At 38.5% G+C, this 57671-nt stretch carries 56 protein-coding genes and 1 pseudogene (1 of these 57 running past the window's edge); 8 read left to right on the top strand and 49 right to left on the bottom strand.

The window, feature by feature from the left end:
- Positions 1-469 carry the beginning of a M14 family metallopeptidase gene (locus PY093_RS04660; protein WP_275644713.1) on the bottom strand. Its footprint begins 2768 nt before the window's first position, so 469 of the gene's 3237 nt are visible here — the first part of the coding sequence; the start codon lies at positions 467-469; the stop codon falls past the left edge of the window.
- A 292-nt stretch (positions 470-761) separates the two neighbouring features.
- Here PY093_RS04660 and PY093_RS04655 point away from each other — a divergent pair, with 292 nt between their 5' ends.
- On the top strand, positions 762-1049 hold the full coding sequence (locus PY093_RS04655; protein WP_275644712.1) for a hypothetical protein: 288 nt from the start codon (positions 762-764) through the stop codon (positions 1047-1049).
- A 315-nt stretch (positions 1050-1364) separates the two neighbouring features.
- Positions 1365-1577 carry a hypothetical protein gene (locus tag PY093_RS04650; protein ID WP_275644711.1) on the top strand — a complete coding sequence of 71 codons (213 nt, stop codon included), beginning with the start codon at positions 1365-1367 and terminating at the stop codon, positions 1575-1577.
- A gap of 278 nt (positions 1578-1855) precedes the next feature.
- Here PY093_RS04650 and mdh read toward each other — a convergent pair whose 3' ends face one another.
- The 26 genes from mdh to PY093_RS04520 form a co-directional block, all read right to left on the bottom strand.
- Entirely contained in the window at positions 1856-2791 is a 936-nt protein-coding gene (gene mdh / locus PY093_RS04645) for a malate dehydrogenase (RefSeq protein ID WP_275644710.1), read from the bottom strand.
- A gap of 21 nt (positions 2792-2812) precedes the next feature.
- Positions 2813-3199: a BMC domain-containing protein gene (locus PY093_RS04640; RefSeq protein ID WP_275644709.1), complete on the bottom strand. Its 387-nt coding sequence runs from the start codon at positions 3197-3199 to the stop codon at positions 2813-2815.
- 1 nt (position 3200) lies between these two features.
- The gene (locus PY093_RS04635) at positions 3201-3476 is read right to left on the bottom strand and encodes a EutN/CcmL family microcompartment protein (RefSeq protein ID WP_275644708.1); all 276 of its coding nucleotides are present in this window, start codon (positions 3474-3476) and stop codon (positions 3201-3203) included.
- Positions 3477-3491: 15 nt separating this feature from the next.
- Positions 3492-4115, bottom strand: coding sequence for a hypothetical protein (locus PY093_RS04630; protein ID WP_275644707.1), 624 nt, complete (start codon positions 4113-4115; stop codon positions 3492-3494).
- Positions 4112-4765 (bottom strand): phosphate propanoyltransferase, encoded by a 654-nt coding sequence (gene pduL, locus PY093_RS04625; protein WP_275644706.1) that lies wholly within the window; start codon positions 4763-4765, stop codon positions 4112-4114. Before pduL ends, PY093_RS04630 begins: the two co-directional genes overlap by 4 nt.
- 88 nt (positions 4766-4853) lie before the next feature.
- Positions 4854-5147, bottom strand: coding sequence for a BMC domain-containing protein (locus PY093_RS04620; protein ID WP_275644705.1), 294 nt, complete (start codon positions 5145-5147; stop codon positions 4854-4856).
- A 16-nt stretch (positions 5148-5163) separates the two neighbouring features.
- Positions 5164-6690, bottom strand: a complete 1527-nt coding sequence (locus PY093_RS04615; protein WP_275644810.1) for an aldehyde dehydrogenase family protein — start codon at positions 6688-6690, stop codon at positions 5164-5166.
- Positions 6691-6741: 51 nt separating this feature from the next.
- Positions 6742-7395, bottom strand: coding sequence for an ethanolamine utilization microcompartment protein EutL (eutL, locus tag PY093_RS04610; protein WP_275644704.1), 654 nt, complete (start codon positions 7393-7395; stop codon positions 6742-6744).
- A 12-nt stretch (positions 7396-7407) separates the two neighbouring features.
- Positions 7408-8400 (bottom strand): ethanolamine ammonia-lyase subunit EutC, encoded by a 993-nt coding sequence (eutC, locus tag PY093_RS04605; RefSeq protein WP_275644703.1) that lies wholly within the window; start codon positions 8398-8400, stop codon positions 7408-7410.
- A gap of 15 nt (positions 8401-8415) precedes the next feature.
- Positions 8416-9768, bottom strand: coding sequence for an ethanolamine ammonia-lyase subunit EutB (locus tag PY093_RS04600; RefSeq protein ID WP_481769275.1), 1353 nt, complete (start codon positions 9766-9768; stop codon positions 8416-8418).
- Between the two features lie 30 nt (positions 9769-9798).
- Positions 9799-11241, bottom strand: coding sequence for an ethanolamine ammonia-lyase reactivating factor EutA (locus PY093_RS04595; RefSeq protein ID WP_275644701.1), 1443 nt, complete (start codon positions 11239-11241; stop codon positions 9799-9801).
- A 540-nt stretch (positions 11242-11781) separates the two neighbouring features.
- Positions 11782-12288 (bottom strand): EutP/PduV family microcompartment system protein, encoded by a 507-nt coding sequence (locus tag PY093_RS04590; protein ID WP_275644700.1) that lies wholly within the window; start codon positions 12286-12288, stop codon positions 11782-11784.
- 35 nt (positions 12289-12323) lie between these two features.
- The gene (locus PY093_RS04585; RefSeq protein ID WP_275644699.1) at positions 12324-12665 is read right to left on the bottom strand and encodes a BMC domain-containing protein; all 342 of its coding nucleotides are present in this window, start codon (positions 12663-12665) and stop codon (positions 12324-12326) included.
- Positions 12666-12676: 11 nt separating this feature from the next.
- Positions 12677-13960 (bottom strand): ethanolamine utilization protein EutH, encoded by a 1284-nt coding sequence (gene eutH / locus PY093_RS04580; RefSeq protein ID WP_275644698.1) that lies wholly within the window; start codon positions 13958-13960, stop codon positions 12677-12679.
- A 473-nt stretch (positions 13961-14433) separates the two neighbouring features.
- Positions 14434-15006 carry an ANTAR domain-containing response regulator gene (locus tag PY093_RS04575; RefSeq protein ID WP_275644697.1) on the bottom strand — a complete coding sequence of 191 codons (573 nt, stop codon included), beginning with the start codon at positions 15004-15006 and terminating at the stop codon, positions 14434-14436.
- 1 nt (position 15007) lies between these two features.
- Positions 15008-16429, bottom strand: coding sequence for a sensor histidine kinase (locus PY093_RS04570; protein WP_275644696.1), 1422 nt, complete (start codon positions 16427-16429; stop codon positions 15008-15010).
- Positions 16430-16532: 103 nt separating this feature from the next.
- Positions 16533-17420: an ethanolamine ammonia-lyase subunit EutC gene (eutC, locus tag PY093_RS04565; RefSeq protein ID WP_275644695.1), complete on the bottom strand. Its 888-nt coding sequence runs from the start codon at positions 17418-17420 to the stop codon at positions 16533-16535.
- Positions 17421-17435: 15 nt separating this feature from the next.
- The gene (locus PY093_RS04560; protein WP_275644694.1) at positions 17436-18797 is read right to left on the bottom strand and encodes an ethanolamine ammonia-lyase subunit EutB; all 1362 of its coding nucleotides are present in this window, start codon (positions 18795-18797) and stop codon (positions 17436-17438) included.
- 298 nt (positions 18798-19095) lie between these two features.
- On the bottom strand, positions 19096-20085 hold the full coding sequence (locus tag PY093_RS04555; protein ID WP_275644693.1) for an ornithine cyclodeaminase family protein: 990 nt from the start codon (positions 20083-20085) through the stop codon (positions 19096-19098).
- Positions 20086-20265: 180 nt separating this feature from the next.
- Positions 20266-21576 (bottom strand): MFS transporter, encoded by a 1311-nt coding sequence (locus PY093_RS04550; RefSeq protein ID WP_275644692.1) that lies wholly within the window; start codon positions 21574-21576, stop codon positions 20266-20268.
- 55 nt (positions 21577-21631) lie between these two features.
- A complete protein-coding gene (locus PY093_RS04545; RefSeq protein WP_275644691.1) occupies positions 21632-22312 on the bottom strand; it encodes a FadR/GntR family transcriptional regulator in 681 nt (226 codons plus the stop codon).
- Between the two features lie 397 nt (positions 22313-22709).
- Positions 22710-22958: a hypothetical protein gene (locus PY093_RS04540; RefSeq protein ID WP_275644690.1), complete on the bottom strand. Its 249-nt coding sequence runs from the start codon at positions 22956-22958 to the stop codon at positions 22710-22712.
- A gap of 16 nt (positions 22959-22974) precedes the next feature.
- Complete coding sequence (locus tag PY093_RS04535) at positions 22975-23418, bottom strand: hypothetical protein (RefSeq protein WP_275644689.1); 444 nt, start codon at positions 23416-23418, stop codon at positions 22975-22977.
- A 223-nt stretch (positions 23419-23641) separates the two neighbouring features.
- Positions 23642-25180 (bottom strand): AbgT family transporter, encoded by a 1539-nt coding sequence (locus tag PY093_RS04530; protein WP_275644688.1) that lies wholly within the window; start codon positions 25178-25180, stop codon positions 23642-23644.
- 54 nt (positions 25181-25234) lie between these two features.
- On the bottom strand, positions 25235-26404 hold the full coding sequence (locus PY093_RS04525; RefSeq protein ID WP_275644687.1) for a M20 family metallopeptidase: 1170 nt from the start codon (positions 26402-26404) through the stop codon (positions 25235-25237).
- Between the two features lie 335 nt (positions 26405-26739).
- Positions 26740-27459 (bottom strand): alanyl-tRNA editing protein, encoded by a 720-nt coding sequence (locus PY093_RS04520; protein WP_275644686.1) that lies wholly within the window; start codon positions 27457-27459, stop codon positions 26740-26742.
- A 198-nt stretch (positions 27460-27657) separates the two neighbouring features.
- Here PY093_RS04520 and PY093_RS04515 point away from each other — a divergent pair, with 198 nt between their 5' ends.
- From PY093_RS04515 to PY093_RS04500, 4 genes are read left to right on the top strand one after another with little or no spacing between them, the layout of a single operon-like run.
- On the top strand, positions 27658-28134 hold the full coding sequence (locus tag PY093_RS04515) for a RidA family protein (protein WP_275644685.1): 477 nt from the start codon (positions 27658-27660) through the stop codon (positions 28132-28134).
- A complete protein-coding gene (gene ilvA / locus PY093_RS04510) occupies positions 28135-29124 on the top strand; it encodes a threonine ammonia-lyase (RefSeq protein WP_275644684.1) in 990 nt (329 codons plus the stop codon).
- A complete protein-coding gene (locus tag PY093_RS04505) occupies positions 29121-30335 on the top strand; it encodes a metal-dependent hydrolase family protein (RefSeq protein WP_275644683.1) in 1215 nt (404 codons plus the stop codon). The genes ilvA and PY093_RS04505 overlap by 4 nt, the downstream gene beginning before the upstream one ends.
- On the top strand, positions 30329-30964 hold the full coding sequence (locus PY093_RS04500) for a helix-turn-helix transcriptional regulator (protein ID WP_275644682.1): 636 nt from the start codon (positions 30329-30331) through the stop codon (positions 30962-30964). The genes PY093_RS04505 and PY093_RS04500 overlap by 7 nt, the downstream gene beginning before the upstream one ends.
- A 275-nt stretch (positions 30965-31239) precedes the next feature.
- Here the strand turns inward: PY093_RS04500 and PY093_RS04495 are convergent, their stop codons facing one another.
- The 22 genes and pseudogenes from PY093_RS04495 to PY093_RS04395 form a co-directional block, all read right to left on the bottom strand.
- On the bottom strand, positions 31240-32139 hold the full coding sequence (locus PY093_RS04495; RefSeq protein ID WP_275644681.1) for an acetamidase/formamidase family protein: 900 nt from the start codon (positions 32137-32139) through the stop codon (positions 31240-31242).
- Positions 32140-33535: 1396 nt separating this feature from the next.
- A complete protein-coding gene (locus tag PY093_RS04490) occupies positions 33536-35071 on the bottom strand; it encodes a YifB family Mg chelatase-like AAA ATPase (protein ID WP_275644680.1) in 1536 nt (511 codons plus the stop codon).
- Positions 35072-35656: 585 nt separating this feature from the next.
- The gene (locus PY093_RS04485; protein WP_275644679.1) at positions 35657-36766 is read right to left on the bottom strand and encodes a plasmid pRiA4b ORF-3 family protein; all 1110 of its coding nucleotides are present in this window, start codon (positions 36764-36766) and stop codon (positions 35657-35659) included.
- A gap of 1927 nt (positions 36767-38693) precedes the next feature.
- Positions 38694-39326, bottom strand: coding sequence for a transposase (locus PY093_RS04480; RefSeq protein WP_275644678.1), 633 nt, complete (start codon positions 39324-39326; stop codon positions 38694-38696).
- A 415-nt stretch (positions 39327-39741) separates the two neighbouring features.
- A complete protein-coding gene (locus PY093_RS04475) occupies positions 39742-40908 on the bottom strand; it encodes a mandelate racemase/muconate lactonizing enzyme family protein (protein ID WP_275644677.1) in 1167 nt (388 codons plus the stop codon).
- Between the two features lie 20 nt (positions 40909-40928).
- Entirely contained in the window at positions 40929-42386 is a 1458-nt protein-coding gene (gene gucD, locus PY093_RS04470; protein WP_275644676.1) for an alpha-ketoglutaric semialdehyde dehydrogenase GucD, read from the bottom strand.
- 20 nt (positions 42387-42406) lie between these two features.
- Positions 42407-43336, bottom strand: coding sequence for a dihydrodipicolinate synthase family protein (locus tag PY093_RS04465; protein ID WP_275644675.1), 930 nt, complete (start codon positions 43334-43336; stop codon positions 42407-42409).
- A 17-nt stretch (positions 43337-43353) separates the two neighbouring features.
- Positions 43354-43527: an alpha/beta hydrolase family protein gene (locus tag PY093_RS04460; RefSeq protein WP_275644809.1), complete on the bottom strand. Its 174-nt coding sequence runs from the start codon at positions 43525-43527 to the stop codon at positions 43354-43356.
- A 48-nt stretch (positions 43528-43575) separates the two neighbouring features.
- Positions 43576-43692, bottom strand: a complete 117-nt coding sequence (locus PY093_RS21360) for an alpha/beta hydrolase fold domain-containing protein (protein ID WP_481769274.1) — start codon at positions 43690-43692, stop codon at positions 43576-43578.
- A gap of 303 nt (positions 43693-43995) precedes the next feature.
- Positions 43996-44808: a hypothetical protein gene (locus PY093_RS04455; protein WP_275644674.1), complete on the bottom strand. Its 813-nt coding sequence runs from the start codon at positions 44806-44808 to the stop codon at positions 43996-43998.
- A gap of 18 nt (positions 44809-44826) precedes the next feature.
- The gene (locus tag PY093_RS04450; RefSeq protein ID WP_275644673.1) at positions 44827-45585 is read right to left on the bottom strand and encodes an SDR family NAD(P)-dependent oxidoreductase; all 759 of its coding nucleotides are present in this window, start codon (positions 45583-45585) and stop codon (positions 44827-44829) included.
- A gap of 20 nt (positions 45586-45605) precedes the next feature.
- Positions 45606-46565, bottom strand: a complete 960-nt coding sequence (locus tag PY093_RS04445; RefSeq protein ID WP_275644672.1) for an MBL fold metallo-hydrolase — start codon at positions 46563-46565, stop codon at positions 45606-45608.
- 5 nt (positions 46566-46570) lie between these two features.
- The gene (locus PY093_RS04440) at positions 46571-46993 is read right to left on the bottom strand and encodes a hypothetical protein (protein WP_275644671.1); all 423 of its coding nucleotides are present in this window, start codon (positions 46991-46993) and stop codon (positions 46571-46573) included.
- Between the two features lie 13 nt (positions 46994-47006).
- On the bottom strand, positions 47007-48302 hold the full coding sequence (locus PY093_RS04435) for a TRAP transporter large permease (protein ID WP_275644670.1): 1296 nt from the start codon (positions 48300-48302) through the stop codon (positions 47007-47009).
- On the bottom strand, positions 48299-48757 hold the full coding sequence (locus tag PY093_RS04430) for a TRAP transporter small permease (RefSeq protein ID WP_275644669.1): 459 nt from the start codon (positions 48755-48757) through the stop codon (positions 48299-48301). Before PY093_RS04430 ends, PY093_RS04435 begins: the two co-directional genes overlap by 4 nt.
- 97 nt (positions 48758-48854) lie before the next feature.
- Positions 48855-49934 (bottom strand): TRAP transporter substrate-binding protein, encoded by a 1080-nt coding sequence (locus tag PY093_RS04425; RefSeq protein ID WP_275644668.1) that lies wholly within the window; start codon positions 49932-49934, stop codon positions 48855-48857.
- Between the two features lie 98 nt (positions 49935-50032).
- The gene (locus tag PY093_RS04420; RefSeq protein ID WP_275644667.1) at positions 50033-50761 is read right to left on the bottom strand and encodes a helix-turn-helix transcriptional regulator; all 729 of its coding nucleotides are present in this window, start codon (positions 50759-50761) and stop codon (positions 50033-50035) included.
- A 26-nt stretch (positions 50762-50787) separates the two neighbouring features.
- Entirely contained in the window at positions 50788-51576 is a 789-nt protein-coding gene (locus tag PY093_RS04415) for a response regulator (RefSeq protein ID WP_275644666.1), read from the bottom strand.
- Positions 51573-53063, bottom strand: a complete 1491-nt coding sequence (locus PY093_RS04410; RefSeq protein WP_275644665.1) for a sensor histidine kinase — start codon at positions 53061-53063, stop codon at positions 51573-51575. The genes PY093_RS04415 and PY093_RS04410 overlap by 4 nt, the downstream gene beginning before the upstream one ends.
- Positions 53064-54089: 1026 nt before the next feature.
- Positions 54090-54281: a hypothetical protein gene (locus PY093_RS04405; RefSeq protein ID WP_275644664.1), complete on the bottom strand. Its 192-nt coding sequence runs from the start codon at positions 54279-54281 to the stop codon at positions 54090-54092.
- A gap of 507 nt (positions 54282-54788) precedes the next feature.
- Complete coding sequence (locus tag PY093_RS04400) at positions 54789-56468, bottom strand: glycerol-3-phosphate dehydrogenase/oxidase (RefSeq protein WP_275644663.1); 1680 nt, start codon at positions 56466-56468, stop codon at positions 54789-54791.
- Positions 56469-56772: 304 nt separating this feature from the next.
- Positions 56773-56973 (bottom strand): annotated as a pseudogene (locus tag PY093_RS04395) (glycerol kinase); the annotation flags it as partial.
- Positions 56974-57068: 95 nt separating this feature from the next.
- On the opposite strand from PY093_RS04395, the gene PY093_RS04390 reads away from it, so the two are divergent.
- Both PY093_RS04390 and PY093_RS04385 read left to right on the top strand, forming a co-directional pair.
- Positions 57069-57224 (top strand): helix-turn-helix domain-containing protein, encoded by a 156-nt coding sequence (locus PY093_RS04390; protein ID WP_275644662.1) that lies wholly within the window; start codon positions 57069-57071, stop codon positions 57222-57224.
- A 24-nt stretch (positions 57225-57248) separates the two neighbouring features.
- Positions 57249-57671, top strand: a 423-nt coding sequence (locus tag PY093_RS04385; protein WP_481769270.1) for a transposase family protein, incomplete at its 3' end; no start/stop codon positions are given.

Raw genomic sequence — 57671 nt, 5'->3', positions numbered from 1 at the left:
CTACCTCTTTATCTGTCGCTAGTAGTGATAATTCATAGTCTCCTATAAACTCAGGATAAAGAACTCGAATTGACCGAGGTGATAGATCGGTAGTATCAAAAAGTAGACCAAACTCCAAGGTTGCCTCAATTGTCGTTGAAGTGCCTACATAATGTGGTTCTTCTACTACCTTAATAAAGGATTCTCCACTATAGTCCTTCGTTTCATTGTTCCATTTTTTCCACTCATCGAAACTCTTTCCGCCAAACTCCCATTGCAAATCTTCTAGACTCACAACCTCGCCAAAATCAACACTAACATCCACAGTACGAATCTCCGTTAGTGACAGTAAAGATTTACTTACGTCAAGTTCAATAGCATTTTGAATCTGAACCGTACTTTGATTGCTAGATTCGGCTGCTAGCGTAGTAGGTGCTATTAAAGATAGTACCAATAATAGCGACAAAAATGATGCGTAAAACTTTCTCATAAATGATTTCCCTCCAATTCTTCTAGTAATCTATCTATGTATTTTTTTAATACACAGAAAATTATACCAAATCATTTCGGGAATGGAAATAAATAATATAAATATTTTTGAATAATAATACAAAATAACTACGTATATGAGAACATAGAAATGCAAAAAACGGAAGCATGTGGATCATAGCTGTAATCAAGAAAATACTATTGGTTACTGTTTCCCGAACTGAATGTAAGTTTTGGTACACAGTAGTCATTTAACATAAAACATAGTAAAATAAAAAATGGAGGTGATAATAATGAATGATAAAAAAATAGAAGAAATGCTCTCACAGTTAATCACAATGGTCGGTGGTATCAGAGAAGAACAAACTAGCATGAAAGAAGAACAAGCAAGCTTTAGACATGAATTGCAAGGCATGAAAGAAGAACTAAATTCATTGCGTGATGAAAGTGAAATACGACATCAGGAAATAATGGACCGATTAAGCTCATTAGAATTTGACCATGAATTAACGTGGGAAAAAACGGTAAGAAATGAAAGAGAAATAGGTAAAATGAAGAAACTATATGAACTTGAATTATAATCACACTGAGCTAATTTCCTCTCAAGTTTCTTCAACTGTGAATTCTACTTTAATTTTGCCTCAAGTTGTATAATCAAATTCGACACCTTCCATGAACGTGTCGAAACTATAAGCCGACCATCTCTAGCATGATCGTAAATGTGTTTATGAAGACATATGATGCCAGAGATACCCAGAAACTTAACGGAGTATACTAATGACACTACATTCTGCCCAGATTGCACAAATTTCCCTTCCACAAATAGGCAGTTTCCTTATACCCAATTGAATAGGGACACATACACTATTTTTACAACCGATTAGGGGGGATTTAAATTGAGAAGACAAAACTTCGCAAGGTATGGTGGCCATGGTTATTTTCCAGGGCATGGGGGATATTATCCTGGTAATGGCTATCATCATGGGCATGGCGGTTATTTTCCTGGACATGGCTATCATCATGGGCATGGTGGTTATTATCCTGGACATGGCTATCATCATGGACATAGTGGGTATTATCCTGGCTATGGTTACCACCACGGTCGTTAATAATCGATTAAAGAAATCGATCCAAAAAAAAGTCTTGCTTAGATTTATGCAAGACTTTTTGTATTAAGTAATTCATCTTTTGTCTGAAATTCTTCTTTTGTTATAAGCTCAGCATCTAGTATTCCTTGACAATCACCTTTAAAATATTTGTCGTTTATGGGTTGCTTGTTCCTTTCCCAATTCAATAATAATAACTACTAGACTCTCTTTATTTATTAAACAACTATTAAGGCTTTTGTTGTAAAACTAGAATATTCGGATAGGAAGGTTACCCAAATCTACAAAATCGACATTACATTCTGAACAGACTGCGCCGATTTTCTTAGTGCTTCTTTTTCCTCAACCGTTAAAGGTAGTTCAATGATGCTTTCAATTCCATCCCCACCAATGATGGTTGGTACGCCTAAGTAAATATTTTCGTAACCATACTCCCCTTCTAAATAGGCGACTGAAGGTAAAATCCGTTTGTGATCTTTTATGATAGCCTCTGCCATTTGGACCATTGAGGCAGCAGGAGCATAGTACGCACTTCCTTGTCCAAGGAGATTTACGATTTCTCCGCCACCTTTGCGTGTTCTTTCAACGATGGCCTCGATTCTTTCTGGAGACAAAATCTTTTCAAGTGGAATACCACCTGCTGAGGAGTAGCGGACTAACGGTACCATATCATCACCATGCCCACCTAGAACAAAGCCTGTTATATCTTCAACCGATACATTCAATTCTTGCGCAACAAATGTATTAAAACGTGCTGTATCTAATACACCGGATTGGCCGATGACACGGTTCTTTGGAAAGCCTGTTGTTTTAAAACAAACAAATGTCATCGCATCTACTGGATTGCTTAATACAATAATGTAGCTATCTGGAGCGTAACGCGCGATATTTTCGGAAACTTCCTTTATGATTTTTGCATTGGTCGATACCAAATCGTCCCGGCTCATCCCAGGTTTACGAGGGATACCAGCCGTAATTAACACTACATCTGCATCTTTAATATCTTCATAGTTGGATGTACCCGTTATTTTTGCATTGAAGCGCTGTACAGGACCTGCTTGCAGCATATCTAGTGCTTTTCCTTTTGTCGGGTTGCACATCGAAGGGATATCGACTAGTACAATGTCTCCTAATTCTTTTTGAGCTAGCATAAGAGCAGCTGTGGCTCCTGTAAAACCAGCTCCTATTACTGCAATCTTTTTTCGCTTAAAAGCCATTTTCTTACCTCCTACTACGCCTTATTGCTTTGAATCATAAGAGTCGTTCTCTGCTGCAGGCTTTGTTTCGTCTGTTGCTGATGCTTTCTTTGTATTTTTCCTAGGTCTACCCTTTGGTTTTGGTTTTTCCTTCTTCTCTTCCTTTTTTAAAATAACGCCGATCCCCTGATCAGGATTTGGTATGACATGTGCGGAAACTAATTCTCCTACTCTAGCCGCAGCGTACTTTCCCGCTTCGACGGCAGCTTGAACAGCACTTACATCTCCTTCAACAAGAACTGTCACAAGAGCTGCATCTACTTTTTCTTGCTTAATTAACCGAACATCAGCTGCTTTAAGCATGGCATCCGCTGCTTCTATTGAACCAATAAGTCCCCTCGTTTCGATCATCCCTAGCGCTTTAGACAAATTAATCACCACTTTCTGCATCGATTGAATCAATTATTCCAATAATGAGGGCATCAATTGGTAACCTTACTTCTGAGGTCATATTTACAGCTGCACTTCCTCTAGTGACCATGACTTTGTCCCCGAAGCCAGCTCCAATGCGGTCAACTGCAATATAGGCGTTTTCAACAGACTTTCCATTTGGCAGTTCTGGTTGAACGATTAAAAACTTTAAACCTCGTAAGTCATCTTCTTTTCTTGTTGCCCATACATTTCCTATCACTGTGCATATTTGCATAGACACCGCCCCTTTTTAGTCAGTCACATGGATGATCCTTTTTCCCAACTCTCGTGCTGAATCACGGGCTAAGGGAGTGACAATTGTTGTTTTTTCAATTACAATGTTTTCTTCCTTATAACTTTGTACATCTCTTTGAGTTAATAGCTTTCCTTGAAACGTAGGTGATTCAAGTTTAGTAGGTCCTTTATCCAATGATAAAGTGGGTTCTACCTTTAGATTCACACCAAAGCTTTCTATTTTCTCTTTATATTTTAAAATATGATTCACATATTCTATGTTCGCAGTCTCATTTCTTTCTTTTGTAAGTAGCCATTCTAATTGTTCAGAAAGGATGAACGTTACCTTACAGCCTCTTATCATGACATCAGAAAATAACTCACTTTCGGGAGTATCTGTTATTCCTAAGGCTGCTTTTACTAATAGATCTTGATTTACATTAAAAAATAAAACATCGACTGGTATTTCGGTAAGATTTGAAGACGGTTTGATAATTGTCCACTGTCTTTCTAATTTCTTCATGATCGGTCCCGCTTCGGGATTAATCACTAGAAGCTTGGGTTTTTCATTTAAAGGAGACGATTCTAATCTTTTTAATACCTCAAACACAATTTGCTCGACAATGTCTCGATTTATCATAGAGATTCCTCGTACTTGCTCAATTTCCCGAAATCACCTGTTGTGATCAGACCAGCGTTTGCTTCGTCTGTATCAATGTGCATTTCTAACTTATATCTTGAAGAAACACGAATAAGTACCTTTTCAATAGAAATAGGTCTATCATTTTCTGTTTTTACCGAAACATACTCACCATTTTCTACTCCAAAGCTTGTTGCATCGTTTGGGGATATATGAATGTGAGCTTGAGCGATGATTAATCCTTCTTTTTTATAAATACTTCCCTTTGGTCCAACAAGTGTGACAGGAGATGAGCCCACTATATCCCCCGATTGCCGTATTGGCGGCTTTAAACCTAGTTTAATAGAATCTGTTTTACTTACTTCCACTTGTGTCAAATCTCTTGCAGGACCAAGAATCCTTACTTTTTCAATACTTCCTCTAGGGCCTACAATGGTGATTGTTTCATTTGCTGCAAATTGCCCTGGTTGGGATAACTCTGCCTTTTTCGTCAGTTCAAAGCCTTTACCGAATAAAGCTTCCAAATCTGCTTCATTTAAGTGACAATGTCTCGCCGAAACAGCCATTGGGATATTCTTTTGAGAAGAGTTATTTTTCGTAATTAGATTGACAACCTCTTCAACAATCAATTGAATGGCCTGTTGATTCATGGTTACTACTCCTCACTTTTTAAAACTTTGAGATGTTAGTTTTGGTATTCGTTGGCCACATCACATGGCCAACGTTCAACAGGATGAATTAAGCGTCTAAATCCATTTTAGGTAAGATACTTTCTAATTCGTTATGTGGACGTGGGATAACATGTACAGAGATTAATTCTCCAACTCGTTGTGCTGCTGCTGCACCTGATTCTGTTGCTGCTTTCACTGCTCCAACATCACCACGAACTAAAACTGTAACAATTCCTCCACCAACATGTACTTTTCCTACCAATTGCACATTTGCAGCTTTTACCATTGCGTCTGCTGCCTCAACTGAAGCAACCAATCCTTTTGTTTCAATCATTCCTAATGCAGTAAGTTCTCTAGCCATTTTCTATTCCCCCTAATTAATTTGTTTGATATTTTTTTAAAACTTGATTTACCATTTCACTTATTAACTGTGGATCAAGTTCCCCTTGGGGCTTGATCTGCTTTAATACTTCTTCAACAATTTGGTCAACGTTTTCAGTTTCCTTTTGTTCTTCCTTTTTAACTAGCTGTGGATTTGGCTTTGGTATAGCCACATCCTTAATACCATAAGCCATCCGCTTAATATTGATCAGATGTTTTGCCGTGACATTATCGGAGGTAATATTTCCGCCGAATGATCCACAGCCCAATGTTAAGGAAGGCATCAGCCCTGTTGTTGCTCCTACTGCGCCAATTGATGAAGGCGTATTTACTAAGATCCGTGATACAGGCATTTCTAATGCAAACTCTTTGGCGACTTGTTCATCACTTGTATGCAAGGCCAAAGAGTGACCTCTTCCCCCTATGTTTAACAACCGAAGACAAAGGTCTTTTGCTTCCGTATGGTTGGTAACCGTATAGAGTGGAAAAATCGGTGATAACTTTTCAATCGAAAATGGAACGTTTTTGCCGACTCGTGTTTCTTCTGCTATTAACAATCTGGTATTCTCTGGAACAGTTATTCCTGCCATTTTTCCAATCACAACCGCACTTCTTCCGACAATCTTTGGATTCAATTTGCCAACAGTCGGGGAAATTAACTTTTCCATCTGTCGTTTTTCTTTGTCGTCTAAGAAATAGGCTCCGTTATTTTTCAGCTGCCTAATCACCATTTGCTGAATGTTTCGATCAACGATTAGGCCTTGTTCGGTTGCACATATCGTTCCATTATCAAAGGTTTTACTATCAACAATCATTTTTACAGCTTTATCTACATTCGCCGTTTTTTCGATATAGACGGGAACATTTCCAGGCCCAACACCATAAGCAGGTTTCCCTGAGCTATATGCGGCAAGGACCAATCCGCCACCACCTGTCGCAAGGATTAAATCGATATCATCATGCTTCATCAATTCCGTTGTAGCTGACATGGATGGTTTTGAGATCCACCTGATGATTCCTTCTGGAGCACCCGCTTCAACAGCAGCATCTAAGCAAATTTTTAGAGCCTCTGTCGTACATTTAACAGCGTGAGGATGTGGACTAATGACAATTGCATTTCTTGTTTTTAGTGAGATTAGCGCTTTAAAAATCGCAGTTGACGTCGGGTTGGTAGTCGGGATGATTCCTGCAATCACACCAAAGGGATAAGCGACTTCGACTATTTTCTTGACTTTATCCTCATTGATGATTCCAACCGTTTTTTCATTACAAATAGATTCGTAGACTGCCTTTGAACCAACTTCATTTTTCATTTTTTTATGCTCAGCAATGCCCATCCCTGTTTCTTCAACAGCCAGTAAACCTAATTCCGCTGACTTCGCAAATGCCGCATCTGCTGCGCTTTTGACAATTTTATCAACCTGTTCCTGAGAGTATGAAAGATATTGTAATTGAGCATGTTTTGCTTGTTTAACCGCATCTCTCATCTCTTGAAGTGACTGTAGGTCATAATCTAGTTCAATCAATAGGTTTCTCTCCTTTCTTGTAGGCTTCAAATCTTTAAATCTTCCTTTTTAAAAATGAGTTGGATTTCTCGCAATCTCTAAAATACTTTGGCGGAATGCATCTGCGGCAGCCTGGCAAGCTGATTGTGAACCTGTTAATAAGCCTCCACCAAAGTTTGTCTCAGATGGTGGACCAAAGAACTTCACAAGCTGAACATCCGCAGCTTTTAAGGCTGCATCAAGACCATACATCGCTTCAAGTGGTGGTGCAATTAAGTATGCCAATGGTTCACCTATGTTAATGCCCGCTTCTTTTGATAAATAACTTCCTGTTCTTGAGACTACATGGGCATAAAGAGCGTGGCTCCCGTCTTGATTTAAAGCCTCAAAGTACGCATCATTTTGTACTGTTATTTGCACAGCTTCAATTGCACTTTTCACTTCATCTGGACTAGGTCCAGCGAGGATCCCAATGAATTCTCCAGACAAAGGACCTGAAGCATGGGCGGAACCCGCATAAAAGGAGCGTGCATAGACTACTTCGACATCCGCTCTTTTCGTTGCTTCATCTAAAGCCGTGTAGGCGACGTCATCAATTGTTGAAGTAAAGATGGCTAGACTACGATGATGTGGCTCTAATTCAAATTGTTTCGCTAGCGCAGAATCTACATTCGGAATAACCCGAATGGCAAGTATATCGGCATATATTCGCTCAAATGTCACGTTGTATACCTCCTATTGCTCTTTTTGAACAAGTGAGACTCCGCTTGCTTCATATTTAAGAATTTTTTGAATGACCGTACCTAGGTATGCACCGGCTTCAACTGGTGGGATTCCACCTCTATGAATATTAGAAACGACCATTCTGTCGGCCTCTATCGTTCCTTTTTTCGGCTCGAAACAGAGGTAGGCACTCAAGGATTCGGCACTTACAAGCCCTGGTCGCTCGCCAATTAGTAAAACAACAACCTTCGGCTTTAACAGTTCTCCCACATCATCCATGGCGGCAACTCTTCCCTTTTCAATGTAAAAGGGTGTGCCAACATCGATTTGTAAGCTTTTTAAGGATTGCTGTAATGATAAGTAGACATCTTCCAGATTTTCTTCTATTGCTTTGGAACTTAGACCATCTGAAACAATAATTTGTACCGTAGGAGACTTTTTACATGTTTTAGTAATTATCTCTTTTGCCTCATTCGAAAGCTTTCTGCCATAATCAGGGCGGCGAATATACACTTCTTTGTCGGTAACCTGTGTATTCACTTTAAAAAGCTCCAATTGCTTTAGTAATTCATCATTCACACTGCCATACACAGCATCAACTGCAGCTGCATGATCAAAACGGAATTTCAACCAAGTGTTCGTTTTGGGGCGTAATCCCGCTCTACCAACCCCAATTCTCGCTGGAGTTTTACTGATTAGATCCAATAGGTCTTCTTCATTAACAGGGTTAACGATGCCTGTTTTTGTAGGTTCTGGCTTTATCTCTTTTATTGTTTCAGTGCTCTTTGATTTCGCTTCGCTTGGAGTAGAGTTGAAAAACTTTACACCCTGGTCATCTTCAGAACTTTTTTGTACTGAAGTAGGCGCTTCAACAACTCTAGCAGCTGCTGGGGTTCCATGACTCCAAAATTTCACTGCTTGATTATTTGGCTTTTCAGTTTGACTTTGCTCATTTAATTTACCTAAAACTAATTTTGTCACTTTTTCCACAAGCTCACGATCCACTTTACCCACCACCTCCTATCTTGTAAAAATCGTTGGATCCCCAGCTCTCTTGGTTAATCTGCCATTTTCAAGAATACCAAGATCCACCAACCACTCTTCAAAAAGTGGTGCCGGTCGCTTGTTTAAGGTTTGCCTTAGTGTGGCAACATCGTGGTAACTCATAGATTGGTAGTTCAGCATACAGTCATCACCCATTGGTGCAGCAATAATAAAGTTAACTCCTGCGGCAGTTAGTAAAACACCTAGATCTTCAATATCGTTTTGATCGGCTTTAATATGATTCGTATAACAAATATCGACTCCCATTGGAATGCAATGCATTTTTCCCATAAAGTGATCTTCTAGTCCTGCCCTGATTACTTGTTTACTGTTATACAAATACTCAGGTCCAATAAAACCGACAACCGTATTTACGATATAAGGATTGTAATATTTAGCAAAGCCATAGTTTCTTGACTCTAATGTCAATTGATCAACCCCAAGGTGGGCTTCTGCCGATAATTCTGAGCCTTGCCCTGTTTCAAAATATAATCGTTCAGGACCCGTACCCGTCCCTAGTGTCTTGGCCATATCATTTGCTTCCTCTAAAAGAGAAGCGGTAATACCAAAGGAACGATTCGCTGCTTCTGTACCTGCAATACTTTGGAAAATCATATCTGCTGGGGCTCCTTGCTCAATCGCCTTCATCTGTGCCGTTACATGTGCTAACACACAGTTTTGTGTTGGAACTCTCCATTCCTGGATAAAATCATGGGTTGCATGCAGGAGGCGTTTGACACTTTCAACCGAATCATCAACTGGATTGATACCAATAACAGCATCACCAACCCCGTAGGCAAGCCCCTCTTTTAACGAGGCGAGCATTCCTTCAACACTATCTGTTGGGTGATTTGGCTGAAGCCTTGATGCAAGTACACCCTTTTGTCCGATTGTTATATTACATTTCGATAGAACTTCAATTTTGTTTGCTGCATGAACGAGATCGAGGTTTGACATGATTTTCGTTACAGCTGCAATGATTTCGCTGTTTAACCCACGGCTCAAGCGCTTCAAATCTTCACCCGTTGTTTCATCGTCTAAGATGTACTCTCTAAGCTCAGCTACTGACCAATTTTTAATTGATTGATAGATACGGTCATTTACCTGCCCTTCAATGATTCGCGATACCTCATCTTCCTCTGGTGGTAGCAAAGGGTTGTTCCGTATATCAGCTAACGTTATGTTACTTATGATTTCTTTTGCAGCAATTCTTTCTTGTACCGTTTCAGCTGCAATTCCAGCTAGTCGATCCCCTGATTTTTCTTCATTTGCTTTTGCAAATAAATCCTTTAATGATGAAAACTGGTACACATTTCCCAATACATTCATGCTTAATTTCACCTGGAGAAGCCTCCTCTCTTATGTATGGAAGGTTAATGTTTTTACAATGACAGGGACAACTCCTGTTTGTAAAACTCGACCTATATCTAAATAGTCCCCTTGAACGACTTGAATTTGATCAATGCATATCACACTTTGGCTTTCTTTTTGAACCTTTATTGTTTGACCTAACACCTTTGCATGGTCACTTTCTAAAACAATGACTAAAGGTTGGTCTTGTTTTGGTTTTATCTTTAGCGCTTCTAAGATTGAAGCAGCCAACTTCTGAATGTGACGAAATCCAATGTAAGGGATTTCGGTTAAATGTAATGCAAAATTAATACCTTCTCTTGCGGGGTCATATATCTCAATAGCCTCTTCCATTCCTTGGGCGATCTTTTCAATCCCTTTTTCAAAGTCATGATCAAAGCATATTTGATAGACTGGTAGGTTTTTTAATGGTAAATGTTGCCCTTCAACTTGAATGGTTGCACCACTTATTTCGGTGGTTTGGGTACCTGCTCCAAGAACCGTTGCTCTTACTGTTTCTGTTGGAATGATCCACTCCCACTCCTTCAAAGCTAGGTTTTCCTTTAAAGACGCAGCAAGCAGCATGCCGATATCATCAAAATGATCTTCTTGGGCGGTATTAGCCTCTAATTTGTGTATACATTCTCCTATTCCTCCAGAGAACATAATCGCATCAATTTTTTGATCCCAGGTAGGTTCATGTCCTAAAAGTAGAATTTTATCTTCGTCCGTTAATTGATTCTTTAACATTCTGGCAATCACATCTGCCATAAAATGTGTGATTTCCTTTAGTTCGTTATCAAAATGCTGCCCTTTGGTGAGTGAAAGCCCTTTGTGTTCTGCTAATCTTTTAACTGGTTTGGATAGATTCATAATCATTCCATCTTTAAATTCTATTAATCTTCCGCCTATATGTAGGGTGCAGGTTCCGTATAACTTTTCTGCACGGTATACAGCTACATTGGCTGTTCCACCACCAATATCAATATTGGCAATTGTTTTTCCTGTCTTTTTTGCATATGTGTAGGCGCCTGATCCTTTTGCAGCAATGATTCCTTCAAGGTCAGGTCCTGCTGTTGCAACAAGAAACTCACCCTTATTGTTTGATAATTGGTGTATCATTTGTTCAGCATTATGTTTCGTTGCTGTTTCACCAGTGATGATGACAGCCCCTGTTTGAATATCGCTAATTTGAATTCCTGCCTTTTCATATTCTAAAGCAACAATCCTTTCTACCGCTTCAATATCAATAGTGGTAGAGGAGGTTAGCGGTGTTCGGTGAATTGGACTCCTATGGATAATTTCTTTATCAATAATCTCTATCCGAGGCATATGTGTGCCCCCAGCCATATTCATTAGCGAGAATTTACTTATTACGACCTTGGTTGTACTCGTACCAATATCAATACCAGCACTGATTATTTCCTCTTTTTGCGGTTCATAACGTTTCATTTTTGGTACTCCTTTTACAACAAGGCTTCCTTTCAGGCATAAGAAAAGCGCAGGGCGCCCGCCTTTCGGCGACAAGCATATGACGAACCCTGACTGAAGGCGTTTTTTGCCTTCGGGAAGGGCTTCGCTTATACCATAGAGCCGATGGCGCCCGGAGCTAGACACTAAAACTAGGTACAAACTTTTATACTTTCTTATCTTTTTAAAAAAGGCACCTCATACAGACTATCGTTGAAAGATAGTTGTACAAGGCGCCATTGCCTACGAGATTTTATTTTAAAAATAGGATGTTCAAAAAGTCCGGGAAAAATAGCTGTCGAATTTACTTTCACAGGAAGTGATGATCCGACGTTCGCCACAGGACGTGGCGGTATTTAGTCGGGCTTCGTCACTCTGACTCTCCGGTCCTCACGTATTAACACCATACGTTCCGGTCCTCGAGTCTTTCGTCCCTCGAACTTCTCGGCTCTTTTTGTCCTCCTTTTTGAACAAGCTTTAAAATTGACCATAGATTATAATCAAAATATAGTATACATTCTGTTAATTGTAAAGGGTTTCATAGTAAATAACATCTTCTGAACTTCGGCTAAGTGTGTATTCTTTCATTTCTTCAACACTGTTTAAGGTTACTAGCTTTCTTATCTCTTCTAAGCCTTTTCCTGTAAAAGCCGATGAAACAATGATTGGACCTTTTGAAATAACTTGCTTTAATTGTGCAATGGCCTGTAGGATATCGGCACCGTCCGCATCCGCTTTCGTAATAACCCCGATTGGATGCTTCGGTATTCCCAAACTAAATCCTGGAGGAAAGATTTTTTTCCTATTTGTCGCATCTTGTAAATAGATAATATGCGTCACTTCCAGGGAGGTAGCCATAATATTCTTATAAAATAACGGATTTTCCGTATATTCACCAGGAGTATCCACGATCCAATCATAGTAGGTTAATGTTTGTGTTTTTACTGCCTTTACACCCGATCCTAATAAAGCATGTGTTAAAGTCGATTTTCCTGCTCCAATGGAACCAACGAGCAGCGCTCGGTTCATAGCTTCACCCCCCCTCTCTTTACTAGATATCTATTCTAGGATTTAGTAATTGGAGCAGGGGTGTAGCCTAGCGTATCTGCTAGGAAACGATTAATTTCTTGCATCGCGATATCTACCTCTGAGACACTACCGACAATAACCAAACTCCCCGTAAACCGGTCGAGAAAGCCGATTGATACATTTGCCGCCTTTGTTGCTAAATCACCAGCTATTATAACTGTTTCACTTGGGGTTAAGGTTAAGATCCCAAGAGCCCCTGATTCTTGAATTCCTAGCTTTTGAAACATATCTGCATCAGGATTAGCGATTAAATGACTTAATGATACCTGTTTCCCAGGTACAAATTCTTGGATAAATCGCTTTTTTTCTTCACTCATTTGTGAACCTCCTAGTTGGCACTCATATTCACATCTTTATCTACATTAATGTCATCTGTAGGAATATCTAGATATTCATCTTTTCCAATGATACCAGCTTCACGATCCTTTTTCTCAAGCTCTAGTGCCTTTGGTACTGATAACCAATATGCAAAACCTATTGCGATCACACCTGCGGACAATTTACCTACTAAAACTGGCAATATGAGAGTCGGCTGAAAATTGGCAGTAAATGATAGATGGTCTCCTAATAGAAAAGCAGCACAAACTGCAAAAGAAATATTGATAACCTTATCTTTAGGTGGCATTGTACGCACTAATTTAAACATTGCTAAAATATTTGCAATGGTAGCAACTAAACCTGCACTTCCTACCTTACTTAAGCCCATTTTTCTACCCATCGCTTCAAGTGGTCTTGAAGCATATTTTTGAAGTAGATACACCATTGGGAATGCACCAGCTAACATGATACCAATATAACCCGCTGTTTCAAGCGCTCTAAACTGGTCGTCTGCATCTGCCATGATTGGGTGGAAGCCCCATCCTCCAAAAACAGTCGAAAATAATCCAGTAAAAATTTCAACGATGGAGAACACAAGGACAAGCTTTATCCCAGCATCAAGAATTCGACCAAACCACATAAATCCTTTGATCATTAGGTCTGGTAAGTAATATAAACCTAGTGCCAAAATAACAACAAAAATTAGTAGTGGAGATAAATTTAGAAAGATTTTTAAATAAGATAGAGAGAACTCATAAACGGAATCAGAAGTAGTTGATACCACTTCACGGACTTTCGCGTTTGTAATCGTGATAATCACAGTTGAAATAAATGCACCAATTGGAATCGTCAAGATCCCGGACATGACCCCTAAAGCCATGTATTTATGGTCTCTTTTGTCTAACATCGCTAATCCCATTGGAATAGAGAATACGATCGTTGCTCCTGCCATAAAACCTACAATAAGTGCCATAATCCATCCTTCATATGAGGTTTTTAGCACTTCAGCTAGCTGATAGCCCCCCATATCCGATGCAAGAATTGCCGTAGCAGCAATCGCTGGATCAGCTCCAATTTTGTCGAAAAGCGGTCCAAACACTTTATCAATTAACCATGATAAGTATGGGATGGATGCCATAATACCTGCAGCTGGGACAAAAATATGTCCAACTGTATGTAACCCTTCCATAAATTGCTTTCCTAAACCAGTTTCACTGTCTTTAATTGAAGCAATCGCTCCTGCGACAGCACATGCCATGATAATATAGATAACAATATTTCCTACCATTACCATACTATATTCCCCCCAAATCCTATATTTTTTTTGATAAAACTGACTCTATTTATATAAACGGAATACGAAATACCTACTGGTTAGTAAGAAAAGCGCAGGGCGCCCGCCTATCGGCGACAAGCATAAGACAAGCCGGCTGGAAGGTTGTTCTTTACCTTCCGGATGGATTGGCTTATACCATAGAGTCGATGGCGCCCGGAGCTAGACACTAAAACTTGGTACAAATTTTTATACTTTCTTATCTTTTAAGAAAAGCGCAGGGCGCCCGCCTATCGGCGACAAGCATAAGACAAGCCGGCTGGAAGGTTGTTCTTTACCTTCCGGACGGATTGGCTTATACCATAGAGTCGATGGCGCCTGGAGCTAGACACCAAAACTAGGTATACTTTCTTAACCCTTAAAAAGATAAAAAGGTGCCGCGTGATTTTTAAAACCACAAAGCACCTTTGCCCTTTTATTCACTTTTAGTTTTCCTATGAACCGTATTTTAGTATAATTTGCTTTGCTACTTTTTCAATAGTTACTTGTTTATTCATACTGATTTTTCTTAACCGATTATAAGCATCATCTTCACTAAGACTGAGCTTTTCCATTAGTATACCTTTTGCTTTTTCAATACTCTTCCGGTTTTTTAATTTGTCATTCATTTCATCAATTTTTGCCTTGTACAAAGCATTGTTCTCTGCCTGTTTAAAAGCTATTTCTACAGCAGGTATAAGGTTCTGCTCTGAAACTGGTTTAACTAAATATCCTAGAATATTTGACATTTTCGCCTTATCAATAAATTCCTGCTGGCTATAGGCGGTTAAAAGGAGAATGGGTATATTATATTTATTGGTTATAATTTCACTTGCTTTTAAGCCATTGAGCTTTGGCATTTTTATATCCATTATGATTAAATCAGGCGCAATAGTATGCAATAGTTCAATTGCTTTTTCCCCATCACCAGCTTCTCCGATTATTTCATATCCAGCATCCTTTAGCATCATCGCTATGTCTAAGCGGACAATGGATTCATCTTCAACAAGCATTATTCGCTTTTTCACTTTATCCCCCCTCTAGCGGAAAGCTTACAGTGACAGTGGTACCCCGATCTGTATTGCAAATATCAAATACACCTGATAAATCATGTTCAATCATCATTTTGACAATATCTAGTCCAAGCGAAGGTTTAGCAGATGGCAGTATTCCATTACCGTTATCTCTGACGTATAGTTTAGCGACTCCAGCTTCATGGTTAAATGATACTTCCACCTCACCATCCTTAAGTCCTACAAAAGCATGCTTAATACAATTTTGAATAAGCTCATTGACTACTAGTGCTACAGACACAGCCATCTTAGAAGGTAAAAACAATGGTGAGCCTTTGTAACTAATACTAATATTTGTATTCTCATGTTCCTCACTATATACAAGCATATTGCCTATTTTTTCTATTAAACTATAAATATCAACTTCATCCATCTTTGTTCCAGATAAAATCAATTCGTAGACTGAAGCAATACTTAAGACACGGTTAAGACTTTCTAATAAATATATCTTACTATCTTCTGGTACTTTTCTCCTCATTTGCAAACGCAAAAGGCTAGCTACAGTTTGTAAATTATTTTTCACCCGGTGATGAATTTCTCTGATAGCAACCGATTTGACGATTAACTCTCTCTCTTTCTCTCTAAGTTCAGTCAAATCTCGCAAAATAATGAAGATCCCAGCTAATTTACCTTCTTGCTTTAAATTAACCTTTTTTAACTCAAAGATTTTCTTTGATATACTCACTTCATCCATTAATAATTCTTCTTCTGAAAATACGATATCCTTTATTGATGGAATATAGTGTTCAATTGGTATTCCAAGTTTGCAATGGGCATGACCAAGTTCCGTTATTAGGTTTATCGCTGATGGATTCACGTATAGAAGGTTTCCACCCGGTTTCAGTAAAAATAAAGCCTCACCCATTACTTCAGGGATAATCGGTCGATTTTCCGTCAAACTAACCAAAATTTCACTCAACGTTTCCGTTGTCTCTGATAACGCTTTCATTTCGTTTTGATATTGTAATTTTTCACTTATATCCTTCTCCATAATGAGAGTGCCAATTACGTTATTATGTAACCCTATTATCGGAACAACGCTTTGCTCTACTGTTTTTCCTTCTTGGGTTATGGCTCTGTTCAAAAACATTTGCTTCCCAGTTCGCAATGTGAAAAACACCGCTGGTTCAAAGGCCTCATAAGCAAACTTTCCAACCACTCGTTCTTGGTATACAGACTTTGCGGTCTTTGGTATCGCTTCTGCAACAACAATTGCATGACGCGCTTCTTTCGTTAAACAATCGATAAAGATATTAGCTTTTGATAAATCTGCAATTAAAGGTAAGTTTTTACTCACTTCACAAAGCTTATTAATATCTTCATCTTCTAAATTTGTATATTGTCTACATAAGGTTTCCACTTCCACTAATCCCATCATAGTTGACATTCTCCTACTACCGTTATCGGAAAAAATAGAATATATGCTATTTTACTATTGGCAGAAAATTTTGTCAACAAATGTTGATATAAATATATTAGATTCAAATAGTCTTACTATCAAACTCATTTTTTAGTTGTGCGCGCTTTACACCACTTGCTTTATGGTAGAGGATATCATCGATAATATCAGCTAAATAGGCACCTGCTTCAACAGGAGGAATACCTCCTTTATGAATGTTTGAAATGACTGTTCGGTCAGCTTCCACCGTTTTCTCATTAGGCCTGAATATCATATAAGCACTAATGCTTTTTGAGGTTGCTAGACCTGGTCTTTCCCCAATTAGTGAGATAACAACATCACAATCTACAATCCTAGCCACTTCATCTTGAATCCACACTCTACTCCTTTTAATAAAAATAGGGTTACCTACAGATATATTCTTGACCTTTAGCCCTTGGATAAGCGCAGGAAGTAAATCCGGAATATTTTCTTCAATTCCGGTAGAACTAAGTCCATCAGATATTAAGATTTGTACATTCTTTTCTTTCTGACTGTTAGCTTTTAACCAGTTAATTGACTGATCATTTAATTTTCTGCCTGGTTCCAAGTTCATTAAATACTCTTCCATTGACTCTGCTCTTGACTCTAGGATAGGCAAATTCAACGCTTCAATAAACTCTTCTGAAACTCCACGAAAAACTGCGTCTTTGGCGGCAGCATGATCAACTCTGAATGCTAAGTAATCACGTGTCTTCATTCTAGTTCCAGATCTACCAATACCTAATCTTGCTGGTGTTATGGCTTGGGCTTTTTCTATTGTTTCCTTATTTTTGGGATTATCGACAGTCACTTTCTTTTCTTTTCTGTATGTAATCATGTGTGTTACGTCTTTCTTTTCACCGCCATTAACCATAGAAAGTGGGGTTGATTCTTTTGATTGTCTTTGCAGTTCTTCTATTACTTGTGCAACAATTGATTGAACATCCATATTTTTTTGCCCCCTTTAACCAAAGATAGATAAGTCCCCTGCTGCATCTGTTAAACGACCGTTTTCCATAATACCCATCTGTTCTAACCATTTTTCAAATTCACGTAGAGGTCTTAATCCAAGCATTTCTCGTAAACTAGCATCATCATGATAGCTTGTATCTTGATAACTAAGCATAACGTCATCTCCCCCTGGAACTCCCATATAAAAATTTGCTCCAGCAACTGTTGTTAAAATCCCTGCAATCTCCTGATCATTTTGATCCGCAACCATGTGGTTTGTATAGGTCGGGGCAATTCCCATCGGAAGACCATGAAGCTTGCCCATAAATAAATCTTCCAAATCTGCTCGTATCACTTGTCTCCCATCATATAACGTCTCAGGCCCGATAAACCCTGAAACATTATTGACCATAAAAGGCATCCAGTGCCTAGCATACCCATATGTTCGCGCTTCTAATGTCTGCATATCGACACCAGCATGAGCGTCTAATGAAACCTCAGACCCTTGACCGGTTTCAAAATAAAATTGATTAGGACCAGTTGATGTTCCATATTTCCTCATTAAATCAAAGGCCTCGTCAAGCATCGTTTTTGATACTCCAAATTCCTCATTTGATGCCTGAGTACCAGCAAGACTTTGGAACATCAGTGCAATTGGAGCTCCTTTTTGCAATGCTTTCATTTGGGTAGTAATATGTGCTAACACACAGTTTTGGGTTGGAATTTCCCATTTACGAATAAAATCATGGGACATATGCAATAGCCTGGATACAGACTCAATAGAATCATTATTAGGATTAATTCCAATTACCGCATCCCCGGAACCATAGGATAAACCCTCTTTTATCGAATATAAAATACCTTCAGGATTATCACTTGGATGGTTCGGCTGACAACGAAACGCTAACCTTCCTGGCTCACCGATTGTTGTATTACAATGAGCCTGCGGTCGAATTTTCTGAGATGCTAGCACCAAGTCCAGGCTAGACATCAGCTTAGCAACAGCAGAAATCATTTCACTCGTTAATCCTCTACTTATCCGAAAGAGGTCATCGGTTTTCGTCTTATGAGATAAAATAAATTCTCGTAATCCTCCAACTGTCATTCCACTGATTTCTTTGTAAACAAATTCATTAATATCGTCATATATGACTCTAGTTACCTCATCTGTTTCATAAGGAATCACAGGGTTTTCATAGATCTCTTGAAGCGTTATTTCACTCAAAATAAGCTTTGCTGCCATTCTTTCTAAAGAAGAATTGGCACCTAATCGCGCCATTTTATCACCTGATTTCTCTTCACTTGCCTTAGCTAGCACTTCTGTTATCGTTTGAAATTGAAAACTCTGCTTTTTCAATATGCACGATAATTTCATAAAGCTCCTCCCTTCGACTTACTTTGATAAAAGTCAAAAAGGCGCCTAGGTCGTAGAATTGATCACTCTACAACATAGGCACCTTTACCTGTTTTTATTTACTTGTATAAGTAGTATAACAAATTAATTTCTGAAAATATAGTTTATTTTAGAAGTTTTAAATGGTTCACTTTTCTAATTCAGAAGCATGAAAGCTATTTTATTAATTCCAATTTCTGATAGTATCAAAAAATAATCAAGCTGTCGAAACTCTCGACAGCCCAACAATTTGCATATCAGTTATTTTGTTTAATGTCCCTTATATGTTAATAATTTCTCCTACACCAGCTTTTAAGGCCTTTTTATACACGCTTTGAGCGACCATTGTATCTAAATAGGAAATGCCTACGGATTTATAAAATGTGATTTCTTTTTGATTGGTACGTCCGTCTTTTTGACCACAAACGATATCACCGATTTCTCCATAGATAGAATCAGTGCCCCATTTACCTTCTTTCATAGGGACAATAAAATCACCTGCCTCATGAAGGCATCCCTCCATTGTGTCAACCACCACTTTATCACACTTATACAACGTATTTAAGTCCACTTCTTGCATATGGGGTTGATAGGATCCAATTCCATTAATATGCGTTCCTGTTTTCAATACGTTCCCATCAAACAAAGGTGTGGGGGATTTCGAACTACAAATCACGATATCCGCTTCTTGCACTGCCCGGTTGGCATCTTGTTGAATGGTGATGATTCCGTTCCACTGTGGATATAACTCATGTAATTTTTCTTTTAACACATCTGTTTTTTCAATTGTGCGATTATAAAGAATGATATGTTCTAGATTGCGCACTGCCATGACCGCTTGAATTTGCCCTAATGATTGAGCTCCACAGCCTAGCACAGCACATACTTTCGACTCTTTTCTCGCTAGATGTTTTGTTGCAACTCCGCTAGATGCACCAGTTCTTAAAACGGTCAAATAACTCGCATCCATTATCGCTACATGTTCTCCATTAACAGCATCTGTTAATAGAATAATGCCTTGCAGCACTTTTCTACCTACATGTGCATTGTTTGGAAAAATACTAACGACCTTTACCGAGGTAAAGTTTTCTGGTTCTATGTAGGAAGGCATATATAATGTTTCCGCTCCTACTTTTTTATGAGGAATCGACATTCGGATAGGTGCAACAGTTTTACCCTCTGTACCGTAACGGAAGGCCTTTTCTACATCTAAAATGCATTCTTTCATTTTATACAGCCCTCTAATTGTTTGTTCATTCAATAGCAACAACTGACTCACTCCCTGGTCTGAATCTACACATGTCCTATCGAGTCGTCCCATAAGTCCTTATCTTTTGTTTACCATGTCCATATACAGATAAATAAGACTTAGACTTACGAATTATTTATCACATGCATTTGGGCGACTTCTTTTAGTTTTAGGACATCATTAAGCCTAACGACATGTAATTTATATTACCTTTTGTTCCTGTTGATCTAACTTGATATCTCTCGTTTCCCTTATCAACATAATAGCAATTAATGAAACTATGCCTGTGATAATAATGTAAATAGAAACTGGAGTTGAAGAATTATTATATGTAGCTAATAGTGCAGTCGCAATTAATGGGGCCGTTCCGCCTGCTATTGCAGCTCCAAGTTGGTATCCTACCGTAACACCTGTGTAACGAACATTCGTTGCGAAAATTTCTGAGAACATAGTACCTAAAACGGCTGTGATTGGTGCCCAAATAATGCCTAAGCCGATTATAGTTGCAATCGTCAACCATAAAACAGAACCTAATGATAATAAATAAAAGTATGGAAAAGCATATAAAACCATAGCAATTGTTCCACCGATATAAATTGGCTTACGTCCAATCTTATCGGACCATATCCCCATAAAAGGAATCATTATCGTTGTAATAAGCGTTGCAATAGTAACAGCATTTAGTGCTGAACTTCTCTCAAACCCCAACGTACCAGTTGCGTAAGCAATGATAAACGTTGAAAAAATATAAAACGGAGCAGTCTCTACAACTTTAGCTCCCACGGCTAAAAGAACGGAACGCCAATGATACTTAAACGTGTCAATCAATGGCATCTTTGAAATATTCCCTGTTTTTTGTGCCTCCTTAAAAGCAGGTGTTTCATCTAGACCATTTCGAATCCACAATCCAATAAATACTAAAATAGAACTTAAAATAAATGGAACACGCCAGCCCCAAGCTAAAAATGCTTCATCTGGTAATAGAGTCATAAGTGAAATCGATAATGTTCCTAATAACATCCCAATAGTTACACCCATTTGTGGAATACTTCCAAAAAAACCTTTTTTCTTATCTGGAGCATATTCGACTGCAAGAAGAAGCGCTCCCCCCCATTCTCCCCCGATCCCAAGGCCTTGAATTAGCCGTAACGTAATTAATAAAATAGGTGCCCATATCCCAATTGTTTCATAGGAAGGAAGTAAACCGATTAATACGGTAGCAATCCCCATCAAAGATAAGGTCATGACAAGTGTCTTTTTCCTACCGATCCTATCCCCAATATGACTGAATATGACGCCACCAAGTGGACGAATAAAAAACGGAATTGCAAACGAAGCATAGGCCAGCATTAAACCAACTGACGGGTCTTCGGAAGGAAAATAAAGTTTACTAAATACAAGTGCTGCCACGGTTCCATATAAAAAATAATCATACCACTCAATAGAACTACCTATTAAACTAGCTACAAGTGCCTTTTTAGCAACTTTCTCTTCAACTTGTTGATTGGCCATGTGAATCCACCCCTTTTTATTTGTTTGCTAATGATATTGTTGATTCATATGAGGACTAAAAAAGCTTTTTTATCGACACCTCTACGATATCTATGAGTTGGTTTACGGTCTCGCTTGCTTTTTTAGGCTCCCTTTCTTTCACATTTCTAAATAGATCTTCATGCAAATAATATGTGTCCTCAAAAATCTTTTGAATACCAAAAGGCTTTTGCCAAAATTCATGAAAAGAGTCGTATACAGAATCTATCATCTTACAAAGAACAGGATTGTGAGATGCTTCATAAAGAGTCCTGTGGAACAGTAAATCCGCTTTTGCAGTGTCCTCATTTAAAATACGAAGCCGCTCATAAATCTTTAAATTCGATTCCATTTTGCTTATCTGCTCATTTGTTGACCTAACTGCTGCAAGTTCTACAGCCCTACCTTCTAATCCTCTGCGAACATCGCACATTTGAAGTAAAAAAGTTTTCTCACTTTCGATAAATATACGGGTTTGAATTTGGTGTGAGTTAGCATCCTTTACTAAGATGCCTTTTCCATTCACAATTTCTAGAAAATGAAGGGCTTCTAATTGTCTTAATGCTTCGCGAATACTTGTGCGACTGACTCCAAATTTTAATGCAAGTTCCCCCATTGAAGGAATCTTATCCCCTTTTTGTAATTCATTCACTCGAATATACCGCTTCACTTCTTCTACAATCATCTCATGAATTAATTGCTTTCGAACTTGTGTCATAATACCTCCCCCGTAACACCCATCCTTCTCGAAGCTGTCTACCTATCATATAGGTTATTATAGTATGATTATTGTGAATATTTCAACTAATATTTTATTGTTTTTTATTAAATATCCATAACTTACACTTATTCACTTTTTAGAATATAGATAAGAAAAGCGCAGGACGCCCGCCTTTCGGCGCGTCGATTAAAACCCGCCACGTCCTGTGGCGAACATCGACATCAGCAAATCCTATGCAAGTCAAGCATAAGACGAGCCCTGACTGAAGGCGTTCTTTACCTTCAGGAAGTGCTTGGCTTATGACCTCAGGACTGATGGCGCCAGGAGCTAGACACTAAAACTAGGTTCAAATTTTTATACTTTCTTATCTTTTAATAAAATAATACTACTATTGCTACTTTTGATTACCGTTTTTTATTTTTTTCGCAATTTCGGGCATCAGATTGCTCTTTTGGTTACCGTTTTTTATTTTTTTCGCGATTTCGGGCATCAGATTGCTCTTTTGGTTACCGTTTTTTATTTTTTTCGTGATTTCGGGCATCAGATTGCTCTTTTGGTTACCGTTTTTTATTTTTTTTGCGATTTCGGGCATCAGATTGCACTTTTGATTACCGTTTTTTATTTTTTTCGTGATTTCGGGCATCAGATTGCTCTTTTGGTTACCGTTTTTTATTTTTTTTTGCGATTTCGGGCATCAGATTGCTCTTTTGATTACCGTTTTTTATTTTTTTCGTGATTTCGGGCATCAGATTGCTCTTTTGATTACCGTTTTTTATTTTTTTCGTGATTTCGGGCATCAGATTGCACTTTTGATTACCGTTTTTTATTTTTTTCGCGATTTCGGGCATCAGATTACTCTTTTGGTTACCGTTTTTTATTTTTTTTGCGATTTCGGGCATCAGATTGCACTTTTGGTTACCGTTTTTTATTTTTTTTGCGATTTCGGGCATCAGATTGCTCTTTTGGTTACCGTTTTTTATTTTTTTCGTGATTTCGGGCATCAGATTACTCTTTTGGTTACCGTTTTTTATTTTTTTTGCGATTTCGGGCATCAGATTGCACTTTTGGTTACCGTTTTCGATTTTTTGCGGAGTTTCGGGCATTAGGTTACTCTTTTGATTACCGTTTTTTATTTTTTTCGCAATTTCGGGCCTTGCACTTTAACTTATTAACGCACCAGTGGTTAGGCACCTATACCATAACAGCATTAAACTCAAACCTAAAAATCCGCATTAAAAAAGCCCTGCAATAATAACTTCTGCAGGGCTTTTTTGCTATTAATCACTGTGTCTATTTTAAAGAGCTAGGCTAGCACTGGTACATAACCTACATACGAATATACGCCCCAGGTCCAAGTGGTAGTCCAAACAGGTACCATACGATGAATAGTATAATCCACACGATTGCGAATGCAATGGAATACGGAAGTAAGGATGACATGAAGGTTCCGATTCCAATTTTTTTGTCATATTTTTGTGCAAAGGTTAAGGCGATGGCAAAATAAGCGAGCATTGGTGTAATTGGGTTGGTAATGGAATCCCCTATGCGATACGCCGCTTGTGTAAATGCTGGGCTATAGCCTAGTATCATGAACATCGGAACAAAAACTGGTGCAAGAATCGCCCACTTAGCCGAAGCACTAGCTACCAATAAGTTAATTAAAGCAGCGACAATGATAAACCCAATTAATAACGGAAGGCCTGTAAGTCCAATCGCTTGTAAAAATTCTGCACCTTTGATAGCAACGATTGGTCCTAGGTTACTCCAACTAAAGAATGTGATCATTTGTGCTGCAACAAACGCGATAACGATGTAAGTTCCCATACCTGACATTGATTTTGATAAATGGTCAGCAACATCTTTAGATGATGTTAGAACTTTTGCTGCAAATCCGTAGAATAAAGCTGGAACTAGGAAGAACAGCATCATAAGTGGAACTAAGCTGTTCATAAAAGGTGACACGGTTAATGAGCCAGTTTCAGGGTGTCTTAAAAGAGCATCCTTAGGTAAAGTTAAGAATAAAACAATAAGAGCCAGTACGCCGAGGGAAATAGCAGCCCATTTTAATCCCCTTTTTTCTAAAGCGGTTACTTTTTCCATTTTAATTATTTCGCCAGTGTATACCCCTAAGCGAGGCTCAACAATCTTGGCTGTTACAAACACAGCTACAGGCACTAACACCAGGCAAGAAACAACTAAAAAGTAATAGTTCATAGCTGGATTTGCTACATAACTAGGGTCAATTAATTGTGCACCCGTTTGGGTAAATCCTGCAACTAAAGGGTCAAGCATACTCAGAATTAAGTTAGCACTAAAACCACCTGCAACTGATGCATAAGCGGCGGCAAGTCCGGCGATTGGATGTCTACCAAGTGCGACGAAAATCATTGCAACAATCGGAGGTAAAACAACCATCGCTGCATCTGCTGCTGCATTACCAAGCATAGCTACAAGAACGATCGTTGGTAAAATTAATTTCTTTGGAGCATTTAAAATTGTCGTTTTCATAAAAGCAGAAATAAGTCCAGTTGATTCAGCCACACCAACACCTAGCATAACGACTAGCACTAATCCTAGCGGTGGAAAGCTTGTGAAGTTAGTAACCAAACCTCCTAAGATTTTGATTAGACCTTCACCATTTAATAGATTTATAGCAACGATTTCCTTACCATCCGCTGGATTAACTGCGGTAGTACCTAGAGCCCCAAATATGGCTGATGCAACAAGGATCAAAAGCGTAATGAAAACGAATAACATGACAGGATCAGGAAGTTTGTTTCCATACTTTTCAATAAAGTCTAGAAAAATATTAAAGAAACCTTTTTTCTTCTTGGGTGACCCTTCCACTTGCGGATTTGTATTCACTTATTTTCCCCCTCACTTCTTTCAAAAGAATTTTGGTAAAAAAAGTTACTCAATTTATTTGTTGTAGTTCATTACTGCCTTACCGAGTATTTTTGCAGCAATCAACATCGACCGCTCATCGATATCAAACTTAGGGTGGTGATGTGGATAGGTAACATCCCAATCTGGGTTACCAGCTCCTGTAAAGAAGAAAGTCCCTTTCACATGTTCTAAATAGTAAGCATAATCCTCTCCACCCATTTGCGGAGCAATTTCATAAACATTTGTTACACCAGGTACAGATTTGGCTAATTCAGCAACAAATTCTGTTTCCTCAGGATGGTTTACAGTCGCTGGATAACCTCTTACAAAATCAAAGTCATAATCTACATCAGCGGCCAAACATGTTCCTCGAACAATTCGTTCCATTTCTTTTTCCACTTGATTACGGACATCCTCTTTAAACGTTCTAACTGTGCCATCAAGCTGTACAGTATCTGCAATAACATTAAAAGCATTCTGTGCTACAAAATTTCCAACAGACAAGACTGCAGATTCTATCGGATCGACGCGGCGGCTAACAATTTGCTGTAAATTGGTCACTAATTGACAAGCTACAACTAAAGAGTCCTTAGTTAAATGTGGCTGTGCACCATGTCCGCCTTTACCTTTAACCTTAATATGAAAGCGGTCAGCTGCTGCCATGGTCGGGCCACTTCGAAAACCAACTTCACCATAAGGCCCCGTTGCCCATACATGGGTTCCGAAAATGACATCAACACCTTCAAGACAGCCATCCTCAATCATCGCGATAGCTCCCCCCGGCTGATACTCCTCTGCATGTTGGTGGATAAAAACGATCGTACCATGTAATTCATCTTGGATACTATTTAACGCTTTTGCGAGAACCAATAGCCCGGCAGTATGAGCATCATGGCCACATGCGTGCATTACACCGTCTACTTTTGATTTAAATGGTACATCGGTTTCTTCATGGATAGGCAAAGCGTCAAAGTCTGCACGCAAGGCAATCGTCGGACCTGGTTTTTTCCCTACTAATTTAGCGACAACCCCTCTTTCTCCGACACCAGTTCGAACCTCATGACCGAGTTCCTCATGATATTTCGCAATATACTTCGGTGTTTCCACTTCTTTAAAAGAAAGCTCTGGATTTTCATGCAAATGGCGGCGAATGTGCACCGCTTCATCATATAATTCATCTAGTTTTCGAAATAGTTTTTCCATATTAATTCTCTCCCCTTTTTAAAAAATTTCAGATCCCAGCCTTACTAATTTAAACAAACTGACCTGCTGAAATAGGTATGACAAGGTAGATTCGCTTCCCCCCCAATATGTAAATATTTCCATTAAAAATTAAATATTTAAAATAATTTGATTTTTTCAATCTTATCCTAATTGACTGTCCATCGTCAATGGATTTTTTAATTTTTTTTTGCAATAAAAATTTTTTAAAAGGTACTATTTTCCACTTGAATAAAATTAAAAAAACGAACACTGATACGTGCAAATAAATGGGTTATTATCCCATTCATTGACCGATCGGTTCGTTAGCGGACTGATTATACTAGGGGCCCAGCTGTATGCACCTCTAAACGGGTTATACCTTTCCCCTTACTTTTTACTTTATCTAAAACAACACCTTGAAGTTCAGAGGTTTCCTTTACATGTGTACCGCCACAGGCCTGTTCATCAATCTCACCGATTTTCACTAGGCGAATTTCCTTAACAAATGGAGGAATTAAATTGACAACCGTTTTAATGGCACCAGAAATATTTTCAGCCTCTTCCCTTGGTAACACACGGGTACTGATTACATGATTTGCCTTGATCTCCTCATTTGTCTGCTCAATCGCAGCTGCGATTTCTTCCTGAGATAGCGAACTGATTTCGGTTAGATCAATTCTTGCTTTTTCAGGGTGGATCTGATTCCCAGTACAGAGAGATCCATACTTCCTATGAAAAACACTAGCCATGACATGTAATAGAGAATGGTGCTTCATTAGTTGATAGCGCCTTTCCCAATCAATTTTTGCTTTAACTTCCCCTTCAACTAACCCTTTTGCATCTTTGAGATAGTGTACGACCTGACCCTGTTCCTTTTTCACATTTACCACGTCAAAGGTTTGTCCATTCTGAACCAGGAAGCCGGTATCATGTTCCTGGCCACCTCCTGTAGGGTAAAAAACCGTTTGGTCCAACACTATTTTATTTTCATCAATTGAAAGAATAGTTGCCTCACATTCTTGTAAATAGCTATCTTCTAGAAATAATTCTGTCATTTTAATGTCCATCCTTTCTCTTAAAATAAGTCCCTTTTGTTATTTATCAAAAACACATTTAATAGTTTTGATTAATCATGGCATATTTTTTTATATTTTACAAAAAATTTTTATCAGAATAAAAAATTAATTAAATTTTATTGAATTTTTTAAATATTTAATACTATAATGTCAGTAATACATAAAAGGGGGAATTCTATGTTAATTGAAAATAAGATTGAACAGCTTGGGTATAACTTTCCGGAATCCCCGGAACCATTAGCGAATTATGTGACAGTAAGAAAACATGGTCAATTACTCTATACTTCTGGCTCTGGACCTATCGTAAATGGGAAGCCTGTAATTCAAGGTCGTGTTGGAGCCGACGTTACACTCGAGGAAGCTTATGAAGCTGCCAGATTAACAGCAGTCAATCTTCTCAGTATGATAAAAAACGAAGTAGATGATCTCCAACATATTCGGGTGATTAAGCTTTTAGGGTTTGTAAATAGCAGTCTTGACTTTTACAGACAAGCGGAAGTTATTAATGGGGCGTCCGACTTACTAGTTGAAGTGTTAGGTGAAAATGGCAGGCATGCTCGTTCAGCAATTGGTACAAGTGTATTGCCATTTAATTTACCAGTAGAAATTGAAATGATCGTAGAAGTTATTGATAACAATAAGGGGGAAAATTAAATGTATGTCAGTTTAAAAGATATCCAGCAGGCCCGCGCAGTTTTAGCAGGGGTCATTCATCCAACACCACTTCAGTTCTCACAGACCTTTTCACACATTTCCGGTAACAAAGTATATCTCAAACCAGAAAACCTTCAAAAAACCGGTTCATTTAAAATCCGTGGAGCTTACAATAAGATTATTAATCTTTCAGAAGAAGAAAAAGCACGGGGAGTTGTTGCTTTCTCAGCAGGTAACCACGGGGCAGGCACAGCCTACGCTGCACAAATGGCTAACATCTCTGCAACTGTTGTTATGCCCGAAAACCCTGTGCCTAGTAAAAAAAGAGCGATTACTGAGCAATACGGAGCTAGAGCGATTGAACACGGTACAGATTCCATTGCTATGTTTAGAAAAGCTCTAGAGCTACACGAAGAAGAAGGCCTGGCGATGATTCATCCATTTGATGACCCTTATACAATTGCTGGTCAAGGAACAATTAGCTTAGAAATATTAGAAGAACTTCCTGAACTAGATGCGATTATCGTACCTGTAAGCGGTGGCGGTCTGATTTCAGGAGTTGCAGCAGCAGCAAAGGAACTTAAGCCTTCCATTAAAATTATTGGGGTGAATACTGAAGGAGCGACTGCGATGTATAGCTCACTTCAAGCAGGGCAACCGGTTGAGGTTGAGAAGGTTGAAACGATCGCTGACGGCTTAATGGCAAAAAAGCCTGGCGAATTAACGTTTGCCCATACTCAAAAATATGTGGATGACTTGGTGCTAGTATCCGAAGAAAAAATTGCAGATGCCGTTGCCTTCCTTGCCGAGAGAGCAAAACTAGTTGTTGAACCTTCCGGAGCAGCAGCCATTGCGGCCTTACTTAATCATCATACTGGCATTAAGAACAAGAATGTTGCTGTTATGGTCAGTGGCGGAAATATTAGCTTTGAACTCTATCAATCTTTGATTCAAAAATATAATGAGCGAAACTATGCAGGTGTGAAATGAAAACGCTAATTAAGAACACTACCATAATTACTTGTGAAGGTGAGCAGATTATTCAGGGCGATATTCTTTTTGATGAGTCTGGCATACTTGAGGTTGCAACTAAAATCGAGCCACCACTTGATAATGCTACCTATGTTATTGATGGAACAGGAAAAACCGTGTTGCCAGGCTTAATCGATTGCCATGTTCACCTTGGAATGGATTGCTCTCCTGACCCATTTAAACAAATTGCCCAGGATGATGAATCAAAGACCGCTTTTTTAGCCCATCAACAGGGGCAAGAATTTTTAAAAGCTGGAATCACAACCATTCGAAATTTAGGGACCCGCTATAATGTTGACATTAAATATCGGAATGCAATTAAGCAAGGGTATGTAACAGGACCAAGAATCTACGCTGCAGGCCGACCAGTTGTCATGACTGGTGGACATGGTCATGTTATGGCAATAGAGGCAGATGGGGAAATAGAAATTAGAAAAGCAGTAAGATCCCAATTAAAGGCTGGGGCTGATGTAATTAAATTAATGGCGACTGGTGGTGTGTTAACAGAGGGAAATGAACCAGGATCAACCCAATTAAGTGAACATGAATTACGCTGTGCTTGTCAGGAAGCGACCAATGCTAATAAAACAACGGCGGCTCACACAATTGGAACGGATGGCATCAAAAATGCGATTCGTGCAGGAGTAACTACGATTGAGCACGCCTATCTTTTAGATGATGAAGCCGTCGAATTAATGAAAGTGTACGGAACATATGTCGTGCCTACTCTTGTTGCACCTACACTTATTCTCGACAATACAGAAGGAATTCCAGTGTCTATGCTTGAACAGGTTAAGGCATTAATTGAAGAGCATCGAGTCAGCTTTAAAATGGCCCATTCTGCTGGAATCCCTATTGCAGCAGGAACGGATGCTGGTACGCCATACAATTTCCCAGGGTTAATGGCAGATGAACTTGCACTTTATGTAAAAGAAGGGATGACGCCTTTAGAAGCGATTAAGGCTGCAACCATCACAGCGGCTAAGGTCGTGAAAGCTGACCATTTAATCGGTTCATTGGAAGCAGGAAAACTCGCGGATGTGATTATTGTTGCTGGAAATCCGTTAGAGGATTTGTCAGTCTTGAAAAATGTTGAATACGTATTTAGCAATGGAAATCTAGCTTTTTCTCAAACTATTACGAGAATGGAGATTGAGCAAAAGTGTTAAAAGGTCAAGAACTGCATCCTTTACTCAAAACATTTATACCAATCGCAGAAGGAATCGCCAAAACCTTTGGTGATTTCTGCGAAGTCGTTCTACATGACTTTTCAGATCACTCCTCTTCAATAGTAGCGATTTTTAATGGTCATGTTACAGGGAGGAAAGTCGGTTCACCCATTACAAGTCTTGGTCTTGAAATCATAAAAAAAGGCATGCAAGGCGAAGAGCATTTAATAAACTATGCCAATGCCGCCAAGCACAGTACGATTAAATCAAGTTCAATGTTTATTAGAGATGAAAACAATCAAGTAATTGGTTGCTTATGTATTAATATCGAAACCGTCTACCTACAAGTTGCCAGGCAGGTTATTGAAAACCTTGTCGCCTTTGAACCAGTCAATCAAATTCAAGAAGAGTTTGCACCTAATATTAACGTCTTACAGGATCAACTCATCGAAGAAGCCATTGAAAAAATTGGAAAACCAGTACCTCTGATGGATAAAAATGAACGAGAAGATTTTATTAGGCACCTCGATACTAAAGGTCTATTCCTAATAAAAGGGGCGGTCCAAAAAGTAGCCGACCTACTCGGTGTTTCGAAATACACGATGTATAATTATATTGATAAACACTAGGGAACACGGAAACACGGGGACGGTTCTCGTGTTTTCCTAATTATTTCCATATAAAAATAATAATAATTGGGGACGGAGGGACAGGTAGTTTGTCCCGGGGGAGTAATAAAAATATTGAGTTTTGAAAAAAGCATCCCTTTCCGCGAGAACTAGGAGGGATACTTTATACCAAACACTTCCGCTTCGTGAACGATGTCTGACTAAATATCAACTTTCCGATGAGACACTTTCTAGAGGACAAGGTACCTGTCCCCTTTGTCTCCTCGATGACAACCCTAAATAAGCTCTACATTCAATTGCTCCAACAACCACTTCGGTACAACAAATCGTGCAGTCATTAGTGGGTCTACAATTTGGCAGATTTCCGCTTGGCCCGCTGCGCTCATGAGCATTGTGACTTCGCTTAATGGAAGACCTGATTTTGCAACAATGCGATCAATCATTTCTTCTGTTGCTACCTTACATGCTTGATCTAGTGTTTCTGCTGAGACAATTTGTGTAAACACTTCATCATTTTCTAGCATTGGATGTTGAAGCTTTACATCTTTTAGCACTTCAAGTGTAACCGTCGCTTTTCCAGGGATCTCGATTCCGGATACACTGATTTCTCCGTCTCCCATTGCGGCGTGAAAATCACCTAATCCGAAGAGTGCTCCTTCTGTAAACACAGGGAAATAGAGGGTTGCACCTTCTGTTACCATTTTGTTATCCATATTTCCACCATGGTTTCCAGGCGTTCCACAGTTAACCCCTTCACCCTCAGGTGCTACACCAATAACTCCAATCATCGTATTGATTGGAATTTCAATATTGTTAAAAAGTGCTTTCCCATCACGTACAGGGATAATTTTCGCTTCCATTTCAGTGATGCGATGTCCCATTACACCTAGGTTTGGACCTACTACCATCACACCTTGGTCGCCGATTTCAAGCTTCTCAATCTTCACCTTTAACACATCTCCAGGCAGCGCTCCTTCTACATAAATAGGACCTGTTGCTGGATTAATTTGATTCCAATCAATTTCTGTCACCACTGTTTCAGCAGATTGGATTTGATCTGTAAAACAATCATAGGTTTCAATTTCAATCGTTATCCCAGAGGCAACGGTTTTTACTGGCTTGTGATTCTTGTTAAAATCATAAATGATCCCTGATTCGCGTGTTAAAATTTCCATGGTTAGTCCCCCTTATTGGATAGCCCAGTGACAAAAGGACAGGTACCTTGTCCCAGTAGAAAGGGATAATAAAAACTAAATTTCTAGATTACATTATGTCATAGTGTTTAATTGGAATATTCATGTTATTCCCTAATAAATTATATCAAAAAAGAATCCTACTTAAAATAGTCGGATTCTTTCATTTGCACTTTGCAAGTACGGGATATTTTGCAAAATTATCTTGGATGAGTTTAAATCGCTACGGATTGAAAAACTTTCTAAACGGCATATACAATGATAATGTCGTTAGCACAATCTCCTTTGCATCCAGCTTTGTTAAGAAGTATTCCATCAACCAGGAGGATTGAACCATCTAATGATTAAGCACAATAAACCCTGCCAGGTCAGTTGGTAAAAAAGCATTGATCTGTTCTGCTCCATATCTTCCTTGAAAACCATCACCTTATTAAAATAATAGGTACCTCACCCCAAGTCGTAGGTAAAACTGTTGATATATTAGATTAAGTTATTTATAATAAGGATAAAATAAGAAAAGCGCAGAGCGCCCGCCTATCGGCGACAAGCATAAGACAAGCCGGCTGGGAGGTTGTTCTTTACCTTCCGGACGGATTGGCTTATACCATAGAGCCGATGGCGCCCGGAGCTAGACACTAAAACTAGGTTCAAATTTTTATACTTTCTTATCTTTTAAAAAAGATCAGGTGGTGTAAACACCTGAACAACGCAACCACAAGCCGCAAAGGGAGCGGCAGCCTAAGTAGTGATCATCAGAAAAGAAGTAACCACTCTAACCCAGGGCAAGGAGAGCGGCTACTTCTTTTTGTTTTGACTTAACATAATAAAAACTGTTAGAACACCTATTAAAACTAAGTTCGAATAAAGTGCTATAGACATTGCCTCATATGTCGTCATTATTTCCACCTCCCTCCTACCGGGAAGTGGCTAAACCGCTCACCATTGCTTATGATAGTTGTTATGTTTATATTATCATTTAATTTGGTAGATTACCACAAAAAAACGAAACGTATGTTCTCGTTTTTATTAACGTTTCCTGAATCTATTAGAAGGGAACATGTTAAAAAAAGGAAAAGGGGACAGGTACCTTGTCCTTGAACTTATTCTCTTTATGGCTTCAGAAACGGTTTCGTCCGATTCTTTCATTAATAGATGTATATCATTATCCATCAAGCAGTACCTGTAAAGCTGATAGTTACTTATGTCCTTATATTTTGTTAGTGTCTCTAAATACTTCATCTTGTCCTCATCATCCTCGCTGAGAATGTTTTTCTATTAATTCCTCTTAACATATGTGATAAATGCCACTGCCGCTCTTTATCCTGGCTCCCCTAGGCATATGGTGTACTTATTTTTTGCACTAATTACGAACAGTCTATTACTTCCTCCCCTGCCTTTTTCCACATTCTAAAAAGTAATCCTGTGATCTACTTAATGTCATCGCTTCCCATAAAGCTTCTTCGGTCATTTGGTTTTCACCCTTTAAATCTGATATGGTACGTGCTAGGCGGAGGACTTTTATTTGGACACGGTTGCTCCATTTCTTTTTAAAGGAGACTTGTTGGAGAATTTGTTGGATTTTCGCTTTAGGTTCGTTTGTTTTAGTGATGATATCATAGGATACTCTCCCGTTAGTTAATTCTTTTCCATACCTTTCATATTGTCGTTCCCTAGCCTCTATTACACGTTTTCTAATCGTTTCTGACGTCTCCGAGTTAGAAACCTCATCTACCTTATTCAATATAACTGGTTCAATTTTTAGACTGATGTCAAAACGATCACGAATTGGACCTGATAGACGATTTTGATAGGACCGTACTTGTTTTATGGAACAAGTACAATAATGTGAATTTGACCCCAAGTACCCACATGGACAGGGGTTCATAGCACCAATTAAAAGGAATGAAGCTGGGTATTTTACGATTGAACGAGCACGACTTATTGTGACAACACCTGATTCAATTGGCTGTCTTAACATATCCAATGTTTTCTTTGAAAACTCGGCTATTTCATCTAAAAATAAAACCCCTCGATGAGCTAATGAAATCTCCCCTGGTTTTGGAGTCTGTCCTCCTCCAATGATTGATACACTAGACGCAGAATGGTGAGGTGTACGAATCGATGACTGCCCAGAATCTTCATATCCCATGCCTGCCAATTCATACAAGCTAATCTTTTCAAGTTGTGCTTCTTTTGTTAATGGCGGCAAAATGGAGGGAAAGGTTTCAGCTAACATACTTTTTCCACAGCCAGGTGGCCCCACCATGAATAGATGATGCTCTCCTGCTGCTGCAATTTCGAGTGCTCTCTTGGCAAATTGATGACCAATTATATCCGTAAAATCTTTATCATACATCATCTTCTTTTCTTTAGTAGATTTAGTAGTATGAACCGGAAGAATATCTTGCCCTGACAAATGTTGGACAACATCCTTTAATGATGATACATAAATAATTTCAAAATTATCAATCTCAATTTCTGGGAGACTTTCACTGTAAGGCATATACAATATAGTCAGCCCAATCTTCTTTGCAGCCAAAACAGCTGGCAGCATTCCTTCAACTGGTTGAATCGAACCATCTAATGATAAAGCACCAATGAAACCGGTCAGGTTAGAGATTTCTGATGTGATGACTCCCATACTTTTTAAGATACCTACAGCTATCGGTAAGTCAAAAAGTGGTCCGTTCTTCTTTTGTTCCGAAGGTGATAAGTTAATAATTATCTTATGATCGACAAGTTGGTGACCAAATGAATGCAAAGCAGTTGATACTCGTTCTTTCGATTCTTTCACAGAGGCGTCAGGTAAACCTACAATCACAAACGCTCCCATCGCACAAATTGTTTGAACTTCAACTTGGACAAGGTACCCTTCGACACCTTTTAAACCAATGCTCATGATCTTTGCTATCATATATCTAGCTCCTTTATATTCATCTCAACTATTTATATAGTTACTTATAGTTGGCTTAGGTCGTTGGAAAAAGTTAAGTGTTTTTGAAAGATTACACAGGAATTTTTTTGATTTAGAGAAAAGGGGTGTAACTGCTGCATATAAAATGGGGTTCTATCTTATTGAATTAATGTGTGATTACGTTTACTAACTAGAAGGTGTTATTGGTTTGTCACGAGGCAATAAGAGTGTAATTTCTTGAGTTAATATTGTGGATATCATCCAGTATAGTTAAATAATCTTCACTTCTTAAAAAAATAAGTACTCTGGTTCCTACCAGTTGATATATCATGAATACAGACATGACACGATTCCTATGTTACTTATAATCAAATCACTCCCATCATTGGTATAATTCATGTTTATTAGAAAAGCAGTTCAGCAACCATTTATAGTCTTATTTTCGACATATTCCCTTATAATCCTTTGTCAATTCAATGAAAAATTGTGAACAATTCTTTTAAAATAAAATGTAATGTATACACCTTCATAATGGTTAGTAGGAGGGAACCTCTCTGCCTTTTGGCAGATTGTGTTCCACCCCACTCACACATTCCTCAGTCGTCTATTGACCAAATCAATATCAAAATTACCATATCCCTGTCTTTTTCCCCAGCTCTTCAAATTTTCATATTCGGGATGTTCTTTATCTGCCATGATGGCTAAAAACTCTTCAAACCCAGGTTCACCGCCGACATCCTCAGGTGGTGAATTTCCATCACCGGCTAGGCAAACAGAGTGGTTCCTATCATGATTGTCTATCATTTCTTCCACAACAATAAGGTGCTCCCAATCATCTCCGAAGTCATAGGTGTACGTGATGTTAGCTGGAAGATAGTCGACTAACCTTTCTTGCGTTTCTAGTTTTATTGGTATTTCATTGTCATAACTGAAGGCCTCTTCGTGACATAGAAGCCTTATTGTTGGTTTCCTGTCTACTTTTGACACCTCTTGATAAGGTTCTACAGGTCCACTTTGAAAAATGGAGAATTCATGAAGGTGGTAATCCTTCCAACCAAACACGATTTGTAACGTCTTATGTAAATCCGGAAAAGTAATATGTTTTGGAATGGCAATTCGACGACAAACTTGATGGTGTTTTAAATTAAGTTTTACAAGAAGAATAATTCCTTCTGATTGAAAAATAGGCCCATCTGTCAACTTCTCCAAGTTAGAATATAAATCCTCGTTTGGCCTGGTATAGTCATTCTTTCCGTTCCCAATGAGGAAACGACTTGCCTTTTTACTTAATATAGATTGAGTGATCAAATGTTGGTTTAGTTCCCTCTCGTAAAAATAAACATTCTCACATGCTTTATTTAGTCTAGCAACTAACGTTTTATTCTTTGTCGTTGTAAAAGTCATTTCCTTTGACTGAGAAAGATATGCCTCCACCACTTCATCCTTTATTCCCTCTTCTTTCAACACTTCGCGAATGGCTTGGAAAATCAACCTATCAACTTTTTTAAAATCTGCTGCTTTTAGACCATAAAGGACAATCATATAGCGATTACTATCATTCATAAGCACAAGCGTTTTTCTCCGCTGTATAGTTAACAAATTAGCATGCCAAGAAAACAAATCATCTTCTTCTCTTGATGAAGAAGGATCTATCTTTAGTTCCTTTAATAGTTTCTTCGTACATTGGATAAGCATTAACAACTCTCCCAGCATCTTGGAATGACTACCTAAAATCATCTTGTCCAGTTACTAAGTATAGTATCACAAAAGCTTATGGGACAGAAGGAATACTAGTCCGATGGTAGCGAGGTACCTGCTTCTTCCGTCCCTACTAGACGCTTTTACTATAAAAAGAAACCTGTCCAAAGAAGTTAACGGGTTTACTTGTGAGGTGCAAAACGGTAAATCGCAGACCGAATCAAATAGCAAATCACATAAACTTCACAGTATAATTCACAGTATATTTCACAGTAAAAATGGCTTAGAGATGCAAATATCTCTAAGCTATTTTTAAAATTTCCTTTTTTTCACGAAACCACCCGTAAGTTGTACAAGTCCATTAGATGCTAATGCGAGTTTGATAAATAAGCGGAGAAATTTCGCTTAATTAGGAAATAGCACCGAAAATAGCTTAAATAGACGGAAAAATTCCGACTATTGACTCAAAAAGCGTAAAAATGGGTAACTTTGCTTTGCTTAATCGGAAAATCTCCGCTTATATACCCCGAACCGAGCTCTATCGTGCTGTCTAACCGGAAAATCTCCGCTTATTTTAAATATCACTGGTTACTCAATTATAATCCACGTACTAAATCACAAAAACTTCACACACCTTCCAATAATTATTTCATACCCTGTGATTTCCTATGTGAATTAGGGAAACGGTATGCAATTAAGATTCCCCAAAATATTGATAAATCAATAAAAAACGCACTGTGAATTATATTGTGGATTCAAGCGCGTTTTGCTTTGTGTTTTATAATGTTTGCGCCTCTGAACTAAACCCGTTACAAAGAAGTTGGAGGGTTTCTTTTTTTGAAACACGGGGACGGTCCTCGTGTTTCAAAAAAGATGATTAATTTAATAAATGAAATGAATGTTTGTAGATTCGATTGGAGAATAAAAGAGTGGGTGTGTGAATTGATAGTTTTGAAGATAAGCAGAATTTGCCGTTCTTTATATTGATATTCAACAACTGGTTCTAAATTTCTTCTAGTTTTCCTGAAAAAAAATATTTATAAATTAGTCGGAATGGGAATAATCAGGGAAACAAGATGACTGTCCCCGTGTTTCTTCCCTCCGCAGGCATTACCCTGTTTCAAAGGTACTATGCAGTAATCTGACTCCCTAAGGCATTAGACCTCCTAACTTTATTATCGCTTGTCAGCCCGACTTCCTCTGTGTAAAGAGCACTTAGGGTCTCCCACGTTGACGCATCATAACGGTGTCTAGCATACCAAGGTCACTGACCCCGGGGAAGCTACCTTATTCTCGCATAACGAATAACGCAGTGTTGTTTTCTACTCGATCCAAAGTATCAACCTTCCCAATTGGGATTTCGAGGCTCTATCCCTTCAACTTTACGCTTTCGGCCTACTAGCTTGCTGTCTACGCTTAACATTACAAGTTACCCGGTAATGTCCAAGACTCGCTATAAGTGATTTGCTAAATCTTACTTAGTGGGAGTCCCACCCACTATATGATGCGCCCTTCGTGGCGCACGGATCGTCCCCGTGTTTCTCGAAGTGAAAAACTAGACAGCTAAAGGTAGTGGCATCTGTTCAACCTGTGCCATTTGTAATTCCTGTATTTTTTCTACATGATCTGTTGGCAAGACAGTTTGCCGCACATGGTTGATTATTCGTTGGATCAGTCGAAATGTATCCCTCATAATAAGAAAAGCGCAGGGCGCCCGCCTATCGGCGACAAGCATAAGACAAGCCGGCTGGAAGGTTGTTCTTTACCTTCCGGACGGATTGGCTTATGACCTCGAGTCGATGGCGCCCGGAGCTAGACACTAAAACTAGGTTCAAATTTTTATACTTTCTTATCTTTTGAAAAAGGATTGTACTCTTTCCGTTGTTTTAACAGGGACCTTCTTATGGCATATAACAGAATCCAACTAATTGGATTCATGAGCGAAGGCTAGTTCCACTTGCTTACGAAAGTGAAGCATTTGATTTTGCGGTTTAGACCCTTGTGGAACTGGCCCATAGAAAAACGGGGTTTCTTTAAAAGAGAAACTAAATTGTTTATCGCAAGTGGTTTGTAGTGGACATGACATGCATTTATTTTCTTCACCATTAAACCAGGACGTATAAGTTTTTCTGTCAAATCCATCCCAGATTAGCTCATGTCCAGCCTCACATTCAGGTTTCCCTTCAGGGGAACAGGTTTCTGGGATAAGGGTATTTTTCTTAAAGTCTGTCACAACTGCTACGTTGTATTCAACCTGAGCTACTTCCTGATGTTCAGCACTAAAATAACCTAAATCAGCCGCTAGATACTCTACCTTTAGATCTCCTATTTGCTTAAGTTTTTCAAGCAATGGGAGTAGTACATTCACATCGGAAGTGTCTGGTGGGAGAATAATTGATAGTAACACAATTGGGCCTGATGGTGTAGGGCACACGATTGAATGCTTACGATAGCCAATAAAAAATTTGTTTTGATTTGCCTTGTTCCGTTGAACACCAACCTTTGCATCGGGATCGGAATTTTTTTTTTCGCAATCACACTTTTCTTTAGTTTTCACAGCGACAAAGTTTCTTCTTGTATCCATTTACGAGTGCGTAGACAGGTCGGGAATCAATGCCTGCAAGGGTGTTCGTAAAAAGTCATCTAACTTCAGGGCTTGACCGATAAGGTCAAACAAAAACATATAAAACAACTCTAGTGTTACCGCTTTACGGAAATGGCTCAGGCTACTATGTACAGGGACATCTTTAATGTTCGGAGTGCCGATAAAGTTACGGCAAGCACGATTCTTTGGGTCAACAAGTTACTTACAAAGCTGGCGGAAGGATGTAATTTCCGGACGAGTAAAGTATAAGTAATTCCTTCACATTAGAAGTTATTAGCTGCGCAGTATTTAGTCTACTGTACAGTAATTGTTAATCAAAAAAAGAAGCGAAAGTCAATTCAAACTTCCGCTTAATTCCCACTTCCCACTATTTCACTTGTGCTGTTCGGTCTTGGAGTTGATGGACGGAGACGTCTCCCCAGCTGAGGTCTTGTACTCTGTATTTGTCGATTAGATCCCAGTCAAGTTCGACGCCGAGTCCTGGTAGGTTACGGTCTGGTACGTGTAGGTAACCGTTTTTATATTGGACTTTGTTTTTGACTATGTCGCCGACGTATAGCTCTGGTCCTGTTGGGTCTGAAGTGTAGTTAAGGTTTAAAAGTGAGCCCCCTAAATGAGCCATTGCTGCAGTTCCAATGGAAAGCTCTTGTGTTGTACCGAGAAGGACACTTTTACCAGCTACTTCAGCAGAGGATGCTGCTTTCTTAGCAGCGGTTAATCCACCAATAAATACAGGCGAAATATTGAAGATATCGACAGAATCATGTTTGATCATTTCATATTGTTGTCTAAAGCTCCATACATGCTCACTGATGGGCACATCTACGCGTGTTCGGATATGATATAATCCGTCAAAATCATTCCGATACGTAGGACTTTCAATCATTTCAAAATCATAGTTTGATAGTCTTTTAATGGCTTTTAGGGATTCCTTCCAGTCCAATAAATGACTAAAATCTAATGATTTAATTGTTACCTTTTTACCAAATTCACGTTTTACACCATCTAAAAATGCTTCATCGGCATCAACGTTTTTCCCTACATAAAGACGGAAGACATCAAAGCCCTCTGCATATCGCTTACGGACAATCTCAAGGTTTTCTTCTACTTCTTCCAAAAACCGGTGGCGGAAAATTGGATAACACACTTTAAATTTTTCCTGATACCTTCCACCTAGTAGTTCAGCTACAGAAACATTTAAGTATTTTCCACATAAATCATACAATGCTGCATCCACACCACTTCTTATGAAGCTACCTTTCTCGTAATAGTACATCGCTTCTGGAAAATTATCGAGAAGTTCCTTATTAATTGACGAGATATCAAATGGATTTTTTCCTACTAATATGGTCTTTAACACATTCGTTAAATCTTTGACATCAGGTGCGTATCTAGGCAAATGTGAGAAATCGGACATTTCACCAAACCCAGTGATACCTTCATCCGTAAACAGCTCAATGAGAACATGTTTATTAACAAAGCCAGTATGTCTCGGGACCCCAACTACGGTAAGTCTTAAATCGACAATTTTCAAGATAATTCCTCCTTCATTTATTAAGATATTGGCGTAATCGTAATGGTTTTTATCGATGTAAAAAACTCTTTTGCAGCTTGCCCTTGTTCTCTTGAATGAGAGCTTGATTCCTTCATTCCTCCAAATGGAGCTTGAAGCTCAACCCCAGCGCTCTCACCGTTCACTTTGATTAAGCCGGCTTCAATTTTATTTATAAATGTAAAAGCTTTCCCGATATCATTTGTAAATAGGGAAGCACTTAAGCCAAATCGCGAATCATTAGCTTGTTGTAACGCGTCTTCCAAGCCATCTACCTTAATTAAACAAAGGACAGGTCCAAAAATTTCTTCTTGAGCGATTCTCATGTCGTTTGTAACATCCTCAAATACGGTGGCTTCAACATAGTATCCATATTTATAAACTTTACTTTCAGGTACTTTTCCTCCGGTAAGAAGAGTTGCTCCTTCTGCAATTCCAGCATCAATATAATGAAGGACTGTATCTAACTGCGAGCTTGAAGCAACTGGACCCATATATGTGTCCGACTCAAGACCTGATCCTAGCTTAATCGCATTGACTTTTTTCAACACTTTTTGTTTAAATACATCATAAATATCCTTATGAATATATGCACGACTTGTCGCTGTACATTTTTGGCCAGTATGCTTCATCGCACCATTTACCGTTAACTCTGCTGCAAGATCTAGGTCAGCATCGTCCAAAATAATCGCTGGGTTTTTCCCACCCATCTCTAACTGATATTTACCACCTCGATTTAGACATGCGAATGCTACCTGTTTTCCAACATCATTTGACCCTGTGAAGGTCACTGCATTCACATTTGGATGATGAATAATTCGGTCCCCAACTACTGATCCTTTTCCAGTAATAATATTGATGACCCCTTTTGGAAAACCTGCATCTGCAAATGCCTCAATTATTTTGATAGCTGTGATGGCTGTTTCCGAAGCCGGCTTCAACACAACTGTATTTCCATAAACAAGGGCAGGTGCCATTTTCCAAATCGGAATGGCAATTGGAAAATTCCATGGAGAAATGACACCAACTACCCCTACTGGGACTCTCATTGTATATAATAGATTTTTGCTGTCCGCTGATGGGATATTCTCACCGATATTCCGAAAGCCTTCCTGGGCATAGTATCTTAAGATGGATACTCCTCTTAGTACTTCGCCTTTTGTTTCCACAAAGGTTTTTCCCATTTCTCTTGTAGCTGTTTGAGCAATATCGTCTGCTCTACTTTCGAGTATATCTGCGGCCTTATGAAGATAGTTCCCTCTGACATGAGCAGAAAGCTCCCGCCATTCAACCAGGGCATCCTTTGCTGACGCAACAACTTCATTTACATCTTTAGTCGTTGAGCTTGGAAACACTCCTATTTTTTCATTGACATCTGCTGGATTTTTACTATCAAAGGTTTGCTCATTGCTTGATGGTTTCCAAATGCCATTTATATAATTCAGATATACTTGAGTCATTTCCTCTACCCCTTTCCATCCTAATTTTTCACTTTTTCAACCTTTAGTTCAAAACCCCAGCTTTTAAGTATATCTGTCACTTCTTTTCTGTCGCTTTCATTTAAAGGGGCAACCGGCTCTCTTGTTACACCTGCGTTCAGACCTATCAACTCCATTGCCTCTTTAATGACAACTACATTGTTCCCATTGTTGTATTTTGCACGTAAGTCCTCAAATGGTAATACTTCGCGCCAAACATTCCAAGCAGTATCCTGGTCACCCGCCTGCATAGCCTTAAGCATTTCAAAGGACTTTTGTGGGAATAGATTAACAAGTCCTGAAGTAAATCCTTTGGCTCCCACACTATAGAAAAAGGGTGCCCATTTTTCTGCTGTCCCGCAAACCCATGTAACGTGGTGTTCTTTAGGAACTTCATACACAACCTTTGCAAACCGAGGTAAATCATTTATTGCATACTTCACCCCAACAAGCTTTTCCTGAGGTGCAAGCTCCTTGAGAACATTGTCACTAATAGTTGGGTCTTTAAAATAAAGAATAGAAGGAATATCCAATGCTTCAATAATTCCTTTAAAATAAGAGGTTAACCCACTTTCTGTAGTATAAGGATGTACAGGCATGTGTATCATTACAGCGTCTGCACCAACTGTTGCAGCATATTGCCCCAGCCTAATGGCGGTTTGGAGAGAGTAGCCAATTCCCGCTACGACTGTAGCACGCCCATTAACAATTTCTACTACTCTTCTAATCTCTTCTTTCGCCTCATCAAGCGTTAGCGCGTAAAATTCACTTGTATTACCACATGGTACAATCACCTCTACTCCATTTTCGAGCAAGAACTCAATATTCTCCTTTACTCCATCCCAGTCAATTTCTTTTGAGCCTTCCTTAAATGGTGTGATACTAATTCCAGAAATCGTTTCTAGTTTTTTGCTAAACTGCGCATAGCTCATAGTAAGTCTCCTCCTCTTCACTCTTTCTGATTCAAAAATTCCGCTATTAACTGAAAGATCTCTTTTGATTCATCTATTTTATAAAACCGGTTTAAAAAACCATGATTTACACCATCGGTTCGTTTACATAACGTTTCAACGCCATCCCATTCAAGCCTGTTAGCATACATTCCCCCCTCATCACGTAGGATGTCATACTCTCAGTAACGATAAGAGCTCGTGATAGATTACCCAGAGAGCTAGCTTCCGTCAGCGACGCATAAGGGTGTAATTTCCCCAAGTGCCGAAGGAAAAGGATGTTCCAGTGCTAAACGGTAATCTACTGAAATAACCTTATGGTTCGCGATATTCGCAATTTGCCTTCAGATGACATCATGGGTTTCTAAATTCCCCAGTACAAAGCCTCTGCCATGAAAATACAAAAAAAACAGGATGAGGACCCTTCCCTTCTGGTGTATAAATACGAATAGGGATGTTATACCCACATCCCTCTATCACTCTATCTTCTACAGAAAAAATAGCCGACCTAGAGGGTAGGTCATATCAGCATTTCTTAATCTCAGCTCTTCAACAGTCGAAGCTTGGTTTGCATGCTGAACAGGCTGGGAATCTAGGAACCTTTGAATTTGCGGATGTAATGGCACGGTCTCATATCCTCCTCACTGGATTGGCACCTGATCCATTGGAAAGGAAAAACGATAGCCATTGTTAGAAGCCCACTTACAACAGTCCTCGATTTTCAGGATCATGGATGCTTCCTGTAATTGATCCTCATGAGTAAAAATACATAGACTCCGCTGCTGTTCATGGTGCTGTGGATTAGTGGCTCTAGCTTCCAGTACATCAATAGGGTTCTCTTCATGCTCAAGTCTTAAATCCGTGTGAATAAAATAAAGCTGTTCCTCCAAATCATAATAGTCATCATAGTTTACAAGCCCTGCTCTTTGAATTTGGTTCAAATAATAAACCTCCTCCCTTGAATCATCAGCTGTTAGTAGGCCCTTAATACCGTACATTGAAGCTTTCCAATTCCGAATCGTTTCCAAGGTCCCTTTATAAAAATGGATTCTTGGAATGGTATCTATGACAGCCGAACTGGCAAAGGTGCAAATGGCATTGTTCACGAGAGAATAGTGTTCACTGGCCACATCAGAACCAATGCTATCCTCACTATAGCCATATTGACTTTCATAACCCTTTCCATGAAAGCCAAATCGGAGCCAATGGGACGCTCCCCTAAACTCATCCTTATAACGAGTAGATAACTGATCGAGCTTCCACTGGCCATCCTTCGTTTCATAAAAGCAATATAGCGAAAAAACCGCCCCATACTGACTATTGAACCGTTGTAGCATCGCAAAAATTGGATGCTCCCAAACCGACTGAAAATCGTTCAACTCTAATTCTCTTAGTATTTCAATGACATCATCAATAGATAGATGCATATAGTTTAATTTTTCAAATGGAGGCATCAATACATCCTCCCTTCGTTAATCCAATGTATAGGTTAATGCGTTTCTTCCACCATCTACTGTTAATACCTCACCATTAATAAAGGATGCTTTTTCAGAGGCTAAAAAAGAAACGGCATACGCTACATCCTCGGGCTGACCGATTCGCCCAGAAGGATGATAAGGAAGGACTTTTTTCATAAATGAGCTTTCCTCCTCATAAAAAGATGGATCCATAATCGCTGTTTTAATAAAACCAGGACATACCACGTTCACCCTGATTCCATCCTGACTTAGATCGATTGCCATTCCTTTTGTCATGCTAATCATTCCGCCCTTTGCCGAATGATAAGGAAAGAATTGAGGCTGAGTTCGAAATGCATGGGTGGAGGCAATATTAACGATACTCGCCTCTCGTGCCTTCTTTAAAAAGGGAATCGCATACTTTGAAAACAAGTAATGACCTTTTAGGTTAATTGCTATACAACTATCAAATTCATCAGAAGGACAGTTTTCAACACTATATCTAAAATTAACACCAGCATTGTTTACTAATACATCAAGCGAACCAGTCCATTTAATCGTGTTCTCAACCACCTGAATAATTGAATGTTCATCGGTAAGGTCCACATACAAAGCCAATGCCTCTCCTCCACTATGATTGATGTCATTTGCTACACAACCGGCATTTTCCTCATGAATGTCGGCCACGACCACTCGATACTGTTCATTTGCTAGCTCGATAGCGACGGCTTTTCCGATGCCTGAGCCACCACCCGTTACGATTGCTGTTCTCATTATTACTCCACCTCCTTTTGTTAACACCTTATCCAATTAACACCAAAATTCGTTTCTATAGGTCTTATCAACCTTTTACGCTCTAGTTCCTCTAAACCACCTTGGAGACAATAAAATAAATCAAAGTTCTTTTCCTCAGACCAGCTGCCAAGCTTTTGTCCAGCTTCACTTAGTAAATCCTTTAACGAAACCTGCCCTATTCTTTCAAGTGTTTCTAGAATATACGCCTCAACCGAAACGACAAATTCTTTGCTTTCTGCTATAAATCTAGCAATCTCCTCTTTCCCTGAAATAAGAGGAAAGTGACTCGTTAATAAATAATCCAAATCTAATTGTTCAATTAAATCAATCGTTTCCAAATACAAATCTGTAAAACGATAGGTAGGGCAAAGTATCAGTTCTCCATCACGATTACTAACACCCTTACCAAGTATTGCATCCGTTATAATGGCGAGACGATGCTTCGGATCATAGACTAGCATATGACCCTTGGTATGCCCTGGGGAGTAGTAGAACTGAACCTTCCAATCCGCGGACAAATGAAACTCCTCATAGCCAACCATCCTCAGATCAACTTGACATTTGTCCCCTAAATTTATTAAAAGTTGTGCACTTCTTTCCTTACTATAGGAAACACCTAAGTGTGCCAATTCGTTATATCTATTTTTTAACGTCCTATTCGGATCTTCGATATCATCACTTTCCAGACGGTGAGCCATAGTCGTTAACTGAGGGAAAAATCGTTTAAGGTTACAAATCCCACCACAATGGTCTGCATCATTGTGCGTAACTAGTAAATAGAGTCCTTGTGTTCTAACTAAATTTTTCTCATCAACATATGGTTTTATATCCTCACTCGGTGTTGTAGCCACCCCTGCATCAACAAACAGGAGATTATCGTCACCGACTAAGATATGCTGAAATAAATAGCGATTTTGATAATGTACCTCAATACGATGAATACCTGGAAATAACTCCATTTTTCTTACCCTACCTCCTTTACAACCACTTCTAAGGGAGTATTCAAGACATACTCTTCTGATTCAACATAAAGATTTTCACAGATTGATAACACTGCGTAATCCGAGAGAGACATTGTTGCATGCCAAATATTTTTATGAATATAGATAGGTTTATCTAATAAAAAAACTTGTAGATCACTTGGCTCTTTCGTTCCCGAAACACACATCAAAGGGATTCCATTCAAAGGGGCAAAATACTCGATCGTATTAGGATGCCTTGCGAGCTTTCCAATCCCCTTGTTGTCAATTCTAGAGATAGCTAGTCTCCAGCCTACCTGTTCCTTTTCCTGTAAGAGCACCTCAAATCCAGCTTCTTCCCCAGGTTCTATTACGCCGCCAAATTTTGCAAAGCTATTAGGAGAGAGATTTTTAATTTTACAATTCATGGTTTCACACCCTTTATTTCATTAGCAAATTCGGTACGAACAATACCAACTCTGGGATAAAGGTGATAAGCAATAAGGTAATTACCATAATCGCATAGAAAGGAAGCATGGATACAGACAAACGTTCAATGCTAACCTTTCCAATCGCACTTCCGATAAATAAAGTTGATCCTACCGGAGGTGTGACTAAACCAACTCCTAAGGCCAGCATCATAATGACTCCAAAATGAACTGGATCAACACCTACTTGGGTTACGATTGGCAACAAAATAGGAGTCATAATAAGAATCAAAGAAGCCATATCCATAAACATTCCTAGGATTAGCAGTAATACCAGAACAATGATCATGACCACAAATCTACTATCAGAAAAGCCTAATATGCTACTTGAAATGAAAGCTGGGATTTTTAAATAAGCAATCAGCCATCCAAAAGCGCTGGATGTTCCAACTAAAATCATGACAATCGATAGCGTCATAATACTTCTACCCATGATTCCATTTAACTCCCGCAATGGAATTTCCCGATAGACAAAGAAGGTTACAATTAAGGCATAAACAACTGCAATTGCTGCTGATTCAGTAGCCGTAAACACACCTGTGATAACCCCACCTACAACGATGAATACCGTTCCTAGTCCGAGAATAGATCTCCAAAAGGTTTTAAAAGCAACCATTAGATTAAATTTTTCTCCAACAGGATACTTACGTTTAATAGCAAGAACGTATACATAAATCATTAAGGCTACTCCTAAAAGCACACCTGGAACTAAGCCGGCTAGAAATAACTCACCGATTGATACACCACCTGCTACGAGTGCAAACAGCACCATATTATGACTAGGTGGAATTAACACACCCTGAACCGAGCTTGTCATTGTTACAGAGGTTGAAAACTCTGCATCATAACCTGACTTTTTCATCATTGGAATGAGTACTGATCCAATAGATGAGGTGTCTGCTGCTGAAGAACCAGAGATTCCTCCAAAAAACATACTTGCCACAATATTTACTTGCGCTAACCCACCCCTAGCCCATCCAACTAAAGAATTTGAAAACTCAATTAAGCGATTGGATATCCCTCCGGAGCCCATGATTTCTCCTGCAATGATAAAAAAAGGGACAGCCATTAGTGCATATACATTTATTCCTTTCACCATGTTTTGAGCCACAGTCATTAATGGAATGTCAATGTATAGAGTGGTTACAATTGTCGCAATTCCAATTGCAAAAACAATGTGAAATCCCAGTAAAATTAACAACAAGAAAGTGCCTAAAAGGATTGTTACCGCTATTGGATCTGTTATCATGATAGTTTCCTCACTTTCCCCAGCAACGCTATTAAAATACAGATGCCTGATACCAATACAGATGCATACAACCATCCCGAGGAGATTTTTAAGCCAGGAATGATACTTGTAGAGGTTAATTGAACCAATTCATAACCTGCTATTACCATAAACAGGGCAAAAAGAAGGATAAGAACATAGTAAAATCCGTGGAATATTTTTATTCCTCTATTTGGTAAGACCAAATCTATAATGCTCATTCGAATATGCGCATTATCCTTCAACGCTAAAGCACTGCTTAAGAGTGAAAACCAAACCATCAGCATTAGTACAGCAGGTTCTCCCCAGGGAGGAGTACTATTTAAAACATATCGTCCAAATACAATATAGGAAGTAATTATCACCTGTAAGGCCAGCATAAGCTTACAGACTGTAAAAATAACTGAGAAAAAACCTTTATATACCCTACCGAGCATACGTACCCCCACTTTTCATGTCTTTTAAAGGAAAGGGACTCTCCTCTTAATATTTCAGGAAAATCCCTTTCTTAAATTGATTCGTATTTATATACTCTTATTGTGTTTGTTGAATTTTATCAATTAAATCTAAATAATCAGCACCATACTTTTCATATAAAGGTTTAACCATTTCAACCCATTTTTCATGATCCTCTAGCTCAGAGATCGTCACTCCAGCTGCCTTCAATGCTACAAGTGCTTCCTCGTCCTTTTCCTTTGCTAACTGGCGCATATATTTTTCAGTTTCCTTCATAGCATCTTTAAGTAATTGTTGATCTACTGCATCTAGTGTATTCCAAGTTAGCTCTGAAACAATGACAACACTTGGGGCAAACTCATGACCGTTTAATGTGTAATTCGGTGCAACCTCTTGGAAATTATTTGTGTAATAACCTACGATTGGATTTTCAGCACCATCTACTACACCAGTTTGTAGTGCACTGTATAACTCTGAATAAGCAATTGGTGTCGGACTAGCTCCGAACGCCTCAACAATATCTAAGTACATTTGGCTAGGCGGGACACGAATCTTCAGGCCTTTCATATCTTCCACCTTTGTAACTACCTTATCGCGGAAGAAGAAGTTACGTGGACTTTCTGCTAAATACCCAAGACCAATCATTTTACGATCTGAATCATTGATAACATCTAGAAACTCTTGGCCGATATCTGAATCAATTACATTCCATGCATGATCCGTATCCCTAAAAAGGAAAGGTAAGTGTAGAACATTCATTTTAGCCATTCCAAGGTCTGCTAAGTAGGATGGGTTTGTTCTATATAAATCCAGAGCACCCATTTGCAGGGACTGAATCATTGTTTGTTGATCCCCTAATTGTCCTGATGGGAAAACCTCAACCGTGATACGTCCATCTGTTTTCTCGTCTAGGATTCTACCAAACTCTCGAATAGACATCGTAACAATGTGTGTATCAGGATTTAATTCCCCAAACTTAAGAACAATTTTCTCCTTCTTTTCTTCCTCTGCAGGCTTATTTTCTGAAGTATCTTGAGGTGTATTATCTGTCGTAGTTTCTTGTGTGGTGGACTGACCCCCACAACCCGCAAGAACAAAGATAAGCGCGAACATCAAAGCAAGAATTAATTTGAAACCCCTTACATTTTTGCTTATCATTACTTTCCCCCCTTAATTAAGTCTATTTATATCGTAACATCAGAATTTTCTGATAACTATGGTAATAATTTGTTATTTCTGTCTTTTCTTGCACTTAATTAGTTAAGGTTTAGTTTCTGGGTATATTCCCTAGGAGAAACACCATAAAATTTCCGAAATGCTTTACTAAAATAATTGGGATCGACAAATCCAACTTCAAGTGCAACCTCCTGGATATTTTTCTTTTTCTGTTCTAGATAATAAATAGCCTTATCCATTCTAATTTTAGTTAAATACTCCTTAAAAGAAATTCCCTCTTGCTTTTTAAAGGAACGGCTTAAATAAAACGAACTTACACCAATATAATCTGCCGTTTGATCTAATGAAATCCCATAATCCATATAATTCTCATTCAGATAAACCTTTACTTGCTCAATCATTCGATTATGCTGTCCTTGCTTCTGCTCTTTAATGGATAGGATAAGATCTGAAACAATTTCCTCTAAATAAAACTGTAGCTCTTTTAGATCAGCAATCCTATCAATTTCGTTGATGACATTCTCAATATCTTTCAGCTTAAAATAACCCTCATAAAATTGAATGACACTTCTTTCGATTAGCACACATAGCTGCTGGGCATAGCTTTTGAATTGTTCAAAACTCGCTTTATTATTTATCTCAAATAAAATTTCGTGTAATATCCTGGTAGCACCATTTACCTCTGTACTCATGATTTTTTCACAAAGAATATTTTCCTTTTTATAGATAGTAGGCTTTTGCTCATATTCCGTTTTCAATGACTGAGATTGATATAAGTGCCTTTTCGCTTCCTTGTAGGAATCGTTCATATTTCTAACATTTATTGCGATTGAACTTATTCCAAGTATTGTCGGTAGATTATACTCTTTTCTAATTGTTGCTGTATCTGAGAGCCTATTTTATTAATTTCCCTATTTTCAAGTACTCTAGTAGGCTTATTTGAGAATAATAAAATTACAATTTCACTTAAAAAAAAATATCCTACGACATTAGGTGTTATTGCTTTATACCTTTCTATCACTCTATCTAAGGTATCTTCAGTAAATGGATCACTTGATAGTGTCCGGTAAACCACACATATGAATTCTTCATCCTGTATGCCTAACACGTTCTTATAATGGATTAATTGTTGGGTTGACCTATCCCTAGAATGAACGAGTTCCATAATCATTTCTCTTTCGATAAAATAGGAAAGGCTTTCGGTCTTTTTCTTTAAAATATTCAATTGATTTGTTTCAGCAATCTTTTGATCTACTTTTTCAATTAATCGCTCAATAGATTCACAAAACTGCTCACTTGGATAAGGTTTCACTAAATAATCAGTTACGCCTAGAGTTATTGCCTTTTTTGCATAGTCAAAATAACTATAGGCTGTCATGATGATAATTTCACACCTCGGCATAAGCTTCTTTATTTGCTCTGATGCTTGTAATCCATCCATTTCTGGCATATTGATATCCATTAATATAATATCAGGACTTAAGTACATTGTCTTATCGATTGCATCTCGGCCATTAATTACTTCACCGACAATTTCAATTTTGTCTTTGAAATATTTACCAAGAAGAAAACATAACGACTTTCTTTCAATCATCTCATCCTCAGCGATTAGTATACGTATCAAGCGATCCCCTCACTTCTTTGTATTACTTTGGGCAGCCTTATTTGAACTTCTGTCCCTTCCGTTAGCGTGCTCTTAACTTGTAATAAGCTTTCTTGACCAAATGAGAGTTCAAGTCTCTTTTTAACGTTTGCTAGGCCTATGCTCGTTTTCTTTTGTTCAATTGTCTTTTTTTCGTTAGTTGGTAAAAATAGTTGATTCAGTTTCTCTTCAGGAATCCCTATGCCATTGTCCCTTATGAAAATCTCAGCAGAATCCTTATTCACTTGAACATCAATCTCTATCTTTCCATCTGACTTACTGTCAAAAAGTCCATGAATTAAACAATTTTCAACAACAGGCTGAAGACTCATTGGAGGAATAACGTATCCATCTAAAGAATCTGAAGTGTTTAATTGAATGGTAAGCCTATCTTGAAATCGCATTTCCTGAATAAAAAGATAGCCTTGTAAAGCCTTTAATTCCTCTTTTAATGGAACTAGTTTCCCTTCACTTTCTAAATTAAACCGTAGCATAACAGAAATGGATTCGATCAACTTTACTGTCGCTTCATTTTCCTCGAGCATTGCAGTTCTACCAATCATGTTTAATGTGTTAAATAAAAAATGGGGATTCATTTGCATTTGTAAATTTAGTAGCTGGGATTCCTTTAAGAGTTTTTCCTTCTCGATCGTTAACATCTTCTGAGTCTGTAATTGCCGCTCCACTTCTGCCTTATTTTTTAATTGATTCATATAAATAATGATGTACTCTTTCATTTTATTAAATGCACCCGCTACATAGCTTAACTCCCTATAGTCGGGGGCAGTAATATCAGGGATATGCCACTTGCCATCTGCCAAAAGCTTTGCTGTAATTGACAGCTCCTTTAACGTTCTAAAAATATCTCTTAAGAGAATAGAAACAAAGGCTATACTAAAAAGACCTAAGCCAATCAGTACTATATTAATAGTAGTCTGATTATTCTTCATTTCTGCCATCATGTTGGCATATTCGTCACTACTATATTCAAGATAAGACATCATTAGTGACTGTGATAGTCGATTCATATAACTGAATAAACCTTTAATATAAATCACTTCCACATAGCTTTCGGTATCAAACTCCTGTTCCTGTATGATCTCTTTTACCTTCACCTGATGATAAGCATGCATATTTGATAGCATTCGAAAATTCATCACACTATTCTTATCGTTCTCAATATCTGCACGGATTGAAGCTAGAATGGTAGTAATCTCGCTATTTAGCGTATTAATTCGCTGAATTGTATCCATATCTTTTTGTCTTGTCATGACGTCAAACCTTGTAGCCAGTTCATTAATTTTTATAGGAATGGTGTTCAGGTCCCTATTTTTCTTTACATACTCGTTATATTCAACCCTCATTTTGTTATTCGTATAAATAGACACCCAAATACCAGTAAATAAAACACTAGAGAGTGTTACAAAAACAAAAATTAACCTAAACTTGATCGACTTAACCTTCCTCAATACCTTCACCCTTTACAAACTGTGTCTTATGATGTAAGCAAGTGCTTATTATAAATTATACTACTTGTTTAACTAATTTGAAAATTTAGAAAAGAGCACAGAGAGACATTTATGTCCCCTTATCCCTCCTGTATATTCGACATTAATATTCAAATTTCCATCTTCTTACATTTAATATTGAACAAAACTTCCGAATGTCCCATGAACCGTCCCCACGTTTCTACCCGTGTTTCTCGTGTTTCTGTTGATATAATAGATTAATTTATTTATAATAAGGCTATAATAAAAAAGGTTAGGTGTGCTAACACCTAACCAGTAACAACAACATGCCGCAATGTGAACGGCTAACCAGAATCAATAAGTAGCATCAAAAAGAGGTAACTACCCATTAACCTTGGTGAGGGCTGGGCAAGTTACTTCTTTTTGTTTTGATGCAACATAAGTACAATTGTTAAAACACCTATCAAAACTAAGTTTGAATATAGTGCTACGGACATTGCTTCATATGTCGTCATCCTTCCACCTCCCTTCTACCGGGAAGTGGCTAACCGCCCACCTGCTTATGTAATTGTTGAATTTATTTTATCATTAAGAGTATTAGATTACCAGAATTAAAAAGAACATACATTCTACATCTTCTTATCTCCCAATCTAGAGAACGATTAATCCCTATTCCCAATTAAACCCGCGGAGAATACCATAGTAGTCCCAGCAATAGACCTAGATATACCCAACATAACTACTTCAATACAACAAGTCTAAATAACTGAATGTTTTATAAAGTCCCAAAACATTATGAAAAGTCTTATTCTGTAGGGCTTTTTTATCAGGGTATACACATTGGTGTTCATTGGTAAAAAACAAGGATAGGGTAGTAAAATCAAGTAGTTACAACCAGCATAGTGGAAATATTCAGGAAAACATGAATCGAGTAGCCGGGGTCTCACAGAACTTATCATGACTTTAGGATTATTCCAACTTTTTAACTGTATCACGTAAAACACACAGAAAATAAACTCTTTTCTCTTAAAAGCAGTGAAAAAGCCGGAATAATAAATTTGTATCTGTATTGTTTTTACATAAGCCAACTGATAATAGATTTGGCTGACAACCACTTTGTCTGAGTGTATCTTCATTAATAAGATGTGCGAGAGATGTAAACTTTTCTATTGGACTAGCTTTAGCTACCTCTGCTATCCTTATTAGTTTCATTTCCATATAAACTCTACCTCCGAGTGTAGTATATGTTTCTCCTTTCAGGTCGATGTTGTGTTACCGCCTTCCCTCCGCAGGCATTACCCTGTTCAACGGTACTATGCAGTAATCTGACTCCCTAAGGCATTAGACCTCCTAACTTTATTATCGCTTGTCAGCCCGACTTCCTCTGTGTAAAGAGCACTTAGGGTCTGCCACATTGACGCATCATAACGGTGTCTAGCATGCCAAGGTCACTGACCCCGGGGAAGCTACCTTATTCTCGCATAAAGAATAACGCAGTGTTGTTTTCTACTCGATCCAAAGTATCAACCTTTCCAATTGGGATTTCGAGGCTCTATCCCTTCAACTTTACGCTTTCGGCCTACTAGCTTGCTGTCTACGCTTAACATTACAAGTTACCCGGTAATGTCCAAGACTCGCTATAAGTGATTTGCTAAATCTTACTTAGTGGGAGTCCCACCCACTATATGATGCGCCCTTCGTGGCGCTCGGACCGTCATGGTGGTTTTACATAATTTCTCTTTCTAATCTTTCATCATCTAAAGGAACATCTGCATCATGAATATGCATATCGAGTTCTCTTGAATATGCTTCAATTTCATCCTTTGTCCAGTTTAGCTTCTTTGACATATAGGTGATAACAGATTTCTTCCATTTTTGGACCCATTTAATATCGAAGAAGAGAGCGCCGGTTCTTCTTATAAAGAAGTCAGTTGGCCTAGTTGTCATTTCTTCCCGAATTGAGTATTCTAATCTAGCTGCGATCACTAATGGCAAATTGTTTAATTCTTCACTCTTAAGTTCTTTAAGGATTTGATACAATTTTTCGATGTTCGAACCATATTGCCTAACAAGTTTATTAGCTTCTTCTTCAGTTAAACCATATGCAATACCTTCTTTCACCTTCTTTTGAATAAATATAGGGAAATTAGTTGATCCTCCTACATCTCCACCTGAAATTGGCAAATTCTTTGTTTGGCAAGGTAAATATGTGCCCTCTCCTCCAGCTTGAAGCTTTTTTGTAACAAGATCTACGATTATATATGCCATTTTTCTATATCCTGTTAGCTTTCCTCCTGCTATTGTGATTAGGCCAGATTCAGATTCCCACACTTCGTCTTTACGAGAGATTTCAGATGGTCCTCTGCCTTCTTCATGAATTAAAGGACGGAGCCCGGTCCAGCTTGATTCAACATCGGATTTATCAATACTTAAATTTGGGAACATATGACAAATAGCATTAAGGACATAATCCAGATCGGCTGCCGTCATTCTTGGATGGACCATGTCAGCCTCATACACTGTATCTGTCGTACCTACATACGTTTTTCCGTCTCTTGGAATCGCAAATACCATTCTTCTATCAGGAGTATCAAAATAGATAGCCTGATTTAATGGGAAATCACTTTGATCAAAAACTAGATGGATTCCCTTAGTAAGTCTTAATGATTTGTTTCGTTTTGACTTATCAAGTTCGCGAAGAGAATCAATCCATGGTCCTGCAGCATTTACAATTTTCTTCGCATAAATGGTGTAATTCTTTTTAGTAAACTGGTCTACTACATTTACACCGATCACCTTGCCATTTTCATAGACAAAGCCGATTACTTTTGCATAGTTTACTGCAGTTGCTCCTTGATTTACTGCTTCTTTAAGCACCTCGATAGTTAGTCGCGCATCGTCCGTACGGTATTCAACATAGTAACCACCTCCTAGAAGACCATCTTCTTTTAAAAGCGGCTCTTTTATTAACGTTTCTCTACCAGTCAGCATTTTTCTTCGTTCTGTTCGTTTAACACCCGCTAAATAATCATAAACTCTTAGTCCGATAGAGGTTGAGAATTTTCCAAATGTGCCACCTTTATGGATAGGTAATAGCATCCACTCTGGAGTTGTTACATGTGGACCATTTTCATATACGATTGCCCTTTCTTTTCCAACGTCTGCAACCATTTTAACCTCGAATTGCTTTAAGTAACGAAGCCCACCATGAACCAGTTTTGTAGAACGGCTAGAAGTACCTGCAGCAAAGTCCTGCATTTCAACAAGTCCTGTCGTTAACCTGCGTGTCGCAGCATCTAAGGCAATCCCAGCGCCAGTAATTCCTCCACCTATAATTAATAAATCCAATGGCACGCTTTCCAACTTCCTTAGCTCATCTATACGATTTATACTTGAAAATTTCATTGTATCCGTCTCTCCCTTTTTGGCTCTATTTTAAAACTCTTTGCAACAACCAGAGACTGTTGAATCTCACTGTTGAGCTTTCTACCAAGATTCAAACACAATAAGAGACCAAACAACTTCACAAAGCTCCTAATAAGCTTTGCAAAATACTATGGCCTCTCCAATACTCCTACCAAAACTATTAACTTTTCATAAGTTTAACAAAGTTCGAATTCTTACAGTTTATTGAAATTCAAAAAAAGGTCACATGAGTCATTAGACTCTTATCTATAGTTGTATAAGTTATAAGAAAGTTTAAGAAACATTAATTAAAAGCCATTGCAGCCTTCACTGCCTTTCTCCATCCTTCATACAGACCATTTCGTTCCTGATCCGATATCGTTGAATGGTAGCGACGATTCATTTTCCAGTGTGAGACAATTTCTTGTTGATCCTGCCAATATCCAACTGCTAATCCTGCTAAGTAGGCTGCACCTAATGCGGTTGTTTCACTAATTTCTGGTCGTTAGTTGTAAAATGAAATGCATAGAGAAAATATAAAAAATCATGTAAATGCGATATACTTAAAAGTGACCAAACCAATAAGTAAGGAGCATCTACATGAACAATACTAATTTTACCACAACCGAAAGAAGCTTTAAACACCTGACAGATATTCACAGAGGACGACTTGAGGAAATGGCAAGGCAAGGCACCTACACGCAAGCTGAAATGGCACAAGAGCTAGATGTAAGTCAATCAACGATATCACGATAACTAAAACGTGGTAGAACACGTCAAATGGCATCTAATCGAACATATTACGAACGCTACCTGGCTGATGCCGGAGCACGTGTTTATCATGAAAACAGGCAATCATGTCATGCAAAAGACTTCCATAAATACTCGGAGGGTTTCTTTAAGGAATTACCAAAGGCCATCATTTCTACTAAGAAACAGCCACGTGAACATAGTATTGATACCTTTGTCCACACGTATCGAAAGGACCATCCAGATGAACATGTACCTTGTACGAAGACGGTTTATACGTTAATTGGTCAAGGCGTTCTATCTATCCGTAATATTGATTTACCAATGAAAACGCGGATGCGGCCACGAAAGAAACAATCTTCTGAGCCAAAAGGTAAAAATACAAAACATCTCGGTCGAAGTATAGAAGAAAGAGACGCCTCTGTACTTTCACGAGAAGAAACTGGTCATTGG

The organism is Cytobacillus sp. S13-E01 (assembly GCF_029193815.1).
In the GTDB taxonomy this organism is placed as follows: Bacteria; Bacillota; Bacilli; order Bacillales; family Bacillaceae_L; genus Bacillus_BV.
The sequence above is the reverse complement of the archived record's forward strand: the minus strand, read 5'-3'. Positions and strand labels throughout refer to the sequence as shown.

What these genes read in the sequence shown, in the direction of transcription:
- PY093_RS04655 (WP_275644712.1), top strand. Translation starts at nt 762, where the DNA reads ATGAATGATAAAAAAATAGAAGAAATGCTCTCACAGTTAATCACAATG.
- mdh (WP_275644710.1), bottom strand. Translation starts at nt 2,791, where the DNA reads ATGGCTTTTAAGCGAAAAAAGATTGCAGTAATAGGAGCTGGTTTTACA.
- PY093_RS04635 (WP_275644708.1), bottom strand. Translation starts at nt 3,476, where the DNA reads ATGCAAATATGCACAGTGATAGGAAATGTATGGGCAACAAGAAAAGAA.
- PY093_RS04630 (WP_275644707.1), bottom strand. Translation starts at nt 4,115, where the DNA reads ATGATAAATCGAGACATTGTCGAGCAAATTGTGTTTGAGGTATTAAAA.
- pduL (WP_275644706.1), bottom strand. Translation starts at nt 4,765, where the DNA reads ATGAATCAACAGGCCATTCAATTGATTGTTGAAGAGGTTGTCAATCTA.
- PY093_RS04620 (WP_275644705.1), bottom strand. Translation starts at nt 5,147, where the DNA reads ATGGCTAGAGAACTTACTGCATTAGGAATGATTGAAACAAAAGGATTG.
- PY093_RS04600 (WP_481769275.1), bottom strand. Translation starts at nt 9,768, where the DNA reads ATGAATGTATTGGGAAATGTGTACCAGTTTTCATCATTAAAGGATTTA.
- PY093_RS04595 (WP_275644701.1), bottom strand. Translation starts at nt 11,241, where the DNA reads ATGAAACGTTATGAACCGCAAAAAGAGGAAATAATCAGTGCTGGTATT.
- PY093_RS04590 (WP_275644700.1), bottom strand. Translation starts at nt 12,288, where the DNA reads ATGAACCGAGCGCTGCTCGTTGGTTCCATTGGAGCAGGAAAATCGACT.
- PY093_RS04585 (WP_275644699.1), bottom strand. Translation starts at nt 12,665, where the DNA reads ATGAGTGAAGAAAAAAAGCGATTTATCCAAGAATTTGTACCTGGGAAA.
- eutH (WP_275644698.1), bottom strand. Translation starts at nt 13,960, where the DNA reads ATGGTAATGGTAGGAAATATTGTTATCTATATTATCATGGCATGTGCT.
- PY093_RS04570 (WP_275644696.1), bottom strand. Translation starts at nt 16,429, where the DNA reads ATGATGGGATTAGTGGAAGTGGAAACCTTATGTAGACAATATACAAAT.
- eutC (WP_275644695.1), bottom strand. Translation starts at nt 17,420, where the DNA reads ATGGATGTTCAATCAATTGTTGCACAAGTAATAGAAGAACTGCAAAGA.
- PY093_RS04560 (WP_275644694.1), bottom strand. Translation starts at nt 18,797, where the DNA reads ATGAAATTATCGTGCATATTGAAAAAGCAGAGTTTTCAATTTCAAACG.
- PY093_RS04550 (WP_275644692.1), bottom strand. Translation starts at nt 21,576, where the DNA reads ATGGCCAATCAACAAGTTGAAGAGAAAGTTGCTAAAAAGGCACTTGTA.
- PY093_RS04545 (WP_275644691.1), bottom strand. Translation starts at nt 22,312, where the DNA reads ATGACACAAGTTCGAAAGCAATTAATTCATGAGATGATTGTAGAAGAA.
- PY093_RS04540 (WP_275644690.1), bottom strand. Translation starts at nt 22,958, where the DNA reads ATGCCCGAAATCACGAAAAAAATAAAAAACGGTAATCAAAAGTGCAAT.
- PY093_RS04535 (WP_275644689.1), bottom strand. Translation starts at nt 23,418, where the DNA reads ATGCCCGAAACTCCGCAAAAAATCGAAAACGGTAACCAAAAGTGCAAT.
- PY093_RS04525 (WP_275644687.1), bottom strand. Translation starts at nt 26,404, where the DNA reads ATGGAAAAACTATTTCGAAAACTAGATGAATTATATGATGAAGCGGTG.
- PY093_RS04520 (WP_275644686.1), bottom strand. Translation starts at nt 27,459, where the DNA reads ATGACAGAATTATTTCTAGAAGATAGCTATTTACAAGAATGTGAGGCA.
- PY093_RS04515 (WP_275644685.1), top strand. Translation starts at nt 27,658, where the DNA reads ATGTTAATTGAAAATAAGATTGAACAGCTTGGGTATAACTTTCCGGAA.
- ilvA (WP_275644684.1), top strand. Translation starts at nt 28,135, where the DNA reads ATGTATGTCAGTTTAAAAGATATCCAGCAGGCCCGCGCAGTTTTAGCA.
- PY093_RS04505 (WP_275644683.1), top strand. Translation starts at nt 29,121, where the DNA reads ATGAAAACGCTAATTAAGAACACTACCATAATTACTTGTGAAGGTGAG.
- PY093_RS04495 (WP_275644681.1), bottom strand. Translation starts at nt 32,139, where the DNA reads ATGGAAATTTTAACACGCGAATCAGGGATCATTTATGATTTTAACAAG.
- PY093_RS04490 (WP_275644680.1), bottom strand. Translation starts at nt 35,071, where the DNA reads ATGATAGCAAAGATCATGAGCATTGGTTTAAAAGGTGTCGAAGGGTAC.
- PY093_RS04485 (WP_275644679.1), bottom strand. Translation starts at nt 36,766, where the DNA reads ATGCTTATCCAATGTACGAAGAAACTATTAAAGGAACTAAAGATAGAT.
- gucD (WP_275644676.1), bottom strand. Translation starts at nt 42,386, where the DNA reads ATGACTCAAGTATATCTGAATTATATAAATGGCATTTGGAAACCATCA.
- PY093_RS04465 (WP_275644675.1), bottom strand. Translation starts at nt 43,336, where the DNA reads ATGAGCTATGCGCAGTTTAGCAAAAAACTAGAAACGATTTCTGGAATT.
- PY093_RS04455 (WP_275644674.1), bottom strand. Translation starts at nt 44,808, where the DNA reads ATGCCTCCATTTGAAAAATTAAACTATATGCATCTATCTATTGATGAT.
- PY093_RS04450 (WP_275644673.1), bottom strand. Translation starts at nt 45,585, where the DNA reads ATGAGAACAGCAATCGTAACGGGTGGTGGCTCAGGCATCGGAAAAGCC.
- PY093_RS04445 (WP_275644672.1), bottom strand. Translation starts at nt 46,565, where the DNA reads ATGGAGTTATTTCCAGGTATTCATCGTATTGAGGTACATTATCAAAAT.
- PY093_RS04440 (WP_275644671.1), bottom strand. Translation starts at nt 46,993, where the DNA reads ATGAATTGTAAAATTAAAAATCTCTCTCCTAATAGCTTTGCAAAATTT.
- PY093_RS04435 (WP_275644670.1), bottom strand. Translation starts at nt 48,302, where the DNA reads ATGATAACAGATCCAATAGCGGTAACAATCCTTTTAGGCACTTTCTTG.
- PY093_RS04430 (WP_275644669.1), bottom strand. Translation starts at nt 48,757, where the DNA reads ATGCTCGGTAGGGTATATAAAGGTTTTTTCTCAGTTATTTTTACAGTC.
- PY093_RS04425 (WP_275644668.1), bottom strand. Translation starts at nt 49,934, where the DNA reads ATGATAAGCAAAAATGTAAGGGGTTTCAAATTAATTCTTGCTTTGATG.
- PY093_RS04420 (WP_275644667.1), bottom strand. Translation starts at nt 50,761, where the DNA reads ATGAACGATTCCTACAAGGAAGCGAAAAGGCACTTATATCAATCTCAG.
- PY093_RS04405 (WP_275644664.1), bottom strand. Translation starts at nt 54,281, where the DNA reads ATGGAAATGAAACTAATAAGGATAGCAGAGGTAGCTAAAGCTAGTCCA.
- PY093_RS04400 (WP_275644663.1), bottom strand. Translation starts at nt 56,468, where the DNA reads ATGAAATTTTCAAGTATAAATCGTATAGATGAGCTAAGGAAGTTGGAA.
- PY093_RS04390 (WP_275644662.1), top strand. Translation starts at nt 57,069, where the DNA reads ATGAACAATACTAATTTTACCACAACCGAAAGAAGCTTTAAACACCTG.